The 53,519-nt window shown below is 62.5% G+C and carries 65 protein-coding genes and 3 pseudogenes (1 of these 68 running past the window's edge); 31 read left to right on the plus strand and 37 right to left on the minus strand.

All coding sequences use genetic code 11. The features are described from left to right. The 9 genes and pseudogenes from NKJ81_RS24910 to NKJ81_RS24950 form a co-directional block, all read left to right on the plus strand. Positions 1–405 carry the 3' portion of a histidine phosphatase family protein gene (locus NKJ81_RS24910; protein WP_352472876.1) on the plus strand. Its footprint begins 192 nt before the window's first position, so the window shows 405 of its 597 coding nt (coding positions 193–597); the start codon falls outside the window, past its left edge; it ends in the stop codon at positions 403–405. Positions 406–419: 14 nt separating this feature from the next. After that, positions 420–1,523 carry a CgeB family protein gene (locus NKJ81_RS24915; protein WP_352472875.1) on the plus strand — a complete coding sequence of 368 codons (1,104 nt, stop codon included), beginning with the start codon at positions 420–422 and terminating at the stop codon, positions 1,521–1,523. Beyond that, positions 1,523–2,323: a nucleotidyltransferase family protein gene (locus NKJ81_RS24920; RefSeq protein ID WP_352472874.1), complete on the plus strand. Its 801-nt coding sequence runs from the start codon at positions 1,523–1,525 to the stop codon at positions 2,321–2,323. The genes NKJ81_RS24915 and NKJ81_RS24920 overlap by 1 nt, the downstream gene beginning before the upstream one ends. Positions 2,324–2,325: 2 nt before the next feature. Continuing rightward, a complete protein-coding gene (locus NKJ81_RS24925; RefSeq protein WP_352472873.1) occupies positions 2,326–3,087 on the plus strand; it encodes a TIGR04290 family methyltransferase in 762 nt (253 codons plus the stop codon). Continuing rightward, positions 3,080–4,012 carry a glycoside hydrolase 5 family protein gene (locus tag NKJ81_RS24930; RefSeq protein ID WP_352542039.1) on the plus strand — a complete coding sequence of 311 codons (933 nt, stop codon included), beginning with the start codon at positions 3,080–3,082 and terminating at the stop codon, positions 4,010–4,012. The genes NKJ81_RS24925 and NKJ81_RS24930 overlap by 8 nt, the downstream gene beginning before the upstream one ends. Before the next feature lie 20 nt (positions 4,013–4,032). Beyond that, complete coding sequence (locus tag NKJ81_RS24935; protein ID WP_352472871.1) at positions 4,033–5,097, plus strand: glycosyltransferase family 4 protein; 1,065 nt, start codon at positions 4,033–4,035, stop codon at positions 5,095–5,097. 7 nt (positions 5,098–5,104) lie between these two features. Then, entirely contained in the window at positions 5,105–6,094 is a 990-nt protein-coding gene (locus NKJ81_RS24940; protein ID WP_352472870.1) for a GNAT family N-acetyltransferase, read from the plus strand. Between the two features lie 59 nt (positions 6,095–6,153). Further along, positions 6,154–6,855 (plus strand): annotated as a pseudogene (locus NKJ81_RS24945) (class I SAM-dependent methyltransferase); the annotation flags it as partial. 225 nt (positions 6,856–7,080) lie between these two features. Beyond that, a complete protein-coding gene (locus NKJ81_RS24950; protein WP_352542051.1) occupies positions 7,081–7,299 on the plus strand; it encodes a hypothetical protein in 219 nt (72 codons plus the stop codon). 188 nt (positions 7,300–7,487) lie between these two features. On the opposite strand, the gene NKJ81_RS24955 is transcribed toward NKJ81_RS24950, so the two are convergent. Together NKJ81_RS24955 and NKJ81_RS24960 are read right to left on the minus strand one after the other, a co-directional pair. Then, positions 7,488–7,616: a hypothetical protein gene (locus NKJ81_RS24955; RefSeq protein ID WP_352451525.1), complete on the minus strand. Its 129-nt coding sequence runs from the start codon at positions 7,614–7,616 to the stop codon at positions 7,488–7,490. Between the two features lie 50 nt (positions 7,617–7,666). After that, the gene (locus tag NKJ81_RS24960; RefSeq protein ID WP_352488584.1) at positions 7,667–8,230 is read right to left on the minus strand and encodes a sigma-70 family RNA polymerase sigma factor; all 564 of its coding nucleotides are present in this window, start codon (positions 8,228–8,230) and stop codon (positions 7,667–7,669) included. Positions 8,231–8,547: 317 nt separating this feature from the next. Between NKJ81_RS24960 and NKJ81_RS24965 the strand changes: the two genes are divergently transcribed. The 3 genes from NKJ81_RS24965 to NKJ81_RS24975 all read left to right on the plus strand — a co-directional run bounded on the left by NKJ81_RS24965 (position 8,548) and on the right by NKJ81_RS24975 (position 9,586). Then, the gene (locus NKJ81_RS24965; protein WP_292657608.1) at positions 8,548–8,751 is read left to right on the plus strand and encodes a hypothetical protein; all 204 of its coding nucleotides are present in this window, start codon (positions 8,548–8,550) and stop codon (positions 8,749–8,751) included. 61 nt (positions 8,752–8,812) lie between these two features. Further along, positions 8,813–9,217 (plus strand): DUF982 domain-containing protein, encoded by a 405-nt coding sequence (locus tag NKJ81_RS24970; RefSeq protein WP_352472869.1) that lies wholly within the window; start codon positions 8,813–8,815, stop codon positions 9,215–9,217. Between the two features lie 69 nt (positions 9,218–9,286). After that, complete coding sequence (locus tag NKJ81_RS24975; protein WP_352472868.1) at positions 9,287–9,586, plus strand: DUF982 domain-containing protein; 300 nt, start codon at positions 9,287–9,289, stop codon at positions 9,584–9,586. A 41-nt stretch (positions 9,587–9,627) separates the two neighbouring features. Here the strand turns inward: NKJ81_RS24975 and NKJ81_RS24980 are convergent, their stop codons facing one another. The 4 genes from NKJ81_RS24980 to NKJ81_RS24995 all read right to left on the minus strand — a co-directional run bounded on the left by NKJ81_RS24980 (position 9,628) and on the right by NKJ81_RS24995 (position 11,954). After that, on the minus strand, positions 9,628–10,125 hold the full coding sequence (locus NKJ81_RS24980; protein ID WP_352472867.1) for a hypothetical protein: 498 nt from the start codon (positions 10,123–10,125) through the stop codon (positions 9,628–9,630). 84 nt (positions 10,126–10,209) lie between these two features. Next, positions 10,210–10,842: a LysE family translocator gene (locus NKJ81_RS24985; protein ID WP_352472866.1), complete on the minus strand. Its 633-nt coding sequence runs from the start codon at positions 10,840–10,842 to the stop codon at positions 10,210–10,212. A 4-nt stretch (positions 10,843–10,846) separates the two neighbouring features. Then, positions 10,847–11,005, minus strand: coding sequence for a hypothetical protein (locus tag NKJ81_RS24990; protein ID WP_352472865.1), 159 nt, complete (start codon positions 11,003–11,005; stop codon positions 10,847–10,849). Between the two features lie 118 nt (positions 11,006–11,123). Continuing rightward, the gene (locus NKJ81_RS24995) at positions 11,124–11,954 is read right to left on the minus strand and encodes an SIR2 family NAD-dependent protein deacylase (RefSeq protein ID WP_352472864.1); all 831 of its coding nucleotides are present in this window, start codon (positions 11,952–11,954) and stop codon (positions 11,124–11,126) included. 310 nt (positions 11,955–12,264) lie between these two features. Between NKJ81_RS24995 and NKJ81_RS25000 the strand changes: the two genes are divergently transcribed. From NKJ81_RS25000 to NKJ81_RS25050, 11 genes are all read left to right on the plus strand, one after another. After that, positions 12,265–12,930: a GlcG/HbpS family heme-binding protein gene (locus NKJ81_RS25000; protein ID WP_352472863.1), complete on the plus strand. Its 666-nt coding sequence runs from the start codon at positions 12,265–12,267 to the stop codon at positions 12,928–12,930. Between the two features lie 59 nt (positions 12,931–12,989). Beyond that, a complete protein-coding gene (locus NKJ81_RS25005) occupies positions 12,990–14,792 on the plus strand; it encodes a methanol/ethanol family PQQ-dependent dehydrogenase (RefSeq protein WP_352542040.1) in 1,803 nt (600 codons plus the stop codon). Further along, positions 14,773–15,636, plus strand: a complete 864-nt coding sequence (locus tag NKJ81_RS25010) for a substrate-binding domain-containing protein (protein WP_352472861.1) — start codon at positions 14,773–14,775, stop codon at positions 15,634–15,636. Before NKJ81_RS25005 ends, NKJ81_RS25010 begins: the two co-directional genes overlap by 20 nt. A gap of 1 nt (position 15,637) precedes the next feature. After that, on the plus strand, positions 15,638–16,171 hold the full coding sequence (locus NKJ81_RS25015) for a c-type cytochrome (protein ID WP_352472860.1): 534 nt from the start codon (positions 15,638–15,640) through the stop codon (positions 16,169–16,171). Positions 16,172–16,209: 38 nt separating this feature from the next. Continuing rightward, complete coding sequence (gene coxB, locus NKJ81_RS25020) at positions 16,210–17,184, plus strand: cytochrome c oxidase subunit II (protein WP_352472859.1); 975 nt, start codon at positions 16,210–16,212, stop codon at positions 17,182–17,184. Next, a complete protein-coding gene (ctaD, locus tag NKJ81_RS25025; RefSeq protein WP_352472858.1) occupies positions 17,181–19,157 on the plus strand; it encodes a cytochrome c oxidase subunit I in 1,977 nt (658 codons plus the stop codon). The genes coxB and ctaD overlap by 4 nt, the downstream gene beginning before the upstream one ends. Continuing rightward, the gene (locus NKJ81_RS25030) at positions 19,154–19,759 is read left to right on the plus strand and encodes a cytochrome c oxidase subunit 3 (RefSeq protein ID WP_352472857.1); all 606 of its coding nucleotides are present in this window, start codon (positions 19,154–19,156) and stop codon (positions 19,757–19,759) included. The genes ctaD and NKJ81_RS25030 overlap by 4 nt, the downstream gene beginning before the upstream one ends. Position 19,760: 1 nt before the next feature. Further along, positions 19,761–20,102 (plus strand): hypothetical protein, encoded by a 342-nt coding sequence (locus NKJ81_RS25035; protein WP_352472927.1) that lies wholly within the window; start codon positions 19,761–19,763, stop codon positions 20,100–20,102. Further along, positions 20,099–20,983, plus strand: coding sequence for a cytochrome c oxidase assembly protein (locus tag NKJ81_RS25040; protein WP_352472856.1), 885 nt, complete (start codon positions 20,099–20,101; stop codon positions 20,981–20,983). Before NKJ81_RS25035 ends, NKJ81_RS25040 begins: the two co-directional genes overlap by 4 nt. Beyond that, complete coding sequence (locus NKJ81_RS25045; protein WP_352472855.1) at positions 20,964–21,377, plus strand: c-type cytochrome; 414 nt, start codon at positions 20,964–20,966, stop codon at positions 21,375–21,377. Before NKJ81_RS25040 ends, NKJ81_RS25045 begins: the two co-directional genes overlap by 20 nt. 526 nt (positions 21,378–21,903) lie before the next feature. Further along, positions 21,904–22,425, plus strand: coding sequence for a ferritin-like domain-containing protein (locus tag NKJ81_RS25050; RefSeq protein ID WP_352472854.1), 522 nt, complete (start codon positions 21,904–21,906; stop codon positions 22,423–22,425). 294 nt (positions 22,426–22,719) lie between these two features. On the opposite strand, the pseudogene NKJ81_RS25055 reads toward NKJ81_RS25050, so the two are convergent. The 10 genes and pseudogenes from NKJ81_RS25055 to NKJ81_RS25100 all read right to left on the minus strand — a co-directional run bounded on the left by NKJ81_RS25055 (position 22,720) and on the right by NKJ81_RS25100 (position 30,761). Then, positions 22,720–23,746: pseudogene (locus NKJ81_RS25055) on the minus strand (IS110 family RNA-guided transposase). Positions 23,747–24,113: 367 nt separating this feature from the next. Next, positions 24,114–25,043, minus strand: a complete 930-nt coding sequence (locus tag NKJ81_RS25060; RefSeq protein ID WP_352473421.1) for a hypothetical protein — start codon at positions 25,041–25,043, stop codon at positions 24,114–24,116. Beyond that, positions 25,040–25,435, minus strand: coding sequence for a phage holin family protein (locus tag NKJ81_RS25065; protein WP_292657573.1), 396 nt, complete (start codon positions 25,433–25,435; stop codon positions 25,040–25,042). Before NKJ81_RS25065 ends, NKJ81_RS25060 begins: the two co-directional genes overlap by 4 nt. Beyond that, positions 25,432–26,160, minus strand: coding sequence for a hypothetical protein (locus tag NKJ81_RS25070; RefSeq protein WP_352473423.1), 729 nt, complete (start codon positions 26,158–26,160; stop codon positions 25,432–25,434). Before NKJ81_RS25070 ends, NKJ81_RS25065 begins: the two co-directional genes overlap by 4 nt. Positions 26,161–26,429: 269 nt before the next feature. Then, complete coding sequence (locus tag NKJ81_RS25075; RefSeq protein WP_352473424.1) at positions 26,430–26,903, minus strand: DUF2269 family protein; 474 nt, start codon at positions 26,901–26,903, stop codon at positions 26,430–26,432. Then, positions 26,903–28,189: an SDR family oxidoreductase gene (locus NKJ81_RS25080; RefSeq protein ID WP_352473425.1), complete on the minus strand. Its 1,287-nt coding sequence runs from the start codon at positions 28,187–28,189 to the stop codon at positions 26,903–26,905. Before NKJ81_RS25080 ends, NKJ81_RS25075 begins: the two co-directional genes overlap by 1 nt. 34 nt (positions 28,190–28,223) lie before the next feature. Further along, positions 28,224–28,562 (minus strand): hypothetical protein, encoded by a 339-nt coding sequence (locus tag NKJ81_RS25085; RefSeq protein ID WP_352473427.1) that lies wholly within the window; start codon positions 28,560–28,562, stop codon positions 28,224–28,226. Further along, positions 28,562–28,924: a hypothetical protein gene (locus tag NKJ81_RS25090; protein ID WP_352473428.1), complete on the minus strand. Its 363-nt coding sequence runs from the start codon at positions 28,922–28,924 to the stop codon at positions 28,562–28,564. The genes NKJ81_RS25085 and NKJ81_RS25090 overlap by 1 nt, the downstream gene beginning before the upstream one ends. Further along, a complete protein-coding gene (locus tag NKJ81_RS25095) occupies positions 28,924–30,144 on the minus strand; it encodes an NRAMP family divalent metal transporter (protein ID WP_352473429.1) in 1,221 nt (406 codons plus the stop codon). Before NKJ81_RS25095 ends, NKJ81_RS25090 begins: the two co-directional genes overlap by 1 nt. Next, on the minus strand, positions 30,141–30,761 hold the full coding sequence (locus NKJ81_RS25100; RefSeq protein ID WP_352473430.1) for a hypothetical protein: 621 nt from the start codon (positions 30,759–30,761) through the stop codon (positions 30,141–30,143). Before NKJ81_RS25100 ends, NKJ81_RS25095 begins: the two co-directional genes overlap by 4 nt. Here NKJ81_RS25100 and NKJ81_RS25105 point away from each other — a divergent pair. Genes NKJ81_RS25105 through NKJ81_RS25115 form a run of 3 tightly spaced genes read left to right on the plus strand, consistent with a single transcriptional unit; the run spans position 30,760 to position 31,306 of the window. Then, the gene (locus NKJ81_RS25105) at positions 30,760–30,975 is read left to right on the plus strand and encodes a DUF2934 domain-containing protein (protein WP_023676165.1); all 216 of its coding nucleotides are present in this window, start codon (positions 30,760–30,762) and stop codon (positions 30,973–30,975) included. The two genes, NKJ81_RS25100 and NKJ81_RS25105, sit on opposite strands and share 2 nt — an antisense overlap. A gap of 5 nt (positions 30,976–30,980) precedes the next feature. Continuing rightward, positions 30,981–31,109: a hypothetical protein gene (locus NKJ81_RS25110; protein ID WP_280952094.1), complete on the plus strand. Its 129-nt coding sequence runs from the start codon at positions 30,981–30,983 to the stop codon at positions 31,107–31,109. Between the two features lie 8 nt (positions 31,110–31,117). Further along, positions 31,118–31,306, plus strand: a complete 189-nt coding sequence (locus NKJ81_RS25115) for a hypothetical protein (protein WP_352473431.1) — start codon at positions 31,118–31,120, stop codon at positions 31,304–31,306. On the opposite strand, the gene NKJ81_RS25120 is transcribed toward NKJ81_RS25115, so the two are convergent. The 6 genes from NKJ81_RS25120 to NKJ81_RS25145 all read right to left on the minus strand — a co-directional run bounded on the left by NKJ81_RS25120 (position 31,292) and on the right by NKJ81_RS25145 (position 37,039). Then, positions 31,292–32,053, minus strand: coding sequence for a GntR family transcriptional regulator (locus NKJ81_RS25120; protein ID WP_352473432.1), 762 nt, complete (start codon positions 32,051–32,053; stop codon positions 31,292–31,294). The genes NKJ81_RS25115 and NKJ81_RS25120 overlap by 15 nt on opposite strands. Positions 32,054–32,123: 70 nt before the next feature. Beyond that, on the minus strand, positions 32,124–32,906 hold the full coding sequence (locus tag NKJ81_RS25125) for an SDR family NAD(P)-dependent oxidoreductase (protein WP_352451506.1): 783 nt from the start codon (positions 32,904–32,906) through the stop codon (positions 32,124–32,126). Positions 32,907–33,005: 99 nt separating this feature from the next. Next, positions 33,006–33,920, minus strand: a complete 915-nt coding sequence (locus NKJ81_RS25130) for a PfkB family carbohydrate kinase (RefSeq protein ID WP_352473433.1) — start codon at positions 33,918–33,920, stop codon at positions 33,006–33,008. Beyond that, on the minus strand, positions 33,917–35,116 hold the full coding sequence (gene uxuA, locus NKJ81_RS25135; protein WP_352473434.1) for a mannonate dehydratase: 1,200 nt from the start codon (positions 35,114–35,116) through the stop codon (positions 33,917–33,919). Before uxuA ends, NKJ81_RS25130 begins: the two co-directional genes overlap by 4 nt. A gap of 154 nt (positions 35,117–35,270) precedes the next feature. Further along, complete coding sequence (locus tag NKJ81_RS25140; RefSeq protein WP_352473436.1) at positions 35,271–35,930, minus strand: ThuA domain-containing protein; 660 nt, start codon at positions 35,928–35,930, stop codon at positions 35,271–35,273. 11 nt (positions 35,931–35,941) lie between these two features. Further along, a complete protein-coding gene (locus tag NKJ81_RS25145) occupies positions 35,942–37,039 on the minus strand; it encodes a Gfo/Idh/MocA family protein (protein ID WP_352542041.1) in 1,098 nt (365 codons plus the stop codon). Positions 37,040–37,305: 266 nt separating this feature from the next. Between NKJ81_RS25145 and NKJ81_RS25150 the strand changes: the two genes are divergently transcribed. Then, positions 37,306–38,214 carry a dihydrodipicolinate synthase family protein gene (locus tag NKJ81_RS25150; protein WP_352473438.1) on the plus strand — a complete coding sequence of 303 codons (909 nt, stop codon included), beginning with the start codon at positions 37,306–37,308 and terminating at the stop codon, positions 38,212–38,214. On the opposite strand, the gene NKJ81_RS25155 is transcribed toward NKJ81_RS25150, so the two are convergent. The 6 genes from NKJ81_RS25155 to NKJ81_RS25180 form a co-directional block, all read right to left on the minus strand. Further along, positions 38,215–38,613, minus strand: a complete 399-nt coding sequence (locus tag NKJ81_RS25155; RefSeq protein WP_352473485.1) for a DUF1801 domain-containing protein — start codon at positions 38,611–38,613, stop codon at positions 38,215–38,217. Positions 38,614–38,703: 90 nt separating this feature from the next. Further along, entirely contained in the window at positions 38,704–39,174 is a 471-nt protein-coding gene (locus tag NKJ81_RS25160) for a DUF1801 domain-containing protein (RefSeq protein WP_352473439.1), read from the minus strand. 4 nt (positions 39,175–39,178) lie between these two features. Continuing rightward, the gene (locus tag NKJ81_RS25165) at positions 39,179–39,409 is read right to left on the minus strand and encodes a hypothetical protein (RefSeq protein WP_352473441.1); all 231 of its coding nucleotides are present in this window, start codon (positions 39,407–39,409) and stop codon (positions 39,179–39,181) included. A gap of 87 nt (positions 39,410–39,496) precedes the next feature. Beyond that, the gene (locus NKJ81_RS25170) at positions 39,497–39,889 is read right to left on the minus strand and encodes a VOC family protein (protein WP_352542042.1); all 393 of its coding nucleotides are present in this window, start codon (positions 39,887–39,889) and stop codon (positions 39,497–39,499) included. A gap of 71 nt (positions 39,890–39,960) precedes the next feature. After that, entirely contained in the window at positions 39,961–40,371 is a 411-nt protein-coding gene (locus NKJ81_RS25175; RefSeq protein WP_352473443.1) for an SRPBCC family protein, read from the minus strand. Then, positions 40,368–40,691 (minus strand): ArsR/SmtB family transcription factor, encoded by a 324-nt coding sequence (locus NKJ81_RS25180; RefSeq protein WP_023716560.1) that lies wholly within the window; start codon positions 40,689–40,691, stop codon positions 40,368–40,370. The genes NKJ81_RS25175 and NKJ81_RS25180 overlap by 4 nt, the downstream gene beginning before the upstream one ends. A gap of 194 nt (positions 40,692–40,885) precedes the next feature. Between NKJ81_RS25180 and NKJ81_RS25185 the strand changes: the two genes are divergently transcribed. Then, positions 40,886–41,128, plus strand: coding sequence for a type II toxin-antitoxin system Phd/YefM family antitoxin (locus NKJ81_RS25185; RefSeq protein WP_352468031.1), 243 nt, complete (start codon positions 40,886–40,888; stop codon positions 41,126–41,128). Beyond that, entirely contained in the window at positions 41,125–41,553 is a 429-nt protein-coding gene (locus tag NKJ81_RS25190) for a type II toxin-antitoxin system VapC family toxin (protein ID WP_352473444.1), read from the plus strand. The genes NKJ81_RS25185 and NKJ81_RS25190 overlap by 4 nt, the downstream gene beginning before the upstream one ends. A gap of 282 nt (positions 41,554–41,835) precedes the next feature. On the opposite strand, the gene NKJ81_RS25195 is transcribed toward NKJ81_RS25190, so the two are convergent. From NKJ81_RS25195 to NKJ81_RS25235, 9 genes are all read right to left on the minus strand, one after another. After that, positions 41,836–43,092 (minus strand): RNA polymerase sigma factor, encoded by a 1,257-nt coding sequence (locus tag NKJ81_RS25195; protein ID WP_352473445.1) that lies wholly within the window; start codon positions 43,090–43,092, stop codon positions 41,836–41,838. A gap of 86 nt (positions 43,093–43,178) precedes the next feature. Beyond that, the gene (locus tag NKJ81_RS25200) at positions 43,179–43,580 is read right to left on the minus strand and encodes a YciI family protein (RefSeq protein ID WP_051406115.1); all 402 of its coding nucleotides are present in this window, start codon (positions 43,578–43,580) and stop codon (positions 43,179–43,181) included. Positions 43,581–43,784: 204 nt separating this feature from the next. Then, the gene (locus tag NKJ81_RS25205; protein WP_352451005.1) at positions 43,785–44,567 is read right to left on the minus strand and encodes an ABC transporter ATP-binding protein; all 783 of its coding nucleotides are present in this window, start codon (positions 44,565–44,567) and stop codon (positions 43,785–43,787) included. A gap of 10 nt (positions 44,568–44,577) precedes the next feature. Beyond that, positions 44,578–45,375: an ABC transporter permease gene (locus NKJ81_RS25210; RefSeq protein WP_352542052.1), complete on the minus strand. Its 798-nt coding sequence runs from the start codon at positions 45,373–45,375 to the stop codon at positions 44,578–44,580. Between the two features lie 97 nt (positions 45,376–45,472). Next, the gene (locus NKJ81_RS25215) at positions 45,473–46,474 is read right to left on the minus strand and encodes an ABC transporter substrate-binding protein (RefSeq protein ID WP_502893732.1); all 1,002 of its coding nucleotides are present in this window, start codon (positions 46,472–46,474) and stop codon (positions 45,473–45,475) included. A 226-nt stretch (positions 46,475–46,700) separates the two neighbouring features. Further along, positions 46,701–47,432 (minus strand): histidine utilization transcriptional repressor HutC, encoded by a 732-nt coding sequence (gene hutC / locus NKJ81_RS25220; RefSeq protein WP_352542043.1) that lies wholly within the window; start codon positions 47,430–47,432, stop codon positions 46,701–46,703. Between the two features lie 31 nt (positions 47,433–47,463). After that, positions 47,464–48,486 carry a zinc-dependent alcohol dehydrogenase gene (locus tag NKJ81_RS25225; protein ID WP_352542053.1) on the minus strand — a complete coding sequence of 341 codons (1,023 nt, stop codon included), beginning with the start codon at positions 48,484–48,486 and terminating at the stop codon, positions 47,464–47,466. A 15-nt stretch (positions 48,487–48,501) separates the two neighbouring features. Beyond that, a complete protein-coding gene (gene hisD, locus NKJ81_RS25230) occupies positions 48,502–49,824 on the minus strand; it encodes a histidinol dehydrogenase (RefSeq protein ID WP_352542044.1) in 1,323 nt (440 codons plus the stop codon). An 80-nt stretch (positions 49,825–49,904) separates the two neighbouring features. Continuing rightward, positions 49,905–50,678, minus strand: a complete 774-nt coding sequence (locus tag NKJ81_RS25235) for an SDR family NAD(P)-dependent oxidoreductase (protein WP_352451001.1) — start codon at positions 50,676–50,678, stop codon at positions 49,905–49,907. Positions 50,679–50,876: 198 nt separating this feature from the next. Here NKJ81_RS25235 and NKJ81_RS25240 point away from each other — a divergent pair, with 198 nt between their 5' ends. Both NKJ81_RS25240 and NKJ81_RS25245 read left to right on the plus strand, forming a co-directional pair. Beyond that, positions 50,877–52,943, plus strand: a complete 2,067-nt coding sequence (locus NKJ81_RS25240; RefSeq protein WP_352542045.1) for a N,N-dimethylformamidase beta subunit family domain-containing protein — start codon at positions 50,877–50,879, stop codon at positions 52,941–52,943. After that, positions 52,943–53,158, plus strand: a pseudogene (locus NKJ81_RS25245) (hypothetical protein); the annotation flags it as partial. The gene NKJ81_RS25240 and the pseudogene NKJ81_RS25245, both read left to right, overlap by 1 nt. Between the last annotated feature and the right edge of the window lie 361 nt (positions 53,159–53,519).

Here is a 53,519-nt window from a genome sequence, read left to right on the forward strand (position 1 = left end):
AATCCGATCGCGCTCGCCTGCAATGCCGGTGAAATCGCGATCCGCGAGGAGATCGATGAGATCGACTTCGGCACCTGGTCGGGAAAGACCTTCGAGGAGCTGAACCAGGATGCCGACTGGCGGGTGTGGAACGACCAGCGTCAGCAGGCGAGAACACCGAGCGGCGAGACCATGCTGGACGTGCAGCAACGCGTCGTCTCATTGATCGAGCAGGTCCGCGGCACCTACCAGAACCAGGGCGTCGCACTGGTCAGCCATGCCGACGTCATCAAGGCCGCCGTGTGCAAGGTGCTCGGCCTGTCGCTGGGGAACTGCTTTCGCTTCGATATCGACCCAGCCTCGATCACCACGGTTGTTTGGGGGGACTGGGGGTCGAAGCTGATCAGACTCAACGAAGCTGCCTGACGAGGAATTGCCGGATGCGTATGGCTATTTTCGGTCTTACCGTGACATCGTCGTGGGGCAATGGGCACGCCACACTGTGGCGCGGATTGATCCGGGCGATGGCCGGGCTGGGCTGGTCCATCACCTTCTTCGAACGCAACACTCCCTATTATGCCGGGACGCGCGACCTCGATCAGTTGGATGGCGGCAGCATTGTCCTTTATCCGGACTGGCAGGACATCCAGAGCGTTGCCGAGCAGGCGATGAGTGAGGCCGATGTCGTCATCGTCACCTCCTATTGCCCCGATGCCGTGAGCGCGTCGCGCCTTGCCCACCAGGCCTGCCGCGGACTGAAGGTGTTCTACGATCTGGACACGCCGGTGACGCTGGCGCGGATCGAACAAGGTGAGCCTCCGGCCTATTTCGGGCCGGAAGGGCTTCGCGATTTCGATCTCGTGCTGAGCTACACGGGAGGAACCGCGATCGACGCATTGAGGTCGATGCTGGGTGCGCGCCACGTCATGCCGCTCTACGGCCATGTCGATCCAGAGCGACACCGGCCGGCTCCGCCCAGGCCGGAGTTTGCCGGCGACCTTTCCTATCTCGGGACCTATGCGGCAGACCGCCAGGCCGGGGTCGAGAGGCTGCTGGTCAGTCCGGCTGCGCGCCTGCCGGAGCGCCGCTTCATCATTGGCGGCGCACAATATCCGCAGGAATTCCCGTGGAGCGACAATATTTTCTTCGTCCGTCACCTGCCGCCCGCCGACCACCCCGCCTTCTTTTCATCATCACGGCTGACTCTGAATGTGACCCGCGAGGCGATGGCAGAAAGGGGCTGGTGCCCATCTGGCCGGCTGTTCGAAGCCGCCGCTTGCGGTGCCGCGATGGTGAGCGACACATGGCCGGGACTGGAGGCCTTTTTCCGGCCCGGCGAAGAGATCGTCGTGGCGAACAGCACCGACGACGTGGTCGCCGCGCTCGACCTGTCCGACGCCGAGCTTGACGCCATCCGCCGTCGAGCGCGCGAGCGGGTGCTGGAGGAACACACCTCGGCACGGCGCGCGAAGGAATTCGACCGCATCCTGTCCGATGCACTGCACGGCTCCACGCATGGCGAGCCGTTGAAGGAGGCAGTTTGATGTTGGGCATCGTGCCCGCAGCCGGACGGGGAAGCCGCATCCAGCCGCTCGGCTTTTCGAAGGAGCTTCTGCCGGTCGGCAGCCGCATCGACGGCAACACCGAACGGCCTTGCGCGGTCAGCGAATACCTGGTGCGCCGCATGGTGCGCGCGGGGGCCGACAAGATCTGCTTCGTCATCGGCTCGGGTAAGTCGGATATCCTCGAATATTATTCTGCCGGCTATGCCGACGCGACTGCGCTGTTTGTGGTGCAGCCCTCTCCGGTCGGCCTTTGCGACGCCATCTTCCGTGCCGCACCGCTCGTCACAGCCGATGAGACCGTTCTGGTCGGGTTGCCTGATACGATCTGGTTTCCCGAAGACGGCTTCCTGGCCCTCCCGGACGACGGCCTGTCCTTCCTGCTGTTTCCGGTGGACCAGCCGGAGTTCTTCGACGCCGTTGTTGTCGACCAGGACAGCCGGGTGAAGCAAATCCAGGTCAAGCAGCAGAATGCCCAATCGAACTGGATCTGGGGTGCGTTCAAGATGCCCGGCCGCACCCTTCACCAGCTCGCCGCGCTGTGGCGGGAACGGGACCGGTGCGACGAATATATCGGCACGCTGGTCAATGCCTATCTCGCCGCCGGAGGCGATGCCTGCGGCATCAAGGCTGGCACCGCCTATGTCGACGTCGGCACCTTCAACGGCTACCGCACCGCACTTCGCCTGCTTGAAAGCGCCGCCGGTACCAGGGACGATCAAGTCGACATTACGCTGCCCAGCCACCAGCACGTCCCTGTCCTCGCAGGCGAAAGAGGCTAGCCATGCTGCATTCCGATGCCGAAATCCGCCGCCGTATCGATGCGCTCGGCCCATGGTTCCACAATATGGAACTGGCCGGCATCGAAACCGCTCCCGACCATTTCCTTGGCAACTATCCGCTGATCAAATGGCGCAAATTCGCCGACGCCATTCCCGCCGATCTTTCCGGCAAGGCGGTGCTCGACATAGGCTGCAATGCGGGTTTCTATTCGATCGAGATGAAACGCCGCGGCGCCGGCCGCGTGCTTGGCATCGATTTCGATGAGGCTTACCTGGCGCAGGCGCGCTTTGCCGCCGAGGTAGCAGACTGCGACATCGAATTCCGGCAGCTCTCGGTCTACGACGTTGGCGCCCTGCATGAGCGGTTCGACATCGTGCTGTTCATGGGCGTGCTCTACCATTTGCGCCATCCCTTGCTCGCACTCGATCTGATCCGGGAGCACGTCGCCCGGGACCTGATGATCTTCCAGTCGATGCAGCGCGGCAGCACCAACGTGCCGGCGCTCGAGCAGAATTATCATTTCTGGACCCACGACCTGTTCGACCGGCCGGAGTTCCCAAAGCTACATTTCATCGAGCATCGTTACGCCGACGACCCGACCAACTGGTGGATTCCCAATCGCGCCTGCACCGAAGCCATGCTGCGCAGCGCCGGCTTCGAGATCGTGCTGCAACCGGAGCAGGAGGTCTATTTCTGCCGCACCGGCGACGTGCCGGCCGGCGGCGGCGCCGTCTACCCGTCGAAAGGACCGACAAATGATTGAAGCCGCGATGATCTGGAACGAGCCCAACAACAAATCCCACTGGGATCCCGAGCTCGACCCCGACTGGAGCCGCTTCGCCGCTACGGCAATCCTGGCCGCCGACGCGATCGCGTTGGAGAATCCGGCCTTGACCAAAGTCCTTGGCGGCATCTCGCCGATCGATGCCGGCTTCATGACACGGATGAAGGAATTCGGCGTGCTCGATCATGTCGACGCAGTCGCCGTGCACGGCTTTCCGCTCGACTGGAACCTCTGGCAGATCCACGAATGGCCGCAGAAGATCGGCGAGATTTCGGCTGTCACCGATCTTCCGGTATGGGTCAGCGAGGTCGGCGTATCGACCTTCGGCGCCGAGGAGGTACAGGTCTGGGGCCTGCGCCGGACCGCGGAATTGCTGATCGGCAACGCGCCGCGCATCCAATGGTACAGCCTCTACGACCTGCCGCGCGAGTGGGAAGCGACGACACGCCATCGCGAGGCGGAAGGCTCGTCTTACTACCGCCATTTCTACATGGGCCTGCTCCGCCAGGACGGCACGCCAAAGCCCGCGCTCGAGGAGTTCCTTCACCACACGCCGGCAATGGGACTGGTGCAGTGGTTCCATTTCGAAGATCACCGGCTGGACGACGCCGTTGCCTGGATGAAACGCCTCGGCGTCACCAATCTGCGTACCGGGCTTTCCTGGGCCGACAGCTTCAGGCCGAACGCACTTGACTGGTTCGACCGGCAGATGGAGGCTTTGGCCGACTTCGACGTGACGGTTACTTTCTGCTTCACGCCGGAACACCGCGGAATGATGCCGCACCACAGCAGTCCGCCGCTGGTGCCGGAGGAATTCGCCGACTTCTGCGCGGCAATGACGCGCCGATATGCCGGCAGCATCGCTGCCCCTTCGGTCTGCAGGCTGCGCGCCTCCGCAGCGTGAGGAGCTTCGGCCCTCCAGCCATGACGCTCACCATCCTCAACGTCGCCTATCCCCTCGCCCCGGTCGGGCCGGATGCGGTCGGTGGTGCCGAGCAGGTGCTGTCGATGCTCGACCAGGCGCTCGTACAGGCCGGACACCGCTCGATCGTGATCGGCTGCCAGGGCTCGAGCGCTGCGGGTGTCCTCATCGAGACGCCGGCCGAACCGGGCGTGCTCGATGAAGCGGCCAAGCGCCGGGCGCAGCGTGCTCATTGCGCCGCAATTGCCACCGCGCGCGCTCGCTGGCCAATCGAGGTGGTCCATTTGCACGGTATCGATTTCGATGCCTATCTGCCGGGCGACGGGCCGACATTGGTGACCCTGCATTTGCCGCTCGACTGGTATCCGGCCGACGCTCTCAATCCGGCGCGGGAGGATCTGTGGCTGCATGCGGTATCGGCGGCTCAGCAAAGAACCGCGCCGCCGGGAGCCAGGCTGATTGGGCCGATTCCCAACGGAGTGGACGTCGACGCGCTGAGCGAGCCGCAGGCCAAACACGACTTTGCGCTCGTGCTCAGCCGCGTCTGCCCGGAAAAGGGCATCCATCTGGCGCTCGACGCAGCCAAGAAGGCCAGCGTGCCGCTGGTCATCGGTGGCAAGGTCTACCCCTATGAAACGCACACAGCGTATTTTCGCGACGAGGTCGAACCCCGGCTGGACGACCGGCGCCGCTTCCTTGGTCCGCTCGGCTTTGTCGCCAAGCGGCGCCTGCTGAATACAGCCCGCTGCCTAGTCATCCCGAGCCTTGCCGCGGAGACCAGTTCGCTCGTCGCAATGGAGGCGCTCGCCTGCGGCACCCCCGTGGTGGCCTTCCCGAATGGCGCACTGCCGGATGTGGTCGAGCACGGCAAGACCGGGTATCTGGTCGGGGATGTCGACGAGATGGCCGAAGCCATCGCTGCCGCACCCAGCCTGGACCCCGAGACCTGCCGAGCCGAGGCGCGGCGGCGCTTTTCACTCGACCGCATGGTTTCCTCCTACATGGACGCCTATCGGGCGCTGGCACGGCTCGGCACAGACAGCGGGCAGCTCGCGACGGCGAGGTGAGCAGGACATGCTCCGCAGTGAGATCATCGACGATCCGGCGGACCTCGAAGCCCTCGAGCCGCACTGGTGGGAACTTTGGTCGCGCAGTCCCTCGGCGACGCCGTTCCAGTCTCCCGCATGGTTGCTGCCATGGTGGCGGACATTTGCTCCCGGCGAGCTAGCGACGGTCGCCGTCTGGCGTGGCGACGATCTGGTCGGCCTGGCGCCACTCTATCTGGAACGCCACGACGCCGGCGCGCGATTGCTTCCGCTCGGCATTTCGTTGAGCGACTATCTGGATGTCCTTTGTCTTCCCGAGATGGCCGAACCGGTCGGCGCAGTCATCGGTGGCGCCGTTCTTTCCGTCGGCTGGTCACAGTGGATCTTGCAGGATCTGCCTCCCGGCGGCGCCGGCCTTGCCATCAGGCATGCCGCGCTCGAATCGTGCCAACCCGTCGGTCACGCCGCTTGCCCGGTGCTCGCCCTCGCTGGCGACCAGACGCTTCAAGGCTGCGTTCCGGCACGGCGGAGGCGCCAATTGCGGCGCGCCCACAGGGCCGCGTCGAGACGCGGCAGTGTCTCCATCGAACCCGCTTTGTCCGATCCGCAGATATTCCTCGACCACCTGATCCGCCTTCACCGCGCGCGCTGGGCCGGACACGGCGACGGCGTTCTGTCCGATTCCCGCGTGGAAGCATTCCACCGTCAGGCGCTGCCGCAGCTGGTCGCACAGGTGCTTGCCCGATGCTGGCTTGTCACGATCGGTAACGCGATCGTGGGCGCCTATTACGGGTTCCATCATCGTGGCCGCGCTTGCGCTTATCTCGGTGGCTTCGATCCGGCCTATGCCGATGAAAGTCCCGGCGCGCTGCTCATCGGCCAAGCGATAAGGCAGGCGATCTGCGAAGGCGCGGAAGAGTTCGATTTTCTGCGCGGACAAGAGGCCTACAAGTACAGCTGGGGCGCCGTCGACCGGTGGACGATGCGCAAGATCTGGACGCGGAGCAAAGGGCGATGAGCGCGACCCAGCCAGAATCTCGGCGGTCGATATCAGCAAGGCGGGTGCTGGAGGATTGCATGGCAGACGGTGCCGGCGTCGAAGCCGTCATCGCCAGGCTGGCTCTCCGTTTCGAGACAGGAATCGATGCTGCAGAATTGGCGAAGATTGCGCAAAACACGCACTCGGCTGACCCGCGAAACACGGCAAAACTGCAACGGATTGCCGACCTGCTTCGGCGCAGGCCCGAGATCTTCGCCACGCTGCGCAAAACAGGTGGCGCCGTTCGGCACGAGCGTGGCGAGGACGAGACCGACGATGCGATCGTCAAGCGGCTGGCGGCTGGGTTTGACGCGGCGGCGGCGATCTCCCCGGCGGCGAGCGTCCAGCTGTCATCGCTGGGCAATGAGGAAAACCTCTCTGCCGCTACGGCTGAGATCGTTGCATGGCTGGAGAGGCGAGGCTTTACCGGCACCGGCCGCGACATACTGGATATCGGCTGTGGTATCGGTCGGTTCGAACAGGCGCTCTCCGCTCTGTCGCACCGAATCGTTGGCAGCGATATATCCCCAGCGATGATCTCGATCGCCCGCCGGCGATGCGCCGGGCTCGGCAACGTAGAATTCCGCCCTACGCGCGGTTTCGATCTTGCCGATTTTTGCGATGCAAGCTTCGACCGCGTGCTGGCCGTCGACAGCTTTCCCTATCTGGTGCTGGCCGGCCTTGCGGAGCGACATTTCGTGGAAATCGCGCGCGTGCTGAAGAGGCCGGGGATGGCCGCGCTTTTGAATTATTCATATCGCGGCTCGCCGGCGCTGGATCGCGCCGATGTCCATAACTTCGCCAACGCAAATGGCATGCAAGTCCTCGTCGACGGCGAAAAGCCGTTCCGGCACTGGGACGGCGATGCCTTCCTGCTTACGATTTCCGGCGGAACATTGCGGCCCAACGCTGGTTCGGATGCCGAACGGGAAAAGCCGCTATTCGACGGTATGAAGGAGGACAAGATGGCGTCCGGAAGCAAGAAGCACATCGGTCGCGGCAGTCACGGCAAAGGCGCTGGCGCTGGCGCGATGACGGATCTTCCCGAGGACAAGATCGGAGAGAACGCCGTTCTGTCCAACAGAGACAAGAAGCAGCACACCAAGGAGCGTGGGCTCGACGGCAATCGGGTCAAGTCCGAGCAGTACCAGGATCATTCAGCGGATCGGCGGCCTGAAGACTGATCGTTGCGGCGGCATATGGCTTGCAGCCGGCGAGCAATTGAAACACCGCGAGAACCCAACCGCTGACGAAGCTGTGCAAGGACCGAAGCCGGTCGCATGGACGCCCTGCAAATTCTTGCAAACTCGCACTGTTGCCACCAGAGTGAGGTGAAGGGACCAACATTTGCCAAGAGAGCGCGATGTCTCGCTCAAGGGAAGATTCCGTCAGCACGCGTGCCGATCTGACGATAGACCGGGAAATCGCTTCCTTGCTTGCGGCCATCGAGCAGGAAAGGGTTCCTGACCGGCTGACCAAACTTGCGATCGAGTTGCAGCATGCGCTTGTCGAAAGGCACTTGCGCGAGACCAGCAACTAACGTGACGTGTATTAGCGGCGCCTCTCGGCTTCGAAGTCCAGTTGTCCTTCGGACAGATAGCTGCGCCTTTCCATCAGGGTTTGCGAGGAACTTTCGCCAAGGTATTCCAGCACGCCGGCGCGTGCCCTGTTGAGCCGGCTCTTCACGGTTCCCACCGCGCAACCGCATATTTCGGCCGTTTCCTCATAGCTGACGCCCAGAACGCCTATCAACATCAGAACCTCGCGCTGGTGCTCAGGAAGGCTCTGGATGGCCTGGTGGACCTCCTTGCCCTGCACGGACCATTCCTGCGTCGCTTCCGAGATCGGCCGCAGCGATGCGCAGTCGAGCAGGCCGGGCGCTTCCCTCACCGCGGCCCTGACACGCGTGTAGTAGGTGTTGCGCATGATCGTAAAGAGCCATGACTTCATGCGCGTTCCAGCTTCGAATTTGTCAATGTTGGCCAAGCCCTTGGTCAGCGTCTCCTGGACCAGGTCGTCGGCATCATCGGGGGTGCGGCAGAAGGTGCGGGCGAAAGCCCTCAAAGCGGGTATGAGGTCGACGATGGAAACTTCTTCGGTTTCGCGAGTCGCCAAGGCGTAGGCTGCAGGTGGCAATGGTCCAGCTCCCGTCCAGAATGAGTTCGTGAGCGCAGACCAGTTAAATGCATTGGGCGAAAGATCGTTCCGGTTGGCGAAAGCACCCGGCTCCAGAAACCGGAGAGGACTTGGCTGAGCAATCCCGGCCGACGGCGATATTTTTGACGGAACAACCATCGGGATCGCGGAGTTCAAAATCAAGGTCGTCCGACAAATTCGCGCGCCGACATTTGGCGCGTCGAAATGCGATCTCGCAGCGAGCCTTGGCTGCGACCTCAAGGGCGGCCCGCCACCTCAAGAAACAGGAGGAGTCCATGACAGGAAACAAGCACGCCAAAGGCAAAACGCCGGCCGATAGCGATCTTGCCAACGATCCCGGCATCGGCAGTTCCAGGGGCACGATCAAGGAGGGCGACCGGCTCGATCAGGGCAACAATACGTTCGAAGGCGATGTCGAGAACGACACCACGCCGCAAGGCGGTATCAATCCCCGGCAAAAGATGCGGACCAACAAGTGACCGGCTGCGCACGATCGAACAAACCTGCTGCAACCCGTGCAGCAATCCCGCGTTAAAGAGCATGAGCCTCGTGTCCGCCCCGGACGTTGATGCGACAGGCTCTTTCGCGGAGACACAGATGACAAAAAAATCGTTTGGCCGCCCCGTTCCAATTCTCGTCGGCCTTGGTTTCCCTCGCCATGTCGAGAATATCTGGCAGGCCTATGACGTCTTAAACGAATGGCCGAGCCGCGGTCCGGCGCACAAGGCGGCGTTCGACGCCTGTCGCGCCGGGCTGGCTGACGAGGTCGACGTCGAGACGGTGCGCGCGGCGTTCGATACGTTCGCCCGCAAGGCGGGCATTCTGGCCTACGATATCGCAGCCGAAATACCAGCACGCCCCACAACAGCTGCGAAGGCCCACGACGTCTGGCCGAAACGCCCATCGGACGGCCGTGTAGACCCTGAAGACGCCCAGCTTGCTTGAAGCGGCCACCTTGCTTGAAGCGGCCACCTTGCTTGAAGCGGCCACCTTGCTTGAACCGGGAGGAATACGGTGCTGAGAACAGAGTTCGATACCCCTGTTTGCATCTATTTCGGCAAGCCTGGGCGATCGCGATTGGTCAGTTCCGTTTTCGAAGCAGTACATTGCCTGAAAAGCGAGAAATGGCCGGCGCGCAATGCTCCGCTGGCGCTGGCGGCCGCTGATGTATTGAATCGCGCCCGGACCGGTGAAATTACGGCCGGCAAAGCGCGGCAAGCATTTGTCGACGCCGCTTGGGAGGCGAACATTCTTGTCGAAGGCGAGCCGCATGACGCGCGTGGCCTGACAGCCTTCATGTCGGACAGCGGGTGAACCGGCACGCTGTTTTCCCGCAGTTCCGTCCAAAGCTTGGTTTATCGCGAATGATTGGCGTTCTCGGCCTTTTTCTCGCGCTGCTGCCTGAGGACCTCGTCGGTTCCGACCAGCTTCTTCGATCCGCCGGGAATCGCGGTGGACACAACAGCCGGTGGGTCGCTTGCCGGGAAAGAATCCTCCAGACCCGCCTGCAACTGGTCTTCCAGCGTTTGCGGCTCTTCAGACCGGCCGGGGGTCCTTCGGGTATCTACGTTCTCCAGTGGCTGCTTCATGTCCGGTGAAGACTTTACCTCTCGAATCCAGCCGTAGAGCTGTTCGATGGCAAATTCCTTCATCGTGTCGAAATCGGCTTTTTCGTCACGCGATGCCTCGATTTGGTCGACCATCGTCTTCTCGAACCGGTCGAGATTATCGTTTCCGCAGGCCCGGCAGAGACGCACCAGCGCCTCGCGCAGTATGAGTGGCGCAAAGTGCGCCGTCGCCTCAAGCCTGAGCTGCTGCAAACGCTCCGGGGTAGCGGCTTGGAACTTCGACATGTTCGACCTCTCGCCTTGTGGAGCAGGTCAACGAAAATTGTCGGCGGATGTTCCATCGGCGGTGGCCGGTGCATCGCTTGATCCTCAGCGGTGCGCGCCACCGACTGCCATGCGGATACCGAGACAGACGACGAAGCAGCCTGCCACGCGCTGCTGCCAGAGCCTTACCTTCGGGCGTTTCATGACCCAGGTCCCGAGCGTGCCGGATGCGAGTGCATATGTGCCCAGCACCAACACACCGGTCATTTTCTGGGTGCCACCGAGCAGCAGCAATTGCAGCGTGACCGATCCGCGGGAGGGATCGACGAACTGTGGAAGGAAAGCTAGCATGAAGGTTATCGGCCAGGGATTTATCAGATTGGCGATCATTCCTTCGCGTGCGGCCACAAGCGCCCCGACACTGCGGGGCTCCTCGACGGCGACGCCGGCCGACGGCAGCAGCACCAGACGCGATCCAAGCCAAACGAGATAGGCTGCGCCCATCCATCGAAGCATGGCAAAGGCAAACGGCGATGCCTGGAGCAGCGACGATATGCCGAGGGCAAGCAGCGGCAGCTGGACCATACCGGCGCCGAGGGTCATTCCCAGGACGGTGAACAGGGCAACATCACGGCCCTGCCCGATGCCGCGCGCAATCACCAGCAGACTGTCGGGCCCCGGCGGCATCTGCATCAGGATGACGGTTCCGACAAAAGCCGTCCACGAAGCGGGATCCACGTCGCTACTTCGCCCCGGTTTCGCAAGATGCCTTTGCGCCGTCCTTCAACTGGCCGGCATCTCGCATCATCTTGAGCGCTTCGTCCCTCGTCAGGCCGCACTTGCGGGCAAAAAAATCGATCTCATAGGCCAACTCGGCCGACAGGTCGTGTTTGGCATACATTCTTCGCTTGTGTTTGCGTGCGCCCACCAAGGCTCGGTCCCGGCTATGTTAGTCCTCCCGAACTCACATCGGATCAGCCGGTTCCCACTGCCTGACCAATTCGTTTCCGCAGGTTTTCTCACGCGCCGTCCGGCCGGCCGACCCTGTCCTTGAGTTCGTTCAGGAATGCGAGGAGCGCGTCTTCAGGATCGTCGGCCTCTTCGGTCAGCATATCGATGCCCCAGCGGCCGAGAACAGCCTCCTGGACGATGCTCGGCTGCGACATGAAGATGAAGGATTTCGGACGGTTCTTCTCGTAACCGGACCTGCGCCAGGTCTGCCAAAGCCGATGCAGCAGCAGACGGATGTTCATGTCGGACATGCTGTAGCCGATGAACAGGATGGTGCGCCCTAGCGCGTCGGCTCGAAATTTCACATCGAGCGGCGAATCGAACGACAGCCGTTCAAAATAGTCGGTCTCCGCCAGGACCAACGATTTATCGTCGTCGAAATCGCCGTGGAACTTGATGATCTGCGTCACCTCGCCGGTGGCCTTTGGCAAGTCCTTCGCATTGGCGACTTTGACAAAGGGGCGGCTATGGATCTCGAAGGCCACCTCGAGGTTGCGATCATAATTGGTGGTGTAGATGATCGGAAAATCGAGCGATACGATCAGCTTGTGGATTGCCGATCGCTGCACTTCTTCCCGCGAGACGCTCCATTCGCGATCCATCCAACTGCGCAAATGGCTGAGGCTCCCCTGCTTCAGCCGGTAATATTCTGCAATGGCCTGGTAGCTGGCCTCTGGTGCGCCTATCATGTCCTCGTGAAGGCCGAGCTCGTTTTGCATGTGCTCGATGAGCTTTTGCCAAGACGGCAAGCCGACGCTCATCGACACCCCGGCTCCAACGAACAGGATCGCTCGTCGCTCTTTCACCGATTGGGCCAGTTGCTCGACTGCAGACAGCATTCGACACAACTGCAATAGATACCGCTCCGTTCCAGCCGAGCCCGGACCACCGGGAGAATAACTCCGATTTCGGATTGAATGCCTCCCGAGCGCCCGCCGCCGAGTTTAGCTCACCCCATCCGATATTTATTTCATTCCATTTGGCACTTCTGCGCCTGTCACGCGTTGGGAGTGTTCAACAAACACGGCGCAGCTGATGGATCGCAATCGGATTGTCTCAGTAGCATTATGTCTGTTCCTGCTTACGATCTGCGCCGTCCAGCAAAAAGCTTGGGCTCAAGCACCTTGCCCGGCCGACCACGACAAATTGTTGGCCGCTCTCAAGGCCAACGTCAAAGCAAGCGGCGGCCCGGGCAATGGCGGCTTCGATACTCATGAATGGGCCGCAGTCGTGGCTCGCGACGGAACGGTCTGCGCCGTCGCGTTCAGCGGGCCTACCGCCGACGCCCAGTGGCCCGGCAGCCGGCTGATCGCCGCCGAAAAAGCCAATACCGCCAACGGGCTCAGCCTCGCCCAGATGGCGTTGTCCACCGCGAACCTCTATGCGCCGGTGCAGCCCGGCGGTCCTCTATACGGCCTGCAGGCCACCAATCCGGTCAATCCAGCGGTAGCCTATGCCGGCGATCCTTCGACATTTGGAAGCTCCAGCGATCCGTTGCTGGGAAAGCCCATCGGCGGTGTCGTCGCATTTGGCGGCGGCCTGGCTCTTTACGACGCCAAGGGGATCGTCGGGGCGCTTGGCATAAGCGGCGATTCCTCTTGTGCCGACCACAATGTCGCCTGGCGCGTGCGCGCCGCGCTGGGGCTGGACAAGGTGCCGGCCGGCATCAACCCAGACCGCAAGGACGCCATCATTTACGACCTCGATCCCGGCGGCAAGAGCGCCTCCGGCTGGGGGCATCCATTGTGTGCCGGAAGTGAGGCGGACGTGGCGGCGGAGCTCGGCGCCGGCGTGGGCGGGTCAATACACAAATGAAGAAAGTGCGACAGGTGGCCGTGCAAACCAGTGTGTCAGCCAACGGGGGAAAAAGGTCTATGGCTGCGATGCTGGGATGGACGCTGCTGGCGGGCTTCGCGCTGATTACCGCGGCGGTTGCTCAGTCAACGTCAAGCCCTGCGATAAATCCGCCGGCCGCAGCCGCTCCGCCCGACGACGGCCAGTGGGCGATGCCGGCAAAGAACTACGCCTCGACCCGCTACAGCGATCTCGCGGAAATCACCGAAGACAACGTCAAGACCCTGCAGGTGGCCTTCACCTTCTCGACCGGCGTCAACAAGGGCCAGGAGGCTGCGCCCCTGGTGGTCGGCAACACGATGTACATAGTGACGCCGTTTCCCAACATCCTCTATGCGCTTGACCTTACCAAGCCCGGCGCGCCGATGAAGTGGAAGTTCGAGCCCAATCCGGAGCCTGCCGCCCAGGGCGTTGCCTGTTGCGACGTGGTGAACCGCGGTGCGGCCTTCTTCAACGGGCGCATCTATTTCAACACGCTCGACGGCCACACCATCGCCGTGGATGCGGCCACCGGCAAACCGGTCTGGAACACCCATATCGGCAACATCAATGTCGGCGAGACCATCACGATGGCGCCGCTGGTGGTAAAGGGGAAGGTGCTGGTCGGCAATTCCGGCGGCGAAATGGGCGTACGCGGCTGGATCAAGGCGCTCGACGCCGGCGACGGCCACGTCGTCTGGACGGCCTACAACACCGGCCCGGACACCGAGGTGCTGATCGGCCCGGATTTCAACCCGCATTACGACATGGACAAGGGCAAGGATCTCGGCGTGACGTCGTGGCCGCCCGACGCCTGGAAGATCGGCGGCGGCAATGTGTGGGGCTGGATCTCCTATGACCCGGACCTCAACCTGATCTTCCATGGCACCGGAAATCCCGGTCCGTGGAATCCGGATCTGCGGCCTGGCGACAATAAATGGACCGCCGGCATCTTTGCCCGCGATCCCGACACCGGCGCAGCCAAATGGTTCTATCAATGGACCCCGCACGATCTGCACGACTACGACGGCATCAACGAACAGGTGCTGCTCGACATGACCTGGCAGGGCAAGCCCCGCAAGGTGCTGGTGCGGCCGGAACGCAACGGCTACGTCTATCTGTTGGATCGCACCACGGGCGAGGTCCTGTCGGCAGTGCCGTTCGGGCCGGTCAATTCCAGCAAGGGCGTCGACCTCAAGACCGGCCGGCTGATTGTAAATCCGGACAAAAAAACCGGCACCGGCAAGGTCGTGCGCGACATCTGCCCGACCGCGTCCGGCCTCAAGGACTGGCAGCCTTCGGCATTCTCGCCCAAGACCGGTCTGCTCTACATCCCGCACAACAATCTCTGCATGGACGAAGAGGGCGTCGAGGTGAATTACATCGCCGGCACGCCCTACGTCGGCATGAACGTGCGCATGATCCCCGGGCCGGGCGGCAATCGCGGTGCTTTCACCGCCTGGGATGTCGCCGCCGCCAAGCCGGCGTGGAGCCTGAAGGAGAACTTTCCGGTGTGGAGCGGCGCCGTCGCCACCGCCGGCAACGTCGTGTTCTATGGCACCATGGAAGGCTGGTTCAAGGCGGTCAGCGCCAGGACCGGCGAACTGCTGTGGCAGTTCAAAACGTCGTCCGGCATCATCGGCCAGCCGATCACCTATCGCGGCTCGGACGGGCACCAATATGTTGCGATCCTTTCGGGTGTCGGCGGCTGGGCCGGCGCGATCGTATCCGGCGATCTCGATCCGCGCGACGCCACCGCCGCGCTCGGCTTCGTCAACGTCATGAAAGATCTGAAGGATGTAACCACGCCGGGAGGTACGCTGTATGTGTTCCGGCTGCCTTGAGACGATCGGCCGAGTTGCGCGGCCACGGAGAACGCGTTCGCGGCGGTTAGCCGTCGCGGTTGGCGCACTGGCGCTCTCGCTTGTCGCCACCCTTGCCGATGCGCGCGAGCTGAGGATCTGCGCCGATCCCAACAACATGCCGTTCTCCAATGCCGCCAGGGAAGGCTTTGAAAACAAGATTGCCGAACTCGTCGCCGGGGAGCTTGGTGCGACGGTGTCCTACACGTGGTGGGCACAGCGGCGCGGCTTCGTCCGCAACACGCTGAAAGCCGGCTTGTGCGATCTGGTGCCCGGCACGCCCGTCAATCTCGAGATGCTGCGCACGACCGCGCCCTACTACCGGTCTTCCTATGTGTTCGTGACACGCAAGGATGTGCCAGAAATCACGTCCTTCAACGATCCTCGCCTGCGCGATCTGCACATCGGCGTCCAACTGATCGGCGACGACGGCGCCAACTCGCCGCCCGTCCAGGCGCTTGGCCGCCGCGGCATCGTCGGCCATCTCATCGGTTTCCCCGTCTATGGCGACTATTCGGCGCCGAACCCGCCAGCGCGCATTATTGAGGCGGTCGCGAATGGCGACATCGACATGGCCGTCGTCTGGGGACCGTTGGCCGGCTACTTCGCATCCAAGCAGAAGGTGGCGCTGCGGATCACGCCGGTTTCGCCGCGCGTGGACGGCCCGCAACTGCCGATGATCTACGACATCTCGATGGGCGTGCGCCGTGGCGACGATACGCTGCGCAACGAGGTGAACGCCGCCCTGACCAGACACCGCGACGAGATCGACGCGATCCTGGCGGCCTACCAGGTGCCCCGCCTCGATCCTGTCGGAGCGCCTTGAAATGAAGCGCGGTCTTCCCTTGCTGGTGTTCGCGATCCTCGCGGTTTCCGGGTGCCAGCGTGAGGAACGCGACACGCGTCCACAGTCGGCGCTCGGCTCGGGCGACCAACCGGCAGCCGTGACGGCCCTCGAGCCGGGCGGCCAACGGCCGGCCTCGTCCGATACCAAGGCCGGCGTGTTCGAGGCCAACGCCTTCCACCTCAGCGAGGGCAAGCGTCTGTTCAACTGGTTCAACTGTTCCGGTTGCCATGCCAATGGCGGTGGCGGCATGGGCCCGGCCCTTATGGACAAGAAGTGGCTCTATGGCAGCTCGATCGAAAGCATCCACGCCACGATCAGGGACGGTCGGCCAAACGGCATGCCGAGCTTCCGCGACAAGATCCCGGACGACCAGATCTGGGAGCTTGCCGCCTTCGTCCGCGCGTTGAGCGGCAACGCGCCAAAATCCGCTGCGCCGAGCCGCGACGACGACATGATGCCCCATCCATCCGAAAATCGCCTGCCGGATGCCGCGACTCTGGGGAAGTCGCCGTGAACCGCCTTGTTTGCAGGGTGTGCTGCGGCGCAGCCTTCATGCTGCTCCTTGCAGGATGCAGCGGCTGGCAATCGGCGCTCGACCCAAAAGGCTCGGCCGCGGGTGAGCTTGCGTGGCTGATCTGGTTCTTCACCGCGCTGTGCACGGTGGTCTGGCTTCTAGTGCTGGCTGTGCTGATCATGCCATTGGCCCGGCGCGCGGCGCCGCTCGGCGATCCACTTGTACTCGACGCTGCCGCCGAGCGCAGCAAGATGCGAATTGTCGTCGCCGCACTCGCCGCTACCGCCCTGATCCTGGTAGGCCTGACCCTGCTGAGCTACTTCGCCAACCGGACGCTCGCTGCTATCGGCTCGGATGCGGCGCTGACGATCCGGGTGACCGGACATCAATGGTGGTGGGAGGTGCGCTACGAAAATGATCAGCCGAACCGCATCCTGACGACCGCCAATGAAATCCACATCCCGGCGGGCGAGCCGGTGCGGCTTGTAGTGACCTCGACCGACGTCATCCATTCCTTCTGGGTCCCGAACCTCTCGGGCAAGCTGGACCTCATTCCAGGCCACGAGAACGTTCTCGATCTGAAGGCGGACAAACCCGGCGTCTATCGCGGCCAGTGCGCCGAGTTCTGTGGCGCGCAGCATGCCAATATGAGCACCTTCATCATCGCCGAACCTCGGCCTGTATTCGACGCCTGGCTGAACGATCAGCTGCGGCCGGCGGCCGCCCCCGTGTCGGCCGAGGCCAAAACCGGCCACGACCTGTTCCTCAAACGGCCATGCGTGATGTGCCACAAGATCGGCGGCACCATCGCCGGCGGTACGGTCGCTCCCGACCTTACACATATCGCAAGCCGGCGGACGCTCGCTGCCGGAACGCTGGCGATGAGCCGGGGCAATCTCGCAGCCTGGATAGCCGATCCGCAAGGGATCAAGCCAGGTGCCCACATGCCCGTGGTGGGACTGAACGGGGACGAGCTGAATGCAATCGTAGCCTATCTCGAGGGCTTGAAATGAGTAGCGCCGACCTGGCCCATGGGCGTGACCTCGCCCAGCAACGCGCCGCAGCACAAAAGGGTGACCTAGCTCCCGAGCGCGACGGTCCTCGTGATACCGGCCTCGACGACGCCAGCCTTGACGGCTGGTTGGCGCGGACATGGCAGACGGCGCCAGGCATCATCGGTGCGCTCTCGAGCGTCGACCACAAAATTGTCGCGCGGCGCTACCTGATCACCGCTTTCGTCTTCCTGTGCCTCGGTGGCCTCAGCGCCGTTGCCATGCGCATCCAACTGTCGGGGCCGGAGCGTGGGCTGATCGGGCCCGACCGCTACAACCAGCTGTTCACCATGCATGGCGTGACCATGATGTTCCTGTTTGCAGTGCCGATCGTTCAGGCGACCGGCATCTACCTCGTGCCACTGATGGTCGGCACCCGCAATATCGCCTTTCCGCGCCTCAATGCATTCAGCTTCTGGATTTATCTCTCCGGTGGCCTCTTCGCTTGGGTGTCGTTTGCACTCGACATGGCGCCCGACGTCGGCTGGTTCTCCTACGTGCCGCTGTCCGGTCCTGAATTTGGGCCAGGCAAGCGTTCCGACGTGTGGGCGCAGATGATCACTTACACCGAAGTGTCATCGCTGGCGGTCGCGGTCGCCACCATCGTAACCGTGCTGAAGCAGCGTGCGCCGGGCATGTCGCTCGATAAGATTCCGCTCTACGTCTGGGCGATGCTGGTCACCTCTTTCGTAATCGTGTTCGCCATGCCGGCGGTCATGATCACGTCGACGTTCCTGATCCTCGACCGGCTGGTCGGCACCCATATCTTCAATCCCGCCGAGGGCGGCGACGTTTTGCTGTTCCAGCACCTGTTCTGGTTCTTCGGCCACCCCGAAGTCTACATCATATTCCTGCCGGCTACCGGCGTGGTGTCCTCGATCATCGCCGCTTTCGCCCGGCGTCCGGTATTCGGCTATCTGGGCATGGTACTGGCCTTGATCGCGGTCGGCTTTCTGTCGTTCGGCCTGTGGGTTCACCACATGTTCGCAACCGGTCTGCCCAAGCTCGGCGCGAGCTTCTTCACCGCCTCAAGCATGCTGATCGCCATCCCGAACGGGCTGCAGATCTTCTGCTGGCTGGCGACATTGTGGGACGGACGCCCGATAATCCGGACGCCGCTGCTGTTTGTGTTCGGCTTCTTCTTCACGTTCGTCGCGGGCGGCCTGACTGGGGTGATGCTGGCGTCGGTGCCATTGGACCTGCAAGTGCACGACACCTATTTCGTGGTCGCGCATTTCCATTACGTGCTGATCGGCGGGTCGGTGTTCCCGCTGCTCGGCGCGACCTATTTCTGGTTCCCCAAGATCACCGGCCGGATGATGAGCGAACGTCTCGGACGCTGGCACTTCTGGCTTGCCTTCCTAGGCTTCAATGCGGCGTTCTTTCCGATGCACATTGTCGGCCTGTGGGGCATGCCGCGGCGGGTCTACACCTATCCGGTGGAACTCGGCTGGGGCAACATCAACCTGTTCATCACAGCCGGCGCGGTCATCCTGTTCCTAAGCTTCGTTCTGTTCACTATAAACCTGGTGTACAGCGCCTCGAGGGGCGCCCCGGCGGGGGACAATCCCTGGAATGCTGGCACGCTGGAATGGGCGACGAGCTCTCCACCGCCGAGCTATAATTTCGCTCGGATCCCGGTGGTTACCCACGCCGAGCCGCTCTGGGCCGAACGTGACACGCTGCCTGTCGCGACCGGGCTTCGCGTCGACGCGCGCGAACTTGTCATATCGACCGTGGCAGAGGCGCATCCAGATGTGCGCGAGAAGTCGGCGACACCGTCGATCTGGCCATTGTTCGCCGCGCTCGCCGTCGGCGCCACCTTTCTCTATTCGATCTTCAGCCCGTGGGCGGTGGTCTGGGGAGCCGGGCCGATCGCCATCACTCTGATCGGCTGGTTCTGGCCGAAAGGCGACCCGGAGGATGAGGAATGAAACAGCGCCCTACCGCCGATCTTTCCCAACTCCCGACCTTCGGGCTCGGACCACGCAGCCCGACCTGGTGGGGCACTCTCGCCTTCATGGCGCTGGAGGGCACTGGGTTCGCGCTCGCCGCAGGCGCCTATCTTTACCTTGCCTATCTGTCGCCCGAATGGCCGCTGGGCGTGCCGCCGCCCAACCATTGGCCAGGCACCATCGTCACGCTGTTGCTGCTCGCCAGCGTGGTGCCCAACCACATACTGAACCGCTATGCCGAAGCCTGTGCCATGGTGCCCGTGCGCATCGGCCTGATCGTCATGTCGCTGCTCGGTATCGCACCGCTTGTCGTGCGGTGGTTCGAATTTCCGGCCCTCAACATCTATTGGGATACCAATGCGTACGGCTCAATGCTGTGGGTCCTGCTCGGCCTCCACACAACGCATCTGATTACCGACGTCGGCGACACGCTGGTGCTGACGGTCCTGATGTTCACGCGCCATGGCTATAACGGCCGGCGTTTCGGGGACGTTGGCGACAACGTCTTCTACTGGGATTTCGTGGTCGCGACTTGGATCCCGATCTATCTGTTGATCTACTGGATGCCGAGGCTTGACTGAGATGCGTGCGCTTCGCTTGGGCACATCATGGGGCGGGCTGTTGTCCGGGCCTTTGGCCTGGGCGGTGTCGACGCAGCTGAACTATGCGTTCGTGGAGTGGCAGTGCGCCCACGGCGTTCCCCTCATACTGGTCATTGCGCTGGTGCTGACAGTGCTGGCCCTGCTCGGCGGCGTGCTTTCGTGGCGGGCGCGCCAGCAAGGTGGCGCCGCCTTTAAACCGGATCGTACGCGCGGCACCGAGGATTTCGTCGCCAATATCGGCATTCTCAGCGCGGTGCTGTTTGCGCTGGTAATTGTCATGCAAGGCGCCGCCTCGCTCATTCTTGACGGCTGCCTGCGATGAGCTTCGACGCGCTCTTCTCTACCACGATCTGCTACGGTGCCGGCGCCGCGCAGGCCGGCTGGACGCTGGCGTTGCCGATCACGCTGCCGCTAACCATGGTCGCACTGCTTTACGCGGCAGGCGCCTTTCGGCTGTGGCGGCGGAGTGCCCGCAGCCGCCCGTTGCGGTTGCGGCAAGCCCTGCTGTTTGCGACCGGCTGGGCCATTTTGGCGGCAGCACTGGTCAGTCCGCTCCATGCATTGGGTGAGCGGGTCTTCACCGCCCACATGATCGAGCACGAACTGTTGATGGCGGTGGCGGCACCCCTGCTGGTCGCCTCCCGGCCGGCGGCGGCGATGATGTGGGCATTGCCGATCAAGCTGCGGCTGGCATTTGGCGCAGCCGGGCACGCGAAGATGCTGCAGGCGGTTTGGGCCACCATCAGCCGCCCTGTAACGGCCACCGTCCTGCACGGCGTCGCCATATGGGCATGGCATATTCCGGCGCTGTTCGAGGCGGCGCTTGCACAGGGTGTCCTGCATTACGCGCAACATGCCAGCTTCTTCGGTTCCGGCCTGCTGTTCTGGTGGGTCCTGCTGCCGCGTTCAGGCCGCGAACAAGCCTGTGGCAGCGCAGTCATGCACCTCTTCTTCACGTCGCTGCACACTGGCCTGCTCGGAGTGCTGCTCCTGGTCTCGCCAAGGCTGTGGTATCCGGAAAATGGCGCAGGCGCAGACCTATGGAATCTTAGCCCGCTCGAGGACCAGCAACTCGCCGGTCTGGTCATGTGGGTTCCGGCCGGCCTGATCTATGGCGGCGCGGCGTTGCTGCTGGCCGGCCTGTGGATCCGCTCGAGCAGCCGAAAGGACCGGGAGGCGTCGCATGCGCTTCACGCTGTCTAAAGCCGTAATCGGCGCTGCGGTTATTGTCGTGCTCGTTGCAGCCCTGGCCGGGATTTTGTTGTACTTCGAGCAAAGCCGTCGGGTCGAGCAGAAGGCCGACAATGCGACCGGCGGCGTCGGCGCCCGCGCCATTCCGATCATGATGGCCAATGGCTGCGCCGGTTGCCACACCATCACCGGCGTTCCCGGCGCGCAAGGGTTAGTCGGTCCACGCCTCGACGCAAGCCTGGCCACCCGGGTCTATGTCGGCGGCGTCTTGCGCAATAGGCCGGAGAACCTGATCCGCTGGATCCGTGCGGCAAGGGAGATCAATCCGCATACGGCAATGCCTTCGACCAGAATTTCCGATCAGGAGGCGCGGGACGTCGCTGCCTACCTCTATTCGCTGAAATGACATCGTTGCTCGCCTAGTCGAGATCAAACACTGCCGGCAGTCTACCGATGCCGGTTTGCCGGACCGGCAATCGTCACCGCCTTCGGCTCGATGCCTTGCTTGCCGACGAACCTTTCGGAACCGGCCCGCATCGGCGAGGCTGCCCGCGGTCGCGTCGCACATCGCGGCCGACGCGAGCGCCCGCTATGGCCCGGGCAATCTGCTGGTGCGGATTGTTTCGCGGGCATCTCGGATATGAGCTTCTTTGGCGAGGGGGCCGAGTCCGGTCCGACGTCGTCGTCCGCAACACGCCGATGTGGGCAACATTCCTACCCTCAATATGGTGGGGAACGAGACTACCATACGCCGTGCGACCGTTTGCATATCGGCTATGCTTTCGACGTACTGTCGCAGGTTGTGAGAGCTGTTTATGCTGCACTTCTTGAAGAGCAGGGTTAGGTGTAAAAGCTCGACAGTCAACACCTCGCCAGGAACAAATCGGCATAGCCACGGTTTGGTTCTACACGTCAAACCGCGAGGAAATCCTATGGATACTGATGTCAATTCCGAAACCCGCTCGATCTTCATTGTCGGGCTGCGCAACGCCCACGCCATGGAGAACCAGGCACTGTCGATCATGAAACCTCAGGTCAAGCGGATCGAGAACTATCCGCAGGTCGCCGACCGCCTGCAGCAGCATATCACGGAGACCGAAGGGCAGATGGCCCGCCTGGAATCCATTCTGGATGGCCTCGGTGAGGACCATTCCACATTGAAGGACACGGCCATGTCGATGGTCGGCAGCATGGCCGCGATGGGACATTCCGTAGCCGGCGACGAAATCCTCAAGAACAGCTTCGCCAACTTTGCATTCGAAAATTACGAGATCGCCGCTTACAACTCGTTGCTCGTACTCGCCGAGGCCGGAGGGTTTAGTCAGGCAACCAATTCCCTTCAGCAGAATCTCAGCGAAGAAGAGAAAATGGCCGACTGGTTGAGGCAGAACCTGCGCGGTGTCACCTTGCAATACGCCAGGCTGCGTGAGGCGGGAGAGACCGCCAAGAGTTAGGCCGCCCGGCGGGCCGAGAGGAATTCCTAGCAACCACCCCTGTCGAATTGACGGGGTTGTCTAATCGCCGCTGGGACGTCAAGCATGTAATTGCGTTGAGACGACGCTGCCGGGTGCATGGTTGTCTTCGCGGTCGACATCAGTCGCCGCATGATGGAGCTCCGCGGACGAGCCTTCAATGTGGACGACGCACTTTGCTGAGACAGCGGTGCAATCCCATCAGCGGAATGGCTCGGCTCACGTCCCGGCAGGGACGTCTCAGGCGCTCAGATCCTGAACGCTATTCGCAAGATTTCATGCTGTGGCGCCTGCATTTCGATCAAAGAACTCACCGGTCTTGAGCATCGAATGCATTATCACCGCCAGTTTGCGCGCCACAGCCACGGCAGCTCGTTTGAAGCCAAACCCTCTCCCGGAGCCTGAGGCCCCACGTGCGCAGGCTGCTGTCGATCGAGCTGCGTGTCAGGATGACCGCCGCAGCCTCATAGAGAAGTCCCCGCAAATGTCGATCGCCGCGTCGGGATATATGGCCGTCATAATCGACTTCTCCCGATTGGTAGCGGCGAGTTGTCAGGCCGATCCAAGCGGCAACAGAGCGGGACTTCTTGAAGTTGCCCGGATCTTCAATGGCCGTGGCGAAAGAGGTTGCGGTAATGGCGCCGATGCCGGGGATCGACATGAGTATGCGGCATGCTTGGCTTTGACGTGCATCTGCGACAAGCTGGCGCCCAAGCTCGGCGGCACGGATGCGAATGCTGCACCAGGCTTCCAACATCGGTAGGACGACAGGAGCAAGCTCGCTCTGATCGATAAGAAGGCTCCGGACATTCTTTTCGAATGTAGTTCCCTTACCGGCGGGAACGAGCAAGCCGAACGTTTTCATGATCCCTCGGATCTGGTTGGAAAGCTCGACGGTGATCCGGACCAGCCGAGTGCATGCTGCCACGAGCGTGCGGGTCAACATACTGTCGAAGCCTTTCACGCGCACCTCGCGAAAGAATCCTGCTTCAGCAAGACGCGCCAAACCATCGGCGTCATTCGCATCCGTCTTGTTCGCCGCCATATCGAGAGCGGCTTTGGCATGGCGCGCATCGATGCAGATGGCTGGCAATCCCTCGGCGCGCAGCGCATGATAGAACCAAACTGACAGCGGGCCGGTTTCGAACACGACGCGCTTTGCGGCCGGCGCCCGCTTGCGGACAAGCTCGGCAATGATCCTGGGATCAGATGCGCACTTCCCGCGCCAGATCCGTTCGCCTTCACGGCGGATCGACACCGCCGTCTCTTTCATCGACACGTCGAGACCGATATGTTCTTCCATGGCTGTTCTCCGTTGATGCTGGGCCCGGCGTCCAGTCGTGAGCCCGTATTTCATCTTATCGGGGAACAGCCACCCTCCAAGGCTATGATCGGTTCCAGGGCGCGTCGCTCCCGCGATTACCCCATGTGGTTGTTTTTTTTCAGAATGGACAGTGCTGCTGAGGCCCGTTGGCCAGACACGCTTCATGCAGCCCGACGAACCGAACGGATTCAGAGCGAAGAATCGGAACGGACCGGAGCGCCTCGGCTAATGACTTGAGCGCCGCGATCATATTTGTCTGCGGAAGGTTGCGGACTCCTAGCCGACTTCGATGTGCCAACCGCGAGGCGGCCCGTGGTCGGAATCGCCACGAACGACCGCAGCGCTATCACGTTGTTTCGGGAGAATCGTTCGAACTGGGAACCTCGTCGGTCTCCGGCAAACGATCGCGAATCGCTTCCTCAGTTTTGCTTGCCGTCTTTTTCACGACTTTCTCGACGCGGTCGACCAAGGTCTCGGCGTCGCTGCTGGAACCCTGTCGGTCAGCCTCTTCTTTTACAGTCTCATATGCTTCGGCGGCGACCTGCTTGGCTTGTTCCACGCCTTCTTCAAAGAGCTCCTCGGCACTGTCACGAAGCTTGTCGCGGTAGGGGCCGAGTTGTTCGTCTTCCGCGGCGGTGTGAGGCAGCATCACGCCGATGGCGGTGCCCACGGCAAGGCCCACCGCGGCCATTGCCAGAGGTTCGCGCTGGAACAGGTCTCGCGTCGACTGCCGCACCCGCCCCGCCATATCGTTGGCGCTCGAGCCGAACTGCCCGGCCGTGCTTCTTAATCTTTCTTTGGCGCCGCTCGCAACGTCTGCGACAGCCTCAGTCCCACCGCCTGCCACGGAAGCAACCGAACGAGCGGCATCGGAGAGCATGGAGCCGGCGGAATCTTCGCTCTCGGCACCGTACTCATCGCCGCTTGAGTCCTGCCAGGCCCCGCCCAAGCTCCGCTGGTCAGAGAAGGTTCGGCTGCCGTCAGGTTCCCTGCTGGTCGAATAGGCACCAAGTGCTGAACTGTCTACCGACGTGCCCTTGCCAAGCATCAGCCAGGCCAGGCCCGCGCCGACCAATGTAAGCGGCAACGGATTGTCCCTGACCTGAGTCTTAAGATTGCTGAGCATGGCGGATCCCTCGCCGCTGAACATCCCGGTGAATTCGTCGATCAGTTGGCCCGGTGTCATCTTGCTGCGGATCGAGTCTGCGGTATCTGCCACTCTGGCGCGAGCAATATCAGCATCGCGTTCCAACTCGGCTGCGGATTTGTCGGTCATCTTATCTGTTCCTTGATCACGCGTGCGTCGCGTTTAAGTTGGTCTTGTGTCCGGTCGGGGGTCAACTCTGAGGGAGCCATGCTTGCCTTGCCGGAGCGCAAGAGTATGACGCCCAGTACTGCCACCACGACGCCGACGAGCAGCGAGGACCATCCGGCTCCCAGCCCGGCGCTCGCCAAGGCAATCACCAGCGCCTGCAAAAGCACCATCAGGGCGGCGAGCAGGCAAATGGCGCCTCCCATTACCTCCACGGCGCCGGCGCCGGCCTTGCTTACCTTTTCCGACATTTCAGCCCGCAACAGCCTGCTTTCGGTTTGAAGCAGTGTTGTGACCTGCTGTGCCAGATCGCTGACAAGGGTTGTCAGGCTGCGAGTGTCCTGATTGTCAGTCATGGGTTTTGCTCCAGGCTTGCATTGGCCCAGTCATCGCCGGACTGATCGGATACTAGCGGGGCCGGCTCCACTGCCTCTGCCGATCGCCCTCCGAACTCATTCGAGCTAGGACCGGTCTCGGGCGCCCGGCCTGCTCCCGACCGGCGCGGTGCTCCGGCTTGGGCAGAGGGCGGCGAGCTCTTGATGAACCGCCCCAGCGCCAGGCCTGCCAATACCGAACCGGCGATCAGCGCCCCCGAGTTTTCGCGGCCGAACGACTGAATTTCGCCAAGCACCTCGTCGAACGGTTTATCCTTCAGGGACGAGGAAAGCCGCTCGAGCCCGCCTGCGGCGTCAAGGGCGAATTTCGAAGCGGTCCGTTGATCATTATTGGCAAGATGCTCGCTTGCCGCGCGCAATGCGCCGCTGAAGGCCTTCAGATTGGCGCTCACGTCGCGCTGCGTTCCCTCCGCCTTGTTGAACAATGCTTGCTTTGCTTCCGATGCGTAGTCTCCGGCTTTCCTGGTGATCTCGTCACGCGCATCGTGGAGCGCTTCCGTCGCGGTCTGCTTTTCTCGCTGTAGTCTTTCCGAAAGCTCGCTTCTGGCTGTCTCGAAATCGGCCGTCTGACGGCCCTGATCGTCCTGGTCCTGCATGGTGTCTCCTAGTGGAATCCGAGGAAGGAGAGGATCGCAAGCACGACGACGACGAAGCCGATGAGATAAATAACACTGTTCATGGCGCAATCTCCTCCACTGCGCACCGAACTTGCCTGTGCTTCCCGTGTTCCCCTCAGGCGTCATCTTTTTTGGTAAGCGAAGCCTAACCAGCCTCAAGACGGGATGTTGTCCTGTGCCGATGGCGGTGAGCGCGCGGTTGGAAATGATACGAGACCGGACTCCGGTGCGACTTACAGGTCGAGGCGCAGGTCCGCTCCGGCACATGGCGCTGCATGGGCCGGAATCTTTCCGTAGTGCTTTGACTGGGCATTATCGCAGTGGGACCTGCCTGCGACCTACCACTCGATCGCAGGCCGCGCGATCATCAGCCAGAAAATCCCGAGTACGGCAGCGAAGGCGGGGAAGCCGAAGGCGAACCACAGCCAGAAGAGCCGATGATAGCGCGGCGGCAACGGCGCGCCTGCAGCGGCGGCTTGCGATGCCAGCTTGCGCATCTCCATTTGCATCCAGACGACCGGGAGCCAGAACATTCCGGTGAAGATATAGAGCGCGATTGAAAGTACGATCCAGCCCTCCGACAGCGAGTAGCCGGCCTGCCAGGCGAGCGCGGCTCCGGTCAAAGGTTGCGCGACCACGGCCGTCGCGGTGAAAAGGAAGTCGGCGACGACGACGACACGCGCCACCGCCGCAACCGTCGCGGCATTGCCGGTCCTGTGGGCGAGCAACATGAAGAAAGCGATACCGGCGCCGGTACCAAGCAGCACGGATGCGCCGATGACATGCAGAAATTTCAGCAGGAAATAGAGCATCAACGCTCCTCCAGCACTGCCAAGGCCACAAAGTGCAGCACCAGGATCGGCAACACCTTGAGGAACGGCCCAAGCGGGTCGTTCCACAGCTCGGGGCTCAGAAAGCTTCCGACGACCAGGTAGAAGAGCGAGAGCGCGATGCCGCCATAGAGGCCTTTTCGCGCCGCCGGCCGCCAGGCTAGGAGCGCGCCGACGGCGATGTCGGCAAGAGCACCGGCTATCACGATCGGCGGCGACAAGATGCCCGCCCCCGTGCCTTGCATCAGATCGACGCCGCTGCGGTAGCCGGTGGTCAGCGACACAATTCCCGTCACGATCCACAAGAAGGGCAGGACGACGAAGATCGCAGGCTTGATGAAATACAGCCGGGCAAACCATTTTTCCTGCACCGTTGCCGGATTGAGCGCGAGGAAGCCCGCCAGGGTTTGCGGGCGTATGCCGGTCGTGGCGGTCCAGTCCGAGGGATCTCCAACCGCTCCTCGGGCAATCTCTCTGGCCGCGTTGGTGCGCATCGGTGGACGCCAGCCGAACATCGCGGCAAGGTCGCCGAGGCGGTAGAGAAGCCTTGCAACAGCCGCCGGCAAGACAAACCTGGCTGCAGGAGCCCAGCCGAGCCATCGGCGATAGCTGCCGACGACCTCGTCCATGCTCAGCTGTTCGGGACCGACAAGTTCCAGCACGATGCGAGACGGACTGGCGGGATCGAGAAGGAAGACGACGGTTGAGACCACGTCGTCGAGCTGCACCACTTGGAGCGGGCCGGTGCCGGGCATGGACGGCAGCACCGGCAGCGAGGCGAGACCCCTAAACAATGCGCTGGCCCCAAACACCGGCCGGCCGAGCACCACGGACGGGCGCAGGATCACCCAATCCAGATCAAGCGCCATAAGCGCTTGGTCGCCAGCCAGCTTCGTCGCCGAGAATGCCGAAGGCTGCGCCCGATCGACGCCGATTGCCGAGAAGTGGATCACCCGGGCAACCCCTGCCCGCGCACAGGCGAGGAAGAGTGCTGCCGCCGCCTCGCGATGGACTTCGCGCGTCTTTTCACGAGGGCTATCCTGCAGAACGCCGGCACAATTGACGACGGCGTCTATGCCCCTGAGATGCGGTAGCCAGTCTTCGGGCTGCAGCGCCACCGCCATGTCCAGCACCAGCAATTGATAATTGCCGGTCCGGTTTGCGCCGGGGCTGCGGACCAATCCGATCACCTCATGTCCTTCGGAAAGAAGGCGTGCCACGACGGAGGCACCGATTAGGCCGGTGGCGCCGGTAACCAGGACTTTCACTGGACCCCATTCTCCGACGGCGGGAAAGTATCGTTCATTCCGGTTTATCGCCCTCGATACTCCCCTTCATACCGGAAAGTTCTTCCGTCGTGCATAACAACCGCGGCCGCGCCGGATCGGAGATGTCGAGCTTGTCCCAAGGGATGCGGTACATGCTGTCGCGACTGCGCAGTCGAAAGACATTGAGGACCGCAATGCCGATGGCCGAAGCGGACAGACGCTCGAAGGCCGCGTAGATGCCGACATGGTACTCGGCAATCACCAGGTCGTCGCCATCCGATTCTGCGCGTATCTCCTCGATATGACCGATGCTTTTGCCGCGCTGCGAAAGCACATTCCTGCCAGCCAATTGCTCGAGATTGATAGTAGCCATCATCCAGCTCCCGGGATACGCCCAATGACATGATCGCGCAGCCAGTCCTGCCAGTCGAAAATCGCCGTTTCGCGGACGTCGATATCGAACTCGATGTCGACGCCGATGTCGCGCACCTTGTTCCAGGCGATGCGGTGCGGCTCGGCATGGCGCTTGCCGCCGAGCCTTGCCGCAAGCCGCGCCATCCAGCGCCCGGGCCGCTGGCCAAGCCGGCGCGCCAGCGTGATCGAGCCGAGCTCGACCGCAATGATTTTTGGCGGCTTGCCTGGCCTGAGTTCGGCCACCAGCCCGTCAACCTTGCCGATCTTGACCTGCTCGCGGTCGACCACTTGCTTGTCCAGGATGTCACGCAGCAAATCCATCACGTGCCTCCGAACATCTGCAAAGGAATGGTCACGATCGCGAGCAAGAAACCGAGCGCGATGATGAAGATAACCGCGGCATTCGCGATGATGCCATTGCGGTGCTCGCCGATATAACGCTCGTCGTTCAGCAGGAAGAGGAACGGCACCACGGTTAGCGGCAGGCTGGCGGCCGTCAGCGCCATGGAGAAGATGGTGAGCTTCAGCGGATCGAGACCCAGTGCGATCGGAATGGCGGCGAGAAACAGCGAGACCGTATACACGGTGCTGAAACCCGGGTCGTCGCGCGGTTTCAGGTTCTCGCCCCAGGTCCAGCCGAAACCCTGCGCCACAAGGTAGGCTTGCTGCAGGCCGATTTCGAGCGCGGCGCCGAAGCAGGCAATGCCTAGTGACGCAACGAACAGGACGAACCCCCAGAAACCGAAGATCTGAATCAGCATCAGCGGCAGTTGGTGGTAGTCGTCGACCTGCACTATGCCGTGTGCTGCCAGAACGAGCGCCGCCACAATCAGCACACCCATAGCGATTGTGCCGCCAAAACTCATGCCCAGGCCGGCAATCGCCCGATTGGCTCCGAGATAGCTCTTGTCCCACTCGTCCTCGATCGCTCCCGACGAATAGAACATGAACAGATAGGGCGAGATCGACGCACCAAGAATGCTGACTGCCATGAACCAGTAGTTGGCCGCGTCGTGATCCGGCAGTGTTGGCACGGCCCCGGCCGCGACCTGCCCCCAATCGGGCTTCAGCATGACGGCGCCAACCACGAAGCACAGCGTGACCAGCCCGAGGATCGCGACGCCTTTTTCGATGAATCCGAACGTGCCTTTCCAAAGGAACAGCCATGCCAGAAAAGCGACCGGCAGCGCCCACCACTGAAAGCCGATGCCGGTGGCGAGCTCGAGCGCAATCGCAACACCGCCGATTTCGGCTGCCATGACCAGGAAGTTAACCAGCAAAGTGGCGAGCAACGGCCACAGAAAGGCGTTGAAGCCAAACCGTTCCCGGATCCCGTCGGCGATGGTGTGATGACTAACTGCGGCGAAGCGTCCGGCCATTTCGACCAGGAAGATGATGCAGATCGTGCCCAGGACGACGGCCCATATCAGCTGAAACCTGAACGCGGCGCCGGCCTGAGCGGCGGTCGCCATTGATCCGACCTCAAGAAAGCCGCCAACGCTGGTGACGACGCCGAGCGATATTTCGAGCAGCTTCTTCATGATTTCGGCGCGAAATATTTCGCGTAGGACGTGCTCAGGTCGGCGGCGGCGGCCCGCAGATCCTGCTGCGCGTGTTCCACTTCCGAGCGGTTGCCGTTCTGCACGGCCGTCGCCGCGCGAATTACCGCTGCCGAAAGCCGTCCAACCGCCATCTTCAGACCGGCTTGGCCGCTGGACTCAGGCGACTTGCCGGACTGGATTTGCGCACCGGCATCGGCGAGCGCCTTGCCGGCCGATTGCAAAGTGCGCGACGTGTATTCCGACGGGGCTTCCCCAGCGATCCAGCTCTCCAGGACCAGCGATGCGGTCTGTGTGGCGGAAGCCGCGGTTTTCGACTGCTGCTCGACCTGGCCGGAAGGCGAGCATGCCGTCACTACAAATATTATCAGCAGCAAGCGCAGGCGGTCTGGTCGAGAACCGACGGCTGTAACGGCATTTACAATACGTGCTTGTAGCGTTGCTGCCACACGATTGTTCTCCCCGGCACCAGGCGACTTCGGCGCGAAGTTTGATCTAGAGCGCTGGGTGATCAGGTCAACTGAATCGCGATGAACGGCGCTGGCACCGCGGAACAAACCAGCGATCGCCGGATTAGGGGATGACGAGGCAAAGGCCATGGACAGGGAAGAGCGTATCAGGCAGCGAGCCCATGAGATCTGGGAGCGCGAAGGCCGTCCGCAAGGACGCGAGCGCGAGCATTGGGATCAGGCCGTGCAGGAGATCGAAGCTGAGGGTTCCGAGGCCGAACGCGGCCCGGTCGTGCCCGATCCAACGGTCGAGGCCGGCTCCGATCCGGAGGCACGCGGCAGCAAGCGGCGGCGAGGGACATGAGGCCGATGCCTCGTTTCGTCGCCTGGATCGTGGTCGTACTGGTCGTGCTGTTCGCCGCCTGGCTGATGATCGGGCGCGACAGAACCGGCGGCGGAGGTCAGCCCACGCCGCACGCAATTGATCAAAATGGATAGGAACCGACATGACGGGAACCGATACTCATCCTGAACAAGACCCGGCGGAAGGATCGCGATCGATAGTGGAAAAGCAGCTCCGCAACGAGCAAGGCGGTGAGGGTCAAAATCGCAAAGCCGAGCCAGCTTCCGACACATCCGGCAGCAAGACCAAGACACCTTCGGAAGCGCGCAAGAAAGGCTCAGGCTTGGATTGAGCCGGCCGAAAGCGGGCTCACACTGCCGTTTGCCTCGAAATAATAGGGATAGCGCTCCTGGACGATTTCGAGCACCTCGAAGATGCGGCGAAGATGCGTTCGCATCGCCTCTTCCGCCGCAAGCGCGTCGGCCTGCTCGAGCGTATCGACAATCCGCCGATGTTGGCCGAGAACCACCGACATGCTGTCGAGGCGCGGGAAAGACAGGAAACGGAAGCGGTCCATGTGCAGCTTCGCCGCGCTGATGTCGGCCCAGATTCCGGGGAAGCCGGCATGGCTGGCGATGTGCTGGTGGAACAGCTCGTCCGACTTGAAAAAGCGCCTGTCGTCCGCGATGGAGGCGAACGTCTCCTGGACCGCCAGTTCGCCTTTGAGCATGGCGAGCAGTTCGGCGCGACGCGGGCTCTCGACCGCGCGCTTGATCAGGCCGACTTCGAGCGCTTCGCGCAGAAACTGCGATTTCTCGAGATCGGCAATCCGGAGCGGCGCCACCATGCTGCCGCGCTGCGGATAAATGTCGATCAAGCCAAGACCGGCCAGCCGGGCGAGCGCCTCCCTGACCGGCGTGCGGCTCACGCCGAGGGCTTCCGACATCGCCTTTTCAGAAATCAGCTCGTGCGGCTTCAGGCGGAAGGTCAGGATCTGGTCGAGCAAAACCTCGAACGTCCTAGCCGCGACTGAAGCGCCGGGGGCGGTTTCGTCGAGCCGCCCCTCGGTGATGGTCCGCGTTCCCAAAAGCCGTGCCATCGGCGACCCCTTATAGGCTCTGCAGCTTCAAGCCGTTCATGAAATGCCTGCGCAAGCAGCAGCGCCGACGTTATTCCTTGCGCGGAGAACCGCCGATGCGCGCCAGCAGGCCGCCATCGACGCGTACGACCTCGCCGGTGACGAAGGAGGCATCGTCGGACAGCAGGAAGGCGACGACTGCGGCAATCTCTTGCGGCTGGGCGGTACGGCCGAGCGGATGCATGTTGTCGAGGATGCGCAGGATCTCGTCGGGCTTATCGTTGAGCTTGACCGCATCCCGCAGCATCGGCGTGTCGACGGCGCCCGGAGCGACGGCATTGACGCGCACACCGAGCGGCGCATAATCGACGGCCATCGATTTGACCAGCCCGATCAGGCCGTGCTTGGCCGTGCTGTAGGCCAGAACCCCTTCCTGGCTGGCCAGACCCTGCACCGAGCTCATATGGACGATGGCGCCGCGGCTTTGCCGCAGCAGCGGCATCGCCGCGCGGGAGAGCAGGTAGGCAGCCTTGAGGTTGACGTTCATCACCTCGTCCCAAAGCGCCTCGTCCGTGGTCTCCACCGTTCCGTAACGCTGGATGCCGGCATTGTGGGAGAGCATGTCGAGCCCGCCGAACGCGGATCGGGCAAGCTCGACGGCGCGGCCACAGGCTTCAGTGTCGGCGGTCGAGCCAAGCACGGTGTGCACGGTCACGCCGCGCGCCGAAAGCTGCGCCGCGACGTCATCCAGCTGATCGCCCGCCCGGTCGAACAGAATCAGGTCGACGCCTTGCCCGGCCAGCCTTTCGGCGACAGCACGGCCGATGCCCATGGCCGCCCCCGTGACCAGTGCGCGTTTTTTGAACTCAGCCATTTATTCTCCCTCGAACAGTTGCGCAGCGACTGCCATGGTAGTCGATCGGCGCCACTTGACGTGCCCTTCTTTGCCGAACCGGCCCAACCGTGTTCGGCGTCATGTCGATCCTTGCATGAAAGCCAGCGTTTCCGCGCGCGTCGGTGCGCCAAGACGTCCGCCAAAGCGCAGGCACTTTAGCGCGGCGGCGGCGCTGGCCACTGCTACCGCCCGCTCTTCGTCCCAACCTTCGGCCAGACCGAGAGCGAAGGTGCCGTGAAACACGTCGCCTGCCGCCAGGGTGTCGACGGCTTCGACCCGCGGCGACGGCAGATGACGGACATCATTGCCGCCCGGGTGCCGGAACGCGGTGCCGTTCGCCCCATCGGTGACCGCCACGAAGGCGCCGGTCCGTTCGCCGAGAATGGCGACGGCGGAACCGGCGGAAACCTCTGGACCGCAAAGGATGCGTGCCGCCGGCAGCGAAGCAACGACATGCGAGGCGAGCGGCAGTAGCCGGTCGAGCACCGGTCGCGACGCGACATCGGCGTCAAGGATCGCCGGGATGCCGCACTCGCGAGCCTTCGCCAGCGCCAGGGCCGCGGCTCCGGGCCAGCGGACATCAACCAGCACGGCGTCGAAGCGGGAAAAATCCGCGGGCGGAAGACGGTCAGGATCGGCTTGCGTGATTGCATCGTAGAAGGGCACAATCATACGCTCGCCGGCGGCATCGACCAGGATCGTGGCAATGGCCGAGCGACCGCCTTCAACCCTGCGCACCAGCGAACAGTCGACCCGCTCCGCCTCCATCTGGCCGATGACATCGCGGCCGACAGCATCGTCGCCGACGCTTGCCCATAGCCAGACCTGCCCGCCCTGGCGGCTGGCTGACGCGGCGGCGCTTGCCGCCATCCCGGCCGCGATCTGCACGGCCTCGCTCGGCAGGAACTTGCCGGCGCCGGAGGGCAGGACATCGAGGCGCAAGATCGTGTCGTAGGTGAGCGCGCCGACGCAGAGCAGGCGGGGCGCCGTCATTGCAGCCGGTAGCCGCGCTGATGGGCAATCGCTGTCATCACGCCTCTCAATTCGGCAAGGCCGCGAAGACGGCCGATCACGGGGTAGCCGGGATGGGTGTGCCGCGCGGCGTCATCAATCAGCTCGTGGCCATGATCCGGGCGAAACGGCAGCAGCGCCGCCGGTTCACCGGCATCGCGGCGGCGTTGCTGCTCGTCGAGCAAGATCGAGACCACCGAGACCATGTCGACATCGCCGCTCAGATGCTCGGATTCCATGAACGAGCCGTCCGGGTCCATGCTGACATTGCGCAGATGCACGAAGTTTATCTTGTGCGCAAAGCGCCTGGCGATGGCGGGCACGTCATTGGCCGGGTTGGCGCCCAGCGACCCGGTGCACAAGGTGAGGCCGCTATGGGCCGATGGCACGGCGTCCAGGATAAGGGCGATGTCGTCGGCGTTCTTGACGATCCGGCACAGGCCGACGAGATCGCGCGGCGGATCGTCCGGGTGGATCGCCAACGTGACGCCCGCCTCTTCGGCCGCCGGCAGCACGTTTTCGAGAAAACGGACGAGGTTCTCGCGCAGCCGGTCGTGCGACAGGCCCGACTGCTCGGCCACCACTTCGCGCAATTCTGCTATGTCGTAGCGTTTGAAGGCGCCCGGCAGGCCGGCCATGATGTTGGCGAGCAGACGCTCTTTTGACGTATCCGGCGTCGTCTCGAACCATTCGCTCGCCCGCTGGAGAACATCGGACGCATAGTCGCGCTCCGATCCCTTGCGCTGCAGCATGTAGCAATCGAACGCGGCAAGCTCGTGCATGTTCATGCGGAGCGCCCGTCCGCCGCCCGGCAGCGGCGCAGCCAGGTCGGTCCGGGTCCAGTCGAGGATCAGCATGAAGTTGTAGCAGACCGTGCGCACACCGCAGGCGCCGAGATTGCGTAAGGTCTGCCTGAAATTGTCGTAGAGCCGGTCGAGATCGCCGCGGCCGAGCTTGATGTCCTCGTGCACGGGCACACTCTCGACGACGCTCCATTTCAGGCCCATCGCCGGATCCGCTTCGATAAGCGCCTGGCGCTGCCTGATGGCGTCGATCGGCCAGACTTCGCCGTAAGGGATGTCGTGCAGTGCCGTCACGATGCCGGTCGCGCCGGCCTGCCTGGCATGGGCAAGCGTTGCTGCGTCGCTCGGCCCAAACCATCGCCACGTCTGCTCCATTCGACCTCCAGCTGCGGAATTTCTCGATGAGGACCGCTGATGTATTGGATACTACCATGGCAGTCAATTGCTTGCCGCAGCCCAGTGCCTGTGTCTGCGTTCGGGCCGCCCCCTATGAGAGATTACAACGGTACGTGGCGTTCAGATTGAACGGCTATGCAAGGTCCGAGTTTCGGCTGGCCCAAATCGCGCCGCGTTCGAACATCGTGCGCATTTGCGGCACGGCGAACTCGTCGGCGGTGTGGCCGAGCGCGCTGTAGAAGACGCGGCCCTTGCCGTAGCGGCGCTTCCAGACGACCGGCATGACGACGCCGGCGATGAAATCGAGATGCTCGCCGGTGAAAGTAGTCGTCGCCAGCACCTCGTTGGTCGGATCGACATGCATGTAATACTGCTCTGAACGGTAGGCGAAGCCGTCGATGCCCTGCATGACCGGATCGTCTGGCCTGGTGATGTCGACGTGATAGTCGATGATGTTGCCGGGATGGGCGACCCACTGGCCGCCGGTCATGAACTGGTATTCCGGCTCGTTGCGGAAGCTGTCGCACATGGTGCCGTGAAAGCCCGCAAGGCCGGTGCCGGCCCTGACGGCGCTGGTCAGGTTTTGCAGCTCCGGCTTTTCGATCGTCGACATGGTGATCACCGGGACAATGAGATCGAGCATGCCCAGCTGCGGATCGGCAAGCGCCGAAGTCCCCTGCTCCAGCTGCACGTCGAAGCCGTTGCCGGCCAGCATCTCCTTGACGATTTCGGCGCTCCGGGCCGGGGTGTGACCTTCCCAGCCGCCCCAGAAAATCAGTGCCGTCTTGCTCATCGCATTATTCCCTATTCCAGAATTCCGAAAGGCAGGTCGGCCTGCATCGGCGCCGGCCGGGCGCAGCCATATCTCAGGTCGATACGCTGGCCTATCTCTGCTGAAGAGATGATCGATTCCATGATTTCCAGGACATGGAGGGAAAGATCGAGACTGGCGCGGTGTTGCCTGCCCGAGACGATCGCCTGCGCCATGTCGGCAAGGCCGAGGCCCCGGTAATTGCCGTCGCCATAGGAATGGATCTGATCGGCCACCGTCCAGTCGCCCTTGCACTGGCTGGTCCTGATGTCGCCCTGGAACTGGTTGGGATCGGAGACGATCATCGAGCCCGTGGTTCCGTAAAGTTCGATGTGATTGTGTTCATGCTTCCAGACGTCGAAGCTGGTGGTGATCGAGACCGCGGCGCCATTCTCGAATGCGAGCAGGCCGGAAATATGGGTCGGCACCTCGACCCGGATGGTCTCGCCCTGGCGCGGTCCAGAACCGATGGTGCGGGTGGCGTAGGATGACTTCGCCTGCCCGGTCACGGATTTTACCGGACCCAGGAGATTGACCAGGCAGGTCAGGTAGTACGGTCCCATGTCGAGCATCGGCCCGCCGCCGGGCTGATAGTAGAAATCCGGATTGGGATGCCAGAGCTCGTGGCCGGGCACCTGCATGAAGGCAGAGCCGGCGACAATGGTCCCGACCGTATCCTTATCGACCAGCCGCCGCGCCGTTTGGTGGGAGCCGCCAAGAAAGGTGTCGGGTGCACAGCCGACGCGCACGCCCTTTTCGCGCGCGGCCGCGACCAGCCGCTCGGCGTCGCTGAGCGTCGTTGCCAGCGGCTTCTCGGAATAGACGTGCTTGCCTTGCCCGACAGCCTGCAGGCCGACCGGCACATGATGCTGCGGCGTCGTCAGGTTGAGCACGATCTCGACGCGCGGATCGGCCAACAGCGCGTCGACCGGCATGGCAGCCAGGGCGTAGGTCGCTACCTTGGCCTCGGCCGCCGTCCGGTTGACGTCGGCGACGCCGACAATGTCGAGCACCGGGAATTGTGGCGATGCCTTCAGATAGGCATCCGAAATGTTGCCGCAGCCGATAATGCCGACGCCGATGCTGCGCATGGGCTTCTCCTCAAAAGGCGGCATTGATGAAACAGCAGAACTCGTTTGTCACCCCCCTTTCGGCCGGACGAGGTTATCCCGTGACAAGGATATACCTCGAGAGCCTCAGAACCGCCGCCCGATCACAATCGCGCGCCTATGCGCGAGCGGCTTGATTTCGAGGTCGAACGGCCGGTACTCAGCAACACTGCCTCATGTAGCTTGCTCGACATTTCTGATGCCCGGCTTTGAGCACAGCACAGATTTTCACCCGTAGAAGGACGCACATGATCCGCCCACAAGGAACCATCGCACCGATCCTGACGCCGTTCGAAAACGACGGCCGCATTGCCCGCGACCTCTGGATATCACACGCCAAGTGGGTGCTGGATCAGGGAGCGCATTTCCTGTCGCCGTTCGGCACCACGGGCGAGGCGTTGTCCGTCTCGTTGCGCGAGCGCATGCAAGCGCTGGAGTGGCTGGTCGAGGCCGGCATTTCGCCAAGCCATCTGATGCCCGGCACCGGTGTCACAGCACTTGCCGAGACCGTCGAGCTGACGGCGCATGCCGTCGGGCTCGGCTGTGCCGGGGTGATGGTGCTGCCGTCGTTCTTCTATACGGCCGCCGGCGACAACGGACAGGCCCGCTACTATGGCGAGCTGATCGAACGGGTGGCGAACCCGGCGATGAGGATGATCCTCTACCACATTCCGCAGAATTCCGGCGTACCGGTGAGCCCGGCGCTGACCGCCCGCTTGAGCCAAGCGTTTCCGGATGTCGTGGTGGCTTACAAGGACAGCGCCGGCGATTGGAACAACACCGTGGCGGTCATTGCGGCAGCTCCAGGGGTCGCGGTGTTCCCGAGTTCGGAAGCACAGCTGACGAAAGGCCTCGCCAACGGTGCTGCGGGCTGCATCTCGGCGACGGTCAATCTGAATGCCGCAGCGATCCGGGCCCTCTACGACGCAGCGCTGGCGGGAGAGGACATTACTGACGCGGATGCCGCCATTAAGGCGTTCCGCAAAATCATCCAGGACGCCGGCCTCATCTCCGCGATGAAGGCAGTGCTGGCGGTACGGTCCGGCGACAGACGCTGGCTGAACCTGCGCGCGCCGCATGAGAACGCGACGCAAGCCACCGGCGAAGCTTTGCTCGCCGCTCTCGGCCCGCTAGCCGACCATATCGGCCGGAGCTGACTATCGGGCCGTGTTCAGGGCGGCAGCAGCGCGTATCAGCGCCTTGAACGCATTCTCATCTATGTCTTCGCCCTCACGGATATCGATGGCGCGCCTGGTGTTGCCTTCGAGACTGGAGTTGAACAGGCCTGAAGGATCCTGCAGGGAGGCGCCCTTTGCGAAGGTCACCTTCACGACGTTCTTGTAGGTCTCGCCGGTGCAGATTATTCCGGCGTGCGACCACACCGGAACGCCTCGCCACTTCCACTCCTCGACCACTTCCGGGTCGGCCTGCTTGACGAGAGCACGGACATGGGAAAGCGTCTTGCCTCGCCAATCGCCCAGCTCACTGATCCTCGCATCTATCAGCTGAGAGGGAGAGCTCTCTGCATTTCCTTCCATAGAGCCACTCTTCATCATCATTGTCACTTTCCCTAGGGTTGTTGCCGCTCGCCCGTCACATGAATACCGCTAGTCGGCACCGGGTTTGCGGGATGACTCGCATTCCACTCACATTCGCTCGCCAGGCAACTGGCTGGCTTGCTTTACCCAGCCGGTGAGTTGAGCTTCGTCGAGCTGGTCGTCCTCGCGGATGTCGAGGTAGCGCACGTCCTTGTGCTTGGACTCGCCTGGAGGGACAGGATGCAGCGACGTGCCGCGGAAGAAAGCCAGCTTGATGTACTTTGTGAAGCAATGGAAGTTGAGGAACCAGCCTTGACCCTCTACGCCATAGAAGGGCGAGTTCCATTTGACGGCCTTGCGCAGGTTGGGAACGTTGCGCTCGATGAGTGCGTCGAGGCGGCGTCCGACGTCGCGTTTCCAGCCCGGCATGGCCGCGATGTAGGCCTGCACGGGAGCGTCACCATCACCCTTCGGGATCTGCGGGTTGCCGCCTGCGAGGAGGACCGGCTTGGCGGCTGCAGGCTTGGCGGCGGGCTTCTTCGCGACCGCCGCTGACTTGATGGACGTCTTGTCGGCCATGCGTTCACTCCAATGCGCCGGTGCCCCCTGCGTTGCGCCACTTGGGAGCGTAAGGCAGCACGAACATGTACAGCCCGGTAAGCAGGAGCAAGCCGAGTGGAAACAGCGGCAAGAGGTATACCCAGTAGGCGGGTTCCTTGCCTACTCCCAGGCTGATGAAGATGGCGGCGACGACCGTCGCAAAGATAATCGATAGCCAGCGGTGGATCTGCCGAACCCATTTGTTCCAATCCATTGAGACCTCCTCTGAAGACGAACCGAAGCGGATCGGGCAGCCCGTTTGGCGACTCCCGCCGGGCAGCCACGCCACTGAACGCATGCTTTACCAGCGCGCCAGTTGGGTGATTTGAACGAGATTGCCGCAGTTGTCGTTCAGCTGGGCGATGGTCGAGCCGGTTACTTCGGTCGGCGGCATCGTGAACTCGGCGCCGCGCGCTTTGATGCGCTCGTAGTCGCCCTTGACGTTATCGGTGAAGAACATGACCGCGGGCTGGCCCTGCTGGAAAATGGCTTGCTGGTAGGTCTTTGCAGCGGGGTTGTCATTGAGCGCGAGTTGCAGCTCGGCACTGTCCGGCTCGTCGCGTGATGCGACGGTCAGCCAGCGAAACGGCCCATTGCTGAAATCGGCCTTCTTGGTAAAGCCGAGCGTTTCGGTGTAAAAGCCCAGTGCCTTTTTCTGGTCGTCCACGTATACTTTGGCCAACTTGATCTTCATTGGCTTGCCTCCATTATCGCCTCGTGATGTCGCTCTGTAACAGAGCCCTTGCCTGGATAGCCCAGCGGATCTCAGTCCGTCCGCGCCAGAACCTGCTCCAGATCGTCAAAGAACCTCGGCCAGCCGACTTTGGCACCCCGGAAGTAAGGCTGCTGATCCGGCCGGAAGCCCGACTGTTCCATGCGCAAGCGGGCTCCGGTGCTCGTGGGGGTGAGGGTCCAGGAGACGACACTCTTGAGATCCTTGGTATCCCACGTGTAAGTCAGTGTTCTGTTCGGCTCGACCGTCTGCACCTGACATTCGACAGCGCCCCAGTCTGCGTGAAGATTGAAACGGTGGTCCGCGACAGGTTTGAAGTCATTTTTCATGAGCCACTCCTCGATCAAGTGTGGTTGCGTGAGCGCGCGCCAGATCTTCTCGGGCGGATAAGCGATTTCCCGTTCGACAACGACGGAGAGCGTTTCGGTCGACGTTCGGTTCACTGGTCCATCCTTTTGAGCAGGTCTTCGAGGTCGTCGAACCGGCTCTGCCAGAACCCGGTCATCTGGCTTGTCCAGTCGATCAGGGGGGCAAGCGCAGCAAGCTGCGCGCTATAATGGGTCTGTCGCCCTGCATGGCGGTCGCGCACGAGCCCGGCCTGCCTCAAAACGCCGAGATGTTTTGACACGGCCGGTTGCGAGATCCCGGCCTGAGCCGTCAGAGCCCCGACCGTCTGCTCTCCTTCGCGACACAGCCGCTCAAAAATAGCGCGCCGAGTCGGATCGGCAAGCGTTCTGAAGAGTACATCGTGAGCGTTTGGCATTGGGATCGATAACCCTTCGGCTATTGATCGATGTATAACCACCGGGATATGTGTGAGTCAAGCGGGAAGCGGCATAATTCTCGTTGCAGGTCACCTGCTTCGCTCACGCAGCCAGTTGCCTATTCGCCGTGCTCTGCACTGGAATTGTCACGCGTTTATATGCTATATGACCATCTACATGGTCAGGAGCTGAGATGGACGCGGTCAATTTGGCGGACGCCAAGGCACATCTGAGTGAGCTCGTCGACCGGGTCGAGGCTGGAGACTCGATCGACATAACCCGGCGTGGCAAGCCGGTCGCCAGGCTCACGGCCGTGGCCCGCCCTCGCAAACGGATCGACGCCGTCCTGCTCCAATCCCTGACCGCAACCATGCCTCTGCAGGCTCAGGCTGCCGCCGATCTGGTGCGATCGATGCGAGATGGCGATCGCTATTGACGTCCTATCTCGATACTTCGCTGATCATCGCGGCGCTATCCAACAAAGCCATGACCGCGCGCGTTCAGGGCTGGCTGGCGGAGCAGGACCCAGCGCAACTTGTGATCAGCGACTGGACCATCACCGAGATGTCCTCCGCCATGGCGATCAAGCTTCGGACCGGACAGATCGACCTGGAGCAACGCGCGGCAGCGCTCGCGATGTTCAATAGGCTTGTCGCTGAGAGCTTCACCGTGCTGCCGGTGACGGGCGGGCATTTTCGGGTCGCCGCGAAATTCGCCGATCAGCATATCCTCGGGCTTCGTGCTGGCGACGCCCTGCACCTCGCGACGGCATCGGAGCATGGCGCCACGGTGTGGACCCTCGACCAGCGACTCGCCGAGGCAGGACCGATTCTCGGCGTGCCGACGCAGTTGCTGGCATGATCGAGGCCCTCTCCTCCAAAATGAATAAACCGATTGAGGCTCGCCGAGCGGTACGGCCTTTCCACCTATGAAGCGATGATCGCCTCCGCGGCGGTTCACGCTGGCTGCGATACACTCTGGTCAGAGGACATGCAGCACGGAATGGCGCTCGACGAAGGCTTGCGCATCGTTAATCCCTTTCGCGTTGCGAGCTGATCACGCTCATTGAAGGGGGCTGGCCGGGAGCGAACTGGCGGCTTTCGATGTTGCCGAGCGGCGCGTCGGGCACGGAGAGCGATGCTGTCAACCACAAGCGTCTGCGCGGGCGAGGAGAAAGGCCGCTTCGCGCACGTTGCGGGTGAGCTTGGCCGCAGCCTCGAATTCGGCGCGGGCCTCGGCCAGCCGGCCGGCCCGAAACAGAAAATCGCCCCTCGCCGCCGGCAATGGCGCATAATTGCGCAAGGCGGCGGCGTCGGCAATCTCGTCTACCAGCCGCAGGCCCGCTTCGGGCCCGAAGGCCATGCTGTGGGCGACCGCTCGATTGAGATCGACCACCGGCGAGGGCATCACTGCACGCAGCCGGTCGTAGAGCGCTGCGATGCGGGGCCAGTCGGTGTCGGCCGGACTGCGCGCCCGCGCGTGACAGGCTGCAAGCGCGGCCTGCAACACATAGGGGCCATCGCCCCCGAGGGCTTCGGCACGGGCCAGCGCGTCAAGGCCTCGGCGGATCAGCAGCTGGTCCCAGCGCGCGCGGTTTTGCTCGGTCAGGGTCAAGAGGGCGCCGTCCGGCCCGATGCGTGCCGGCAGGCGCGATGCCTGGATTTCCATCAGAGCCAGCAGGCCGAACACCTCGGCATCCTCGGCCATCAACCCCGCCAGCATGCGGCCGAGCCGTTGTGCCTCCAGGCACAGGCTCGGCCGGACAAGGTCGTCGCCTGCCGTGGCGGCATAGCCTTCATTGAAGATGAGATAGATGACCTCCAGCACCGAGGACAGACGCGCCGCACGCTCGGCGCCGCGCGGCACCTCGAAGCTGAGCCTGGCCTTTCCGATCGTCCGCTTTGCGCGGACGATGCGCTGGGCGATCGTCACCTCGCTCGACAGGAAAGCACGGGCGATCTCGTCCGTCGTCAGGCCGCCGATGACACGCAGCGTGAGGGCCGCGCGGGCGTCGGCCGAAAGTATGGGGTGGCAGGCTGTGAAGATGAGGCCCAGCAGTTCGTCGCCAAGATCGTTGTTCATGGCCATTTCGTTTCCCTCGGCCGTACCGTCGCACTCGCCGTCCAGCTCCCGCGCGATCTCCTCATGCTTGCGCTCGCGCATCTTGTCGCGACGAATCGCATCGATGGCGCGGTGTTTGGCGACTGTCATCAGCCAAGCGCCAGGATTGGCCGGAACGCCGGTCCTGGACCATTCGGATAGGGCTATGACGAGGGCGTCCTGCACCAGTTCCTCTGCAAGATCGACATTGCGCACGAGGCGGGCCAGGCCCGCGATGAGCCGGGCCCGTTCAATGCGAAAAATCGCCTCGATCGCCTGCTGCGTCTCGCCTGCCGTCATGCTGCCTTATCGGCCAAAGCCATAACGAAGGCAAAGCAGGTTGCGGCCGACAGGTTCAGTTGCCGCTGAGCTTCTCGCGCGTCCGGTCATGGATTTCCGTGACCTCCGGCGTCAGATTCCCATTGCCAATCAGCCATCTCGTACAGCGGCCGGATTTCAATCTCGCTCGGTCCCGGCATGGGATTGGGGCAGCGCTTCACCCAGGCGACCGCCTCGTCCATGTCCTTGACTTCCCAGAGCCAAAAGCCGGCGACCAGTTCGCGGGTCTCGGCGAAAGGGCCGTCGATGACCGTCCGGCGGGGGCCATCGAAGGCAACGCGCTTGCCCTGCGAGGAGGGCTTGAGGCCATCGGCGTCGAGCAAGATGCCGGCATTGCGCAGCTCGTCGTTAAACCTGCCCATCGCCTCCATCGCCTCCTTCGCCTCGGGCGTGGGGACAAAGCCCTTTTCGCTGTCCTCGGTAGCCTTCACGAGCACCATCACACGCATCGTCTGTCTCCTTGTTGAGCCGGACTCACCGGCCCGGCATCGAAACGACGAACGGAATTTAGGAAATCGACATTGTCCTGCAAATTTTTTTCGAGGTTGAGGAGAAGCCGCCGATCGCGGCTCCCCTGGTCAGGAATCGCGATGGCGCGATATCGAGATTGGGCGCAACGCTGGTCGCCGATTGTAAGTAATTGAGTGGCCCGCCTAAACCATTTCGGGACGTTTTGAGGCCTCGCGGATCGCCTTGTGCACGCTGCGCTGCAAATCCATGAAGGCCGGGGTTTCCATGACCTCTTCCCGGCGCGGGCGCTCGATGTCGACATTGAAGGTCTGCATGATGCGTCCTGGGCCGATCCCCATCACGACGATGCGGTCCGACAGGTAGACGGCTTCTTCCACATCATGGGTGACGAAGAGCACGGTGAGCCTGTGCTCCTCCCAGATCTGCGTCAGGAGTTCCTGCATCTGATGCCTGGTCAAGGCATCGAGCGCGCCAAAGGGCTCGTCCATCAGAAGCATTTTGGGTCGATAGGAAAGAGCACGCGCTATGGCCACCCGTTGCTTCATGCCGCCCGAAAGCTCAGACGGATAACGATTGGCGCTGTGAGGGAGCTTGACCAGATCGAGATGCTCGCGTGCTATCCTGCGGCAGGTCGCGCGATCATGACCCGCGGCCTTGAGGGCGAACTCGATGTTCTGCTGCGCCGTCAGCCAGGGAAGCAGGGTGTAGGACTGGAAGACGACGCCGCGGTCGAGGCCCGGCTGCAGGATCGGCGCGCCATCGATGGCAAGATCTCCCGCGTCGAAATCCTGCAGTCCGGCAACGATCGACAGCAGAGTGCTCTTGCCGCAACCCGACGTGCCCACCAGCGAGACGAACTCGTTGTCGGCAAGATCGAGATTGATATCGCGCAGCACTTCCGTGCGCCGCGCGCCCGTGCCGAAGCTCTTGTGGAGACCCTCGATCCGCAATTTGGGCAAACTCATCGGCCCGGCCTCATTGCACGTGGCCCTCCTGCCGGAACAGCACTTTTCCCAGTGCCTTCATGACCTGGTCGGTGATGAGGCCAAGCACGCCCAGCAGCAAGATGTAGCCGATGATGGTGTTTGTCTGGAAATAACGCTGGGACACGGTGATGCGGTAGCCGAGCCCTGATGTCGCCGCGACAAGTTCCGCCAACACCAGCCAGGTCCATGCCCAGCCGAGACTGATGCGCAACGTATCCCAGATGCCTGGCAAGGCGCTGGGAACCACGATGCGCGTCAGGATCCTGCGATCCGGCAGGCCGAGCGTCCTGCCAAGGCCGATGAAATCAGCGGGAACCCGCTTCACATTGTCCATGATCATCAGCACCTGCTGGAAGAAGGTGCCGATGAAGATGATCAGGAACTTCTGGGCATCGCCGGTCCCCGACCACAGGATGGAGAGGGGCACGAAAGCGACCACCGGCATGTAGCGGATGAAATCCACAAGCGGCTCGATCGCCGCTTCCCAAGTCCTGAAGCTGCCGATCAGCACGCCAATCGGAATCGCCAATGCCGAGGCGATGAGGAAGCCAACAGAAATACGGTATATTGAGGTCCTGAGATCCAGCCACAGCGTGCCGTCACCCGAGAGCTTGCCGAGCTGGGTCACCACGCTCCCCGGCGAGGGCAGGAAAATCGGCTTTACCAGCCCCAACCCCGTTGCCGCCCACCAGGCGAGGCCAAGGCCGGCAAAAACCGCCACTGCTATCATCAGGAAGCGCGAGCGTGCGATGGGCGCGCCTACCCCGCTGGAGGGGCGACGGCGCATCGGCTGTTTGATCACCTGCCCCGGCGCTGCGTGAGACGGGCTTGGCTTGGTCGCACGCTGCTCGGACATTTGCGTCACCACCGCGAGCCGGCCCTCGTCATTTCGCGGCCTTGACGAATGACGGGTCGATCATCTGCTCCGGCGTCACGTCCGCCTGAAGCAGCCCGGCGTTCTTGGCGGCTGCCTCGACATCGGCGAATGTCTTGGTGGAAAATTCGCCCGTCAGCGCATCCTTGTTTTCGGCGAGAGTATAGTAACGCACGCCATCAAAGGCGGTGTTGAGGTCTTCGACGCTCGAACCAACCGCCTTGGAGATGATCGCCCGGCCGTCGGGCGTGTCGGCATTGTAAGCCTTCAGGGCCGCATCCCAGGTTTTGATCATGGCAAGCACCTGGCCGGGACGCGACTTGATCACCTCATCGCGCACCACCAACACGTCACTGATCAGGCCGGGATCTTCGCCTGCGGTGAAGAGCAGCTTGACGTCCTTGTTCTGTGCCCTGGCCGCGGTGAGATAGGGCTCATAGGTAACCGCGACCGGGACCTGGCCGGCGATCAACGCACTGCCGGCATCCGCCGCCGGCATTGGAACCGGCTGGACATCGGCGATGGACATGCCGTTCTTGGCGAGCGCGTATTTGAGCAGGATGTCGCTCGTCGTGCCTTCCTCGAAAGCCACCTGTTTGCCCTTGAGGTCGGCGACGGAGGCGATGTCCTTGCCGGCGATCATGGCGTCCGCCGTCATGCTGACGTCGAGCAGAAGCACGATCTTCACCGGCAGGCCGGCCGCAACCATGCCCATAGCCGTGTGGGTCGCGATGTTGGCGGCATCGAGCTGGCCGCTCGCCAGGGCGGCGTTGATGTCCTTGTCCTCGGCGAAGTTCACGATCTGCACGTCGGACAGCCCGTTTGCCTTGAACAGACCCTTGGCTTCGGCGACGTGCCACTGGCCGTAGCCAAGCCATGGCTCGATGCCTATCTTGAATGTTCCTGCCTCAGGCGTCGCCGGAATTGTCGTGTCGGCCGCGTAGACCGCCGGGGCAAACCCGACGGCAGCAGCCATAACGAGTGCCCGAAATTGTCCTGCTAGGTTACGCATCATCTTGTTCCCCTTGATGATCAGGCCGCTTTTTTGAACCAAACATCCGGCCTGGTGAGAATGCGGGCTTCTGCTCTTGCGGCACCGTGCCTCGGCATCTTAGCTGTCCGTTCAACGAAAGTGCGACGACACTTCAACGTCAGCAACAGCGGATGTCAAGGCTAAATACATACATGCATATACAAGTTAGCCCCCCTCCTTCCGACTCTGATTCGCTTCACTGCGATCAGGTTTTTTTGGATGGAGAATATCGACTGCCAAGCGAGTAGCGGCTGCCAACGTAAGTCAGCTTGCTGATCGTGGCAACGACGGCGCCCGTCCATGTCCGGCGATGCAGAAACAGGCAGCAGCTGCCGACGTCGATGCCCAGATACCGCGCCGTCTCGGCATCGGCAGGGGTCGCCGAGATGATGTGCTCGACCTCCGTCACGGGGGTTTTCTGCATGAGGTAGTCGTAGGTCGCTGTCTTGGAAAAATCCTGCTTGTCATAGCCGGGTATCAGGCCCGGGTTCACGAAGCGCTCTTCCAGTTGCACAGGCAGGTCGTTCTCGAAGTTGACGACGATGGAATGATAGACCGACACGCGCTTTGCAAACTCAAACGAAAGCGCGAGCTCCTTTGTCGGCGTGATCTTTTCGAGGACGATAACCTCAGAGCGATGCCTGTTTCCCCGCGCGACAATTTCCGCCGCGATGTTGTTGATCTCGATCAGTGCGGATTGCGGTCGAGGCGGCGCGATGAATGTGCCGACGCCCTGGAGCCGGATCAGAAAACCCGCAGAGGTCAACTCCCGCAAGGCACGATGGACCGTCATCCGAGACACGCCGAGTGTCGCCACGAATTCATTTTCGGACGGCAGCTTGCGGTCCTTGCTCCATCGCCCCGTTCCGATATTCGTCAGGATGTAGTCCTTGACCTTCTCGTAAAGAGGGCTGGCGGTGTCGGGCAAAGTGATCATTACAAAAATCCTTTCCGGCAAGGTTCGGAAATCACACGCGCCCGGCAGACCGCATCCGGATGATTGTTTTCAAGCCATCGCCCTGTCCCGCCAACAACCGCTTATAGGCTGCGGGAACATCATCCAGGCCGATCTCCCGGTCGATCAGTTCGACCATGGGCTCGGTCAATTCGCCGAGCATCCGGATGGCGTCGGGAAGCTCATCGGCAAAGGCGTGGCATCCCAGCAATGCGATTTCGCGTTCAACCAGGATGTTGGGATCGATATCGAGGCGGCCGTGGAATATGCCGACCATCGCAACGGTGCCGCCGGCGTCGAGAACGCCGAGCAACTGGCCGAGTGCTGCGATGCTGCCGGTCGCTTCGACGGCAGCGAGCAAGGGGGCATCCGCGGTGGCGGCGGCGATGGCGTTCCGGTTCAAATCGACGATGCTGGCGCCGGTGACCCGCGCCACGCGGGCGCAGCGGCCCTGATTGCGGTCGGCGACGAGCACGGTACCTGCGAATGTCCGGGAAAGCAGCAGTGCGGCAAGCCCGCCAATGGTCCCGCAGCCGACGACAAGAACGGACCCGGCCGTTTTCGGCAGACGCCGCACTGCGTGCAACGCTACAGCCAGCGGCTCGGCCATCGCCGCGACCCGTTCGTCAAGCACGGCATTGACGATGTGCAGGAGGCGTGCGGGCAGGACCGCCTGTTCGGCAAATCCGCCGTCGCATATCTCGCCGACAAAGCCCAGCGACGTGCAAAGATGCCGCTTGCCTGCATGGCATTGCGCGCATTCTCCGCACCAGAAACGGGAATCGGCGACCACTCGGTCGCCAACACCGACGGTATCCACGCCCTCGCCGATGGCAATCACCGTGCCTGTCAGCTCATGGCCGGCCGTGGAAGGCGATCGGCTTATCCATTGGCCCGTGCGGAAGTTGTGGAGATCGGAACCGCAAATGCCTGCGGCATCGACCCTCAGCTTCACCCAGCCTGGCTCGGGAGCGCCTGGCGCGGCGATATCCTCGACGCGCAGGTCGCCGGGTCCATGGAGCCGCGCCGCCCTCATCGTCATCGTTTCCGCTCAGCCGGCGAGATAGCGATCGCGGATCTCCGAAACCGCGTTCTCATGCGAGCTGAATCCTTCGTAGCGGGCGAGCCTGCGGGCATGCAGGGCGAGTTCCGGATAGGCCGCCGAGGTCACATAGCCGACCGACGATCTCTTGACGAAATCCGTCACGGAAAGCGGTCCAAAGGTTCGCGCCCACCGGCTGGTCGGCAGCACCGCATTGGGTCCCAGGACGAAGTTGGCGAGGGTCACCGGCGTATGCGGACCCATGAGGATCTCGGCAGCTTCCGTGATACGTCCGAGATGCGCAAATGGCTCCGTTGACAGAATCTCGAGATGCTCCGGCGCATAATCGTTGATGAAGCGGTAGCTGTCCTCCAGCGACTCGGTCAGCACGATGCCGCCGCGCCTTCCAGTCAGCACCGCGCGCGAGAACTCCACACGCTGTTCGCTCATCCGGGACCAATGTTCCGGTATCGCAATCAATGCGGCTTCGGCGACCTTGCGGCTGTGCGTCACCAGGTAGGCCGAGGAATCCGGCCCGTGCTCGGCCTCGATCAACAGGTCAAGAGCAGCCAGGCCGCCGTCGACGCTGTGATCGGCAAAAATGATCGCTTCGGAAGGACCGGCGGGGAGACCTGTGTTGATGATCGGGGACAACACGCTCTTTGCCGCCACCACCCAGGGGCTCCCCGGCCCGACGATCTTGACGGCAGGCTTCACGGTCTCGGTCCCATAGGCGACGGCGGCGACCGCATGGGCGCCGCCGCACTTGTACACGGTCTCCACGCCGGCGATGCGGGCAGCAACCAGCGTCGCGGCGTCGACGGAACCATCCGAAGTCGCAGGCGTCACGATCGCGATCTGGGGAACCCCGGCAATCACCGCCGGAACCGAAGTCATCATCGTCACCGAGGGAAAGGCGCCTTTGCCGCGCGGCACATAAAGCGCAACGGAAGCAATCGGTGTGTATCGGTCGCCCGCATAGGCGCCCGGCCGAACTTCCTTGAGCCACATCGTTTCCGGGCGCTGCTCCTCGTGGAAATGCCGGATGTTCTCAATGCCGAACCGGATACTCTCCACGACATCCTTTTCGACCTTGTCGAATGCCGCGTCGAACTCCGCTTCCGAAACTTTCAGTCCACCGTCGGCAACATCGGCTTTGTCGAGTTCGCGTGCAAACCGGAGCAGTGCCGCGTCACCTTCATCCTTGACGGCCTGAATGATTGGACGGACCTTTTCGATGAAGGAAGACAGATCTCCTTCGGCGCGTTTCAGTAAACTGGCCCGCTGATCGACGCTGAGGGATGACAGGCGGTGGAAGCTGACGTCAGACATGGCGGCTCCTTTTGTTAGAACGCAATTACGATTAGCGCTTGTCGATCACTTCTGGGACACGTCTCCGGCCCCTGAAGCCTTCAAATCGATGCGAGAAAGCCTCCATCCACGGGAATGGACTGGCCGGTTATGTAGGCTGCCGCATCCGAAGCGAGGAACACCGCGATTCCGTGCAGGTCCGAGAGATCACCAAAACGGCGCTGCGGAATCTTGGCGAGCATCGATTGCTGCCACGCCTCGTTGCTGTAGAACACGTCTGTCATCGCTGTTCTGAAATAGCCAGGCGCAATGGCGTTGACCCGGATCCCGAGATCGGCCCACTCTGCAGCAAGCGCCCGCGTCATGCCGAGGAGGCCTGATTTCGACGAGCCGTACGGCACCGCCGTGGGAACCCCAACCTCGGAGGTCAGCGAGCAGAGATTGATAATGACGCCGGGCCGTCCGGCGTCTCTCATCTGCCGCGCGGCGGCTTGGGCGCAGAAGAAGGCGCCTTTGAGATTCGTATCGACAATCCGGTCCCACAAGGCCTCGTCGACATCGAGTGAAGGCCGGACCTCTTCCACCCCCGCATTGTTGACGAGAATATCGAGACCTCCGAGCAGGCTGCCGGCCTCGGCTGTCGCCGCCCGGCAGCGGTCGACATCGGTGACATCCAGGGCGATGGCATGCGCGACCCCGCCGGCGGTGCGGATGGCGGCCATCGTCTTCTCGAGCGAGGCCACGCTGCGCGCTGTGACCGCGACGTCGGCGCCGGCCGCGCTGAGCGCCTCGGCGATGCTGCGCCCGATGCCACGGCTTGCGCCGGTTACAAGCGCCTTCCTGCCTGACAGATCGAAGAGAGATGCGTTGCGCATGTCATCGTCCTTGGTAATGTCGCGCTTGGACCGATCGCGTCGAGACTATCCGAATGCAGCTTATCTATACAAGCATGTACATCATGGCCGTAGTGCGCCATGCGGAACTCTGCTTGTCAGAGCGGCAGCGCATTGGCCGACATCGGACCGGTCTACGCGGTTCGCCCCAGCCCATCTGGAGTTCATCGGGAGGGATAGATGAAGCGCGCAGTAAACCACGACGCGATGAGCGTGGTCGGCTATACAACCCCCTGGAGTGCCAAAGCAGGCCAGCGGATCACCCTCAGCCTGTCATGCGACCGGCCGATAAAGGCCACACGAATTTGCCGGCTCGACAAGCCGGTTCCGGAATTTCTCGCCTGGCCCATCGAAACGGTAGGTGAAGCACGGCGTCGGCATTTCGACCAAGGGTCGTTCCTGTTCGTGCGAGCCGGCGAACTGGCCAAAGTACAAGCCGTCCACGACATACGTTTCGAGCTGTTCCTCACGCGCAACGAAGGTGCGCGCACGATCCTGGAAGCAGGCGCCCTCGGGCTGCGCCTCCGCGACGGCGCATTTGTCGTGGAAATCGGCGGCGAAACCCTTGTCGAGAAGAAGGCGCCAACTGGTGTGTGGCTCACTGTCGAGTTGGACCTGCGGCAGGAGCAGTTGCGCCTGCGCATCAAATCCCATGACCGTCTCGCGCCTTACGAACTCCATGAAGGTTTTGCCGGCCCTGAGCGGACCCTCCAGGCGCACGACATCCATTTCGGCGCAAGCGCCACCAACCACGAACCTACCCTCAACGCGAAATTTGCTGCGATCCGGCTCGACACCCCACAGGGGACTGTTGCCTGGGATTTCCCGACGCTGTTACCAACGCAGGCGATCCTGACGTCGGGCGGAGCAGATCCGTTGCTCCTCGACGTGATCAATCAGCCAGCCTTCTGCGTGACTTCGGCACGCTGGGACGGATCGAGCTTCGAGCCTCGCTTGGTGCCGTCGCACTACGACGCTATCCATTGCCACGACGACGACATCGGCCCGCTTGAGTGGCCGGTCTCGCACCGCGTGACGATCCCCGAAAACGCACACCCAGGCGTCTACGCGTTCCAGGCCGAATGGGAGGGTGGCTACGAACGCGTGGTGTTCTTCGTCACCTCTTCACAGGTTTCGTCGCCGCTGTTGTATCTCGTGCCGACGGCCACCTATCTCGCTTATGCGGACGAATATCTCCCCGATCATCTTTATGAATGGAAAGGCGACGACCGGGGACATCGCTTCGCGATCGCCAACAATCTGAAATCCCTTTACGACTACCATTCCGACCTTAGCGGTGTTTCCATCTGCTCCTACAAAAAGCCGAAAGTGACGCTCAGGGACGATTACGATTATCCGCTCTGCGGCTGCCCACACAATTTGCCGGTCGATCTGCATTTCCTCCGATTCTGCCACGACAATGGAATCGTGTTTGACGTCATGACCGATCACGATTTGCACGAATGCGGCATAGACGGTTTGCGTCGACATCAAGCCGTCGTCACCGGCAGTCATCCCGAATATATGTCGATCGAGATGGAGCAGGCGCTGCGGCAGTTTGTAGCCGAAGGCGGCAGCATCGCCTATCTCGGCGGAAACGGCTTTGCTGCCACTGTGGCTTTCAAGGACGACCTGATGGAGTTGCGGCGCTCGCCGCTGGAGGCCGGCCGCACCTGGGACGGCCCTGTCGCCGAACAGGCGCTGTCGATCACCAACGAACCAGGCGGCTATCTCCGCTGCCGCGGCCGAGGCGAATTCTCGCTGATCGGCGGTGCAATCTCATTGATGGGTTTCGATGGCGCACGCCCCTTCACGCGCACTGAGGAAAGCCATGAAGCAGGATGCGCATGGCTGTTCGAAGGCGTTGAAAATGCGACCTTCGGCACCGACGGCATGGTGCTGGGCGGTGCCGCGGGCTACGAAGTGGATGCGACGTATCCAGCCCTCGGCACTTCCGCTGACACCGTCGTGATCGCGCGGGCGACGGGATTTCCCGACAGCTTCTTCCAGGATCCGACGCGCTGGTATGAGGGCGGGGATAAGCAACGCATCGCCCGCCGCTGCGCCGAAATGACCCTGCGAAAGCTCGCAGCAGGCGGCTTGATCTTTTCCGCAAGCTCGGTTGCCTGGTGCGGCGCGCTGCCAGCCGCAGGCGCCATGAACGATGTCGGCAGGATCACGCTCAATCTGCTTACCCGCCTCGGTGCGACGAAAGGAGAACCAGGCCGAGAAAAATCGATAAGCTGATGGGCGCCGTTACGGAAAGACCCGTATCCGGTCTTGGGAAATCAAATCAGTCGGCGTGCACCGGCTGTTGCCTCAGCCGCAACCAGCCGGCGAAATTGCAGCCCGGTGGTGAAAGTTGGGCGGAGGCCTATGTGGCGAGCGGTGACTTGGCGGAGGAAGTCGCCAAGTTGAAAGCCCAAGAGGGCAAGCCGATCATCGCCCACGGCGGAGTGAGCTTCGCCCGCAGTCTCGTCGCCCAAGGACTGGTCGACCAGCTCGCCCTGATGGTGGCCCCGTGGCGCTGGGCAAAGGCCTGCCGCTGTTCTCCGAACTCGCCGCGCCGATGTCTCTCAAGCTGGTGAGCTCGAAAGCCTTTCCGGGGGCCGCGGTGGCGCAGATTTACCGGCCAACGTGAACAGGTCAGAGAATGTGTGCAGCCAACGAACCGACGAAGTAAGGGCGAGGTATAAATGAATGCGATCCCTTCGGATCGTCGTCGATCGATAGGAGCCTGTGCATGGCGAAGCTTGTGTTCGGAATGATGCAGTCGCTCGACGGCTATGTCGCTGGCGCCGAGGGCGGGCCCGGGCTGCCGAT

This window comes from Mesorhizobium sp. M0018 (assembly GCF_040323955.1).
Taxonomy (GTDB): domain Bacteria; phylum Pseudomonadota; class Alphaproteobacteria; order Rhizobiales; family Rhizobiaceae; genus Mesorhizobium.

Coding starts and splice junctions, on each gene's coding strand:
- NKJ81_RS24955 (WP_352451525.1), bottom strand. CDS start 7,616: ATGCTGCAACTCGATCGCAAGTTTGGTCAGCCGGTCAGGAACCCTTTC.
- uxuA (WP_352473434.1), bottom strand. CDS start 35,116: ATGGAGCAGACGTGGCGATGGTTTGGGCCGAGCGACGCAGCAACGCTT.
- NKJ81_RS25165 (WP_352473441.1), bottom strand. CDS start 39,409: ATGGATTGGAACAAATGGGTTCGGCAGATCCACCGCTGGCTATCGATT.
- NKJ81_RS25150 (WP_352473438.1), top strand. CDS start 37,306: ATGATCCGCCCACAAGGAACCATCGCACCGATCCTGACGCCGTTCGAA.
- NKJ81_RS25210 (WP_352542052.1), bottom strand. CDS start 45,375: ATGCGCCGTCGCCCCTCCAGCGGGGTAGGCGCGCCCATCGCACGCTCG.
- NKJ81_RS25140 (WP_352473436.1), bottom strand. CDS start 35,930: ATGAGCAAGACGGCACTGATTTTCTGGGGCGGCTGGGAAGGTCACACC.
- NKJ81_RS25090 (WP_352473428.1), bottom strand. CDS start 28,924: ATGGATTTGCTGCGTGACATCCTGGACAAGCAAGTGGTCGACCGCGAG.
- NKJ81_RS25015 (WP_352472860.1), top strand. CDS start 15,638: ATGAAGCGCGGTCTTCCCTTGCTGGTGTTCGCGATCCTCGCGGTTTCC.
- NKJ81_RS24980 (WP_352472867.1), bottom strand. CDS start 10,125: ATGTCGAAGTTCCAAGCCGCTACCCCGGAGCGTTTGCAGCAGCTCAGG.
- NKJ81_RS25095 (WP_352473429.1), bottom strand. CDS start 30,144: ATGAAGAAGCTGCTCGAAATATCGCTCGGCGTCGTCACCAGCGTTGGC.
- NKJ81_RS25040 (WP_352472856.1), top strand. CDS start 20,099: ATGAGCTTCGACGCGCTCTTCTCTACCACGATCTGCTACGGTGCCGGC.
- NKJ81_RS25125 (WP_352451506.1), bottom strand. CDS start 32,906: ATGGCTGAGTTCAAAAAACGCGCACTGGTCACGGGGGCGGCCATGGGC.
- NKJ81_RS25075 (WP_352473424.1), bottom strand. CDS start 26,903: ATGCTCTATTTCCTGCTGAAATTTCTGCATGTCATCGGCGCATCCGTG.
- NKJ81_RS25065 (WP_292657573.1), bottom strand. CDS start 25,435: ATGACTGACAATCAGGACACTCGCAGCCTGACAACCCTTGTCAGCGAT.
- hisD (WP_352542044.1), bottom strand. CDS start 49,824: ATGTCTGACGTCAGCTTCCACCGCCTGTCATCCCTCAGCGTCGATCAG.
- NKJ81_RS24915 (WP_352472875.1), top strand. CDS start 420: ATGCGTATGGCTATTTTCGGTCTTACCGTGACATCGTCGTGGGGCAAT.
- NKJ81_RS25110 (WP_280952094.1), top strand. CDS start 30,981: ATGCCTCGTTTCGTCGCCTGGATCGTGGTCGTACTGGTCGTGCTGTTC.
- NKJ81_RS25160 (WP_352473439.1), bottom strand. CDS start 39,174: ATGGCCGACAAGACGTCCATCAAGTCAGCGGCGGTCGCGAAGAAGCCC.
- coxB (WP_352472859.1), top strand. CDS start 16,210: ATGCTGCTCCTTGCAGGATGCAGCGGCTGGCAATCGGCGCTCGACCCA.
- NKJ81_RS25060 (WP_352473421.1), bottom strand. CDS start 25,043: ATGACCGACAAATCCGCAGCCGAGTTGGAACGCGATGCTGATATTGCT.
- NKJ81_RS25120 (WP_352473432.1), bottom strand. CDS start 32,053: ATGGCACGGCTTTTGGGAACGCGGACCATCACCGAGGGGCGGCTCGAC.
- NKJ81_RS25195 (WP_352473445.1), bottom strand. CDS start 43,092: ATGACGGCAGGCGAGACGCAGCAGGCGATCGAGGCGATTTTTCGCATT.
- NKJ81_RS25200 (WP_051406115.1), bottom strand. CDS start 43,580: ATGCGTGTGATGGTGCTCGTGAAGGCTACCGAGGACAGCGAAAAGGGC.
- NKJ81_RS24920 (WP_352472874.1), top strand. CDS start 1,523: ATGTTGGGCATCGTGCCCGCAGCCGGACGGGGAAGCCGCATCCAGCCG.
- NKJ81_RS24940 (WP_352472870.1), top strand. CDS start 5,105: ATGCTCCGCAGTGAGATCATCGACGATCCGGCGGACCTCGAAGCCCTC.
- NKJ81_RS25115 (WP_352473431.1), top strand. CDS start 31,118: ATGACGGGAACCGATACTCATCCTGAACAAGACCCGGCGGAAGGATCG.
- NKJ81_RS25005 (WP_352542040.1), top strand. CDS start 12,990: ATGGCTGCGATGCTGGGATGGACGCTGCTGGCGGGCTTCGCGCTGATT.
- NKJ81_RS25085 (WP_352473427.1), bottom strand. CDS start 28,562: ATGGCTACTATCAATCTCGAGCAATTGGCTGGCAGGAATGTGCTTTCG.
- NKJ81_RS25050 (WP_352472854.1), top strand. CDS start 21,904: ATGGATACTGATGTCAATTCCGAAACCCGCTCGATCTTCATTGTCGGG.
- NKJ81_RS24925 (WP_352472873.1), top strand. CDS start 2,326: ATGCTGCATTCCGATGCCGAAATCCGCCGCCGTATCGATGCGCTCGGC.
- NKJ81_RS24930 (WP_352542039.1), top strand. CDS start 3,080: ATGATTGAAGCCGCGATGATCTGGAACGAGCCCAACAACAAATCCCAC.
- hutC (WP_352542043.1), bottom strand. CDS start 47,432: ATGATCACTTTGCCCGACACCGCCAGCCCTCTTTACGAGAAGGTCAAG.
- NKJ81_RS25215 (WP_502893732.1), bottom strand. CDS start 46,474: ATGCGTAACCTAGCAGGACAATTTCGGGCACTCGTTATGGCTGCTGCC.
- NKJ81_RS25170 (WP_352542042.1), bottom strand. CDS start 39,889: ATGAAGATCAAGTTGGCCAAAGTATACGTGGACGACCAGAAAAAGGCA.
- NKJ81_RS24990 (WP_352472865.1), bottom strand. CDS start 11,005: ATGTATGCCAAACACGACCTGTCGGCCGAGTTGGCCTATGAGATCGAT.
- NKJ81_RS25235 (WP_352451001.1), bottom strand. CDS start 50,678: ATGCGCAACGCATCTCTCTTCGATCTGTCAGGCAGGAAGGCGCTTGTA.
- NKJ81_RS24995 (WP_352472864.1), bottom strand. CDS start 11,954: ATGCTGTCTGCAGTCGAGCAACTGGCCCAATCGGTGAAAGAGCGACGA.
- NKJ81_RS24950 (WP_352542051.1), top strand. CDS start 7,081: ATGGCGTCCGGAAGCAAGAAGCACATCGGTCGCGGCAGTCACGGCAAA.
- NKJ81_RS25105 (WP_023676165.1), top strand. CDS start 30,760: ATGGACAGGGAAGAGCGTATCAGGCAGCGAGCCCATGAGATCTGGGAG.
- NKJ81_RS25010 (WP_352472861.1), top strand. CDS start 14,773: ATGTGTTCCGGCTGCCTTGAGACGATCGGCCGAGTTGCGCGGCCACGG.
- NKJ81_RS25185 (WP_352468031.1), top strand. CDS start 40,886: ATGGACGCGGTCAATTTGGCGGACGCCAAGGCACATCTGAGTGAGCTC.
- NKJ81_RS25155 (WP_352473485.1), bottom strand. CDS start 38,613: ATGATGAAGAGTGGCTCTATGGAAGGAAATGCAGAGAGCTCTCCCTCT.
- NKJ81_RS25130 (WP_352473433.1), bottom strand. CDS start 33,920: ATGACGGCGCCCCGCCTGCTCTGCGTCGGCGCGCTCACCTACGACACG.
- NKJ81_RS24935 (WP_352472871.1), top strand. CDS start 4,033: ATGACGCTCACCATCCTCAACGTCGCCTATCCCCTCGCCCCGGTCGGG.
- NKJ81_RS25225 (WP_352542053.1), bottom strand. CDS start 48,486: ATGAGGGCGGCGCGGCTCCATGGACCCGGCGACCTGCGCGTCGAGGAT.
- NKJ81_RS24965 (WP_292657608.1), top strand. CDS start 8,548: ATGACAGGAAACAAGCACGCCAAAGGCAAAACGCCGGCCGATAGCGAT.
- NKJ81_RS25030 (WP_352472857.1), top strand. CDS start 19,154: ATGAAACAGCGCCCTACCGCCGATCTTTCCCAACTCCCGACCTTCGGG.
- NKJ81_RS25145 (WP_352542041.1), bottom strand. CDS start 37,039: ATGCGCAGCATCGGCGTCGGCATTATCGGCTGCGGCAACATTTCGGAT.
- NKJ81_RS25180 (WP_023716560.1), bottom strand. CDS start 40,691: ATGCCAAACGCTCACGATGTACTCTTCAGAACGCTTGCCGATCCGACT.
- NKJ81_RS25205 (WP_352451005.1), bottom strand. CDS start 44,567: ATGAGTTTGCCCAAATTGCGGATCGAGGGTCTCCACAAGAGCTTCGGC.
- NKJ81_RS25045 (WP_352472855.1), top strand. CDS start 20,964: ATGCGCTTCACGCTGTCTAAAGCCGTAATCGGCGCTGCGGTTATTGTC.
- NKJ81_RS24970 (WP_352472869.1), top strand. CDS start 8,813: ATGAGCCTCGTGTCCGCCCCGGACGTTGATGCGACAGGCTCTTTCGCG.
- NKJ81_RS25100 (WP_352473430.1), bottom strand. CDS start 30,761: ATGGCCTTTGCCTCGTCATCCCCTAATCCGGCGATCGCTGGTTTGTTC.
- ctaD (WP_352472858.1), top strand. CDS start 17,181: ATGAGTAGCGCCGACCTGGCCCATGGGCGTGACCTCGCCCAGCAACGC.
- NKJ81_RS25035 (WP_352472927.1), top strand. CDS start 19,761: ATGCGTGCGCTTCGCTTGGGCACATCATGGGGCGGGCTGTTGTCCGGG.
- NKJ81_RS25240 (WP_352542045.1), top strand. CDS start 50,877: ATGAAGCGCGCAGTAAACCACGACGCGATGAGCGTGGTCGGCTATACA.